At 54.9% G+C, this 57,671-nt stretch carries 48 protein-coding genes, 1 tRNA gene, 3 rRNA genes and 1 riboswitch (2 of these 53 cut by a window edge); of the genes, 13 read left to right on the top strand and 39 right to left on the bottom strand.

The features are described 5' to 3' along the window. The 24 genes from TAN611_RS01510 to TAN611_RS01395 all read right to left on the bottom strand — a co-directional run. On the bottom strand, positions 1-238 hold the 5' portion of the coding sequence (locus TAN611_RS01510; RefSeq protein WP_203067147.1) for a hypothetical protein. The gene continues 92 nt to the left of window position 1, outside the view; 238 of the gene's 330 nt are visible here — the first part of the coding sequence; the start codon lies at positions 236-238; the stop codon falls past the left edge of the window. Continuing rightward, the gene (locus TAN611_RS01505; protein WP_203067146.1) at positions 235-543 is read right to left on the bottom strand and encodes a hypothetical protein; all 309 of its coding nucleotides are present in this window, start codon (positions 541-543) and stop codon (positions 235-237) included. Before TAN611_RS01505 ends, TAN611_RS01510 begins: the two co-directional genes overlap by 4 nt. Before the next feature lie 20 nt (positions 544-563). Further along, complete coding sequence (locus tag TAN611_RS01500) at positions 564-1,133, bottom strand: hypothetical protein (RefSeq protein ID WP_203067145.1); 570 nt, start codon at positions 1,131-1,133, stop codon at positions 564-566. Positions 1,134-1,305: 172 nt separating this feature from the next. Beyond that, positions 1,306-1,854: a single-stranded DNA-binding protein gene (locus tag TAN611_RS01495; RefSeq protein ID WP_203067144.1), complete on the bottom strand. Its 549-nt coding sequence runs from the start codon at positions 1,852-1,854 to the stop codon at positions 1,306-1,308. Between the two features lie 62 nt (positions 1,855-1,916). Next, positions 1,917-2,393, bottom strand: a complete 477-nt coding sequence (locus TAN611_RS01490; protein ID WP_203067143.1) for an STY4534 family ICE replication protein — start codon at positions 2,391-2,393, stop codon at positions 1,917-1,919. A gap of 714 nt (positions 2,394-3,107) precedes the next feature. Further along, the gene (locus tag TAN611_RS01485; protein ID WP_203067142.1) at positions 3,108-5,144 is read right to left on the bottom strand and encodes a DNA topoisomerase III; all 2,037 of its coding nucleotides are present in this window, start codon (positions 5,142-5,144) and stop codon (positions 3,108-3,110) included. Positions 5,145-5,156: 12 nt separating this feature from the next. Then, positions 5,157-5,741 carry a hypothetical protein gene (locus TAN611_RS01480; protein ID WP_238404494.1) on the bottom strand — a complete coding sequence of 195 codons (585 nt, stop codon included), beginning with the start codon at positions 5,739-5,741 and terminating at the stop codon, positions 5,157-5,159. Then, positions 5,738-6,463 carry a PFL_4669 family integrating conjugative element protein gene (locus tag TAN611_RS01475; protein WP_203067141.1) on the bottom strand — a complete coding sequence of 242 codons (726 nt, stop codon included), beginning with the start codon at positions 6,461-6,463 and terminating at the stop codon, positions 5,738-5,740. Before TAN611_RS01475 ends, TAN611_RS01480 begins: the two co-directional genes overlap by 4 nt. Before the next feature lie 13 nt (positions 6,464-6,476). Further along, the gene (locus TAN611_RS01470; RefSeq protein ID WP_203067140.1) at positions 6,477-6,845 is read right to left on the bottom strand and encodes a hypothetical protein; all 369 of its coding nucleotides are present in this window, start codon (positions 6,843-6,845) and stop codon (positions 6,477-6,479) included. Further along, positions 6,842-8,107, bottom strand: coding sequence for an STY4528 family pathogenicity island replication protein (locus tag TAN611_RS01465; RefSeq protein ID WP_203067139.1), 1,266 nt, complete (start codon positions 8,105-8,107; stop codon positions 6,842-6,844). The genes TAN611_RS01470 and TAN611_RS01465 overlap by 4 nt, the downstream gene beginning before the upstream one ends. A 136-nt stretch (positions 8,108-8,243) precedes the next feature. After that, positions 8,244-8,507, bottom strand: coding sequence for a hypothetical protein (locus TAN611_RS01460; RefSeq protein ID WP_203067138.1), 264 nt, complete (start codon positions 8,505-8,507; stop codon positions 8,244-8,246). Then, positions 8,504-9,133, bottom strand: coding sequence for a DUF2857 domain-containing protein (locus tag TAN611_RS01455; protein WP_203067137.1), 630 nt, complete (start codon positions 9,131-9,133; stop codon positions 8,504-8,506). Before TAN611_RS01455 ends, TAN611_RS01460 begins: the two co-directional genes overlap by 4 nt. Beyond that, positions 9,126-9,416 (bottom strand): hypothetical protein, encoded by a 291-nt coding sequence (locus TAN611_RS01450; protein ID WP_203067136.1) that lies wholly within the window; start codon positions 9,414-9,416, stop codon positions 9,126-9,128. The genes TAN611_RS01455 and TAN611_RS01450 overlap by 8 nt, the downstream gene beginning before the upstream one ends. Next, positions 9,406-9,942, bottom strand: a complete 537-nt coding sequence (locus TAN611_RS01445; RefSeq protein ID WP_203067135.1) for a hypothetical protein — start codon at positions 9,940-9,942, stop codon at positions 9,406-9,408. Before TAN611_RS01445 ends, TAN611_RS01450 begins: the two co-directional genes overlap by 11 nt. After that, a complete protein-coding gene (locus TAN611_RS01440; RefSeq protein WP_203067134.1) occupies positions 9,942-10,664 on the bottom strand; it encodes a DUF2786 domain-containing protein in 723 nt (240 codons plus the stop codon). Before TAN611_RS01440 ends, TAN611_RS01445 begins: the two co-directional genes overlap by 1 nt. Next, positions 10,661-10,918: a hypothetical protein gene (locus TAN611_RS01435; protein WP_203067133.1), complete on the bottom strand. Its 258-nt coding sequence runs from the start codon at positions 10,916-10,918 to the stop codon at positions 10,661-10,663. The genes TAN611_RS01440 and TAN611_RS01435 overlap by 4 nt, the downstream gene beginning before the upstream one ends. Continuing rightward, entirely contained in the window at positions 10,915-12,648 is a 1,734-nt protein-coding gene (locus tag TAN611_RS01430) for a ParB family protein (protein ID WP_203067132.1), read from the bottom strand. The genes TAN611_RS01435 and TAN611_RS01430 overlap by 4 nt, the downstream gene beginning before the upstream one ends. Positions 12,649-12,650: 2 nt before the next feature. Continuing rightward, positions 12,651-13,991 (bottom strand): SPI-7-type island replicative DNA helicase, encoded by a 1,341-nt coding sequence (gene dnaB-PI, locus TAN611_RS01425; protein ID WP_203067131.1) that lies wholly within the window; start codon positions 13,989-13,991, stop codon positions 12,651-12,653. After that, complete coding sequence (locus TAN611_RS01420; protein ID WP_203067130.1) at positions 13,984-14,217, bottom strand: hypothetical protein; 234 nt, start codon at positions 14,215-14,217, stop codon at positions 13,984-13,986. The genes dnaB-PI and TAN611_RS01420 overlap by 8 nt, the downstream gene beginning before the upstream one ends. Next, a complete protein-coding gene (locus TAN611_RS01415) occupies positions 14,214-15,131 on the bottom strand; it encodes a ParA family protein (protein WP_203067129.1) in 918 nt (305 codons plus the stop codon). Before TAN611_RS01415 ends, TAN611_RS01420 begins: the two co-directional genes overlap by 4 nt. A gap of 185 nt (positions 15,132-15,316) precedes the next feature. Then, the gene (locus tag TAN611_RS01410; RefSeq protein WP_105229453.1) at positions 15,317-16,456 is read right to left on the bottom strand and encodes an ABC transporter permease; all 1,140 of its coding nucleotides are present in this window, start codon (positions 16,454-16,456) and stop codon (positions 15,317-15,319) included. Beyond that, the gene (locus tag TAN611_RS01405) at positions 16,437-17,360 is read right to left on the bottom strand and encodes an ABC transporter ATP-binding protein (protein ID WP_203067128.1); all 924 of its coding nucleotides are present in this window, start codon (positions 17,358-17,360) and stop codon (positions 16,437-16,439) included. Before TAN611_RS01405 ends, TAN611_RS01410 begins: the two co-directional genes overlap by 20 nt. Next, complete coding sequence (locus TAN611_RS01400; protein ID WP_238404493.1) at positions 17,353-18,297, bottom strand: HlyD family secretion protein; 945 nt, start codon at positions 18,295-18,297, stop codon at positions 17,353-17,355. The genes TAN611_RS01405 and TAN611_RS01400 overlap by 8 nt, the downstream gene beginning before the upstream one ends. Positions 18,298-18,371: 74 nt before the next feature. Continuing rightward, the gene (locus TAN611_RS01395) at positions 18,372-20,063 is read right to left on the bottom strand and encodes a lysophospholipid acyltransferase family protein (protein WP_203067127.1); all 1,692 of its coding nucleotides are present in this window, start codon (positions 20,061-20,063) and stop codon (positions 18,372-18,374) included. A gap of 432 nt (positions 20,064-20,495) precedes the next feature. Between TAN611_RS01395 and TAN611_RS01390 the strand changes: the two genes are divergently transcribed. After that, the gene (locus TAN611_RS01390) at positions 20,496-20,729 is read left to right on the top strand and encodes a hypothetical protein (RefSeq protein WP_105229449.1); all 234 of its coding nucleotides are present in this window, start codon (positions 20,496-20,498) and stop codon (positions 20,727-20,729) included. 108 nt (positions 20,730-20,837) lie between these two features. Here the strand turns inward: TAN611_RS01390 and TAN611_RS01385 are convergent, their stop codons facing one another. From TAN611_RS01385 to gltP, 3 genes are all read right to left on the bottom strand, one after another. Beyond that, entirely contained in the window at positions 20,838-22,310 is a 1,473-nt protein-coding gene (locus TAN611_RS01385; RefSeq protein WP_203067126.1) for a SulP family inorganic anion transporter, read from the bottom strand. Further along, the gene (locus TAN611_RS01380; RefSeq protein ID WP_203067125.1) at positions 22,288-22,935 is read right to left on the bottom strand and encodes a carbonic anhydrase; all 648 of its coding nucleotides are present in this window, start codon (positions 22,933-22,935) and stop codon (positions 22,288-22,290) included. The genes TAN611_RS01385 and TAN611_RS01380 overlap by 23 nt, the downstream gene beginning before the upstream one ends. A gap of 383 nt (positions 22,936-23,318) precedes the next feature. Continuing rightward, positions 23,319-24,635 carry a glutamate/aspartate:proton symporter GltP gene (gltP, locus tag TAN611_RS01375; RefSeq protein WP_203067124.1) on the bottom strand — a complete coding sequence of 439 codons (1,317 nt, stop codon included), beginning with the start codon at positions 24,633-24,635 and terminating at the stop codon, positions 23,319-23,321. Positions 24,636-25,519: 884 nt separating this feature from the next. Between gltP and acs the strand changes: the two genes are divergently transcribed. From acs to actP, 3 genes are all read left to right on the top strand, one after another. Further along, complete coding sequence (gene acs, locus TAN611_RS01370) at positions 25,520-27,478, top strand: acetate--CoA ligase (RefSeq protein WP_203067123.1); 1,959 nt, start codon at positions 25,520-25,522, stop codon at positions 27,476-27,478. Positions 27,479-27,671: 193 nt separating this feature from the next. Next, on the top strand, positions 27,672-27,983 hold the full coding sequence (locus TAN611_RS01365; RefSeq protein WP_015344244.1) for a DUF485 domain-containing protein: 312 nt from the start codon (positions 27,672-27,674) through the stop codon (positions 27,981-27,983). Continuing rightward, positions 27,980-29,629 (top strand): cation/acetate symporter ActP, encoded by a 1,650-nt coding sequence (gene actP / locus TAN611_RS01360; RefSeq protein WP_203067122.1) that lies wholly within the window; start codon positions 27,980-27,982, stop codon positions 29,627-29,629. Before TAN611_RS01365 ends, actP begins: the two co-directional genes overlap by 4 nt. 150 nt (positions 29,630-29,779) lie before the next feature. On the opposite strand, the gene rrf is transcribed toward actP, so the two are convergent. The 4 genes from rrf to TAN611_RS01340 all read right to left on the bottom strand — a co-directional run bounded on the left by rrf (position 29,780) and on the right by TAN611_RS01340 (position 34,835). Continuing rightward, a 5S ribosomal RNA gene (rrf, locus tag TAN611_RS01355) occupies positions 29,780-29,895 on the bottom strand. Between the two features lie 106 nt (positions 29,896-30,001). Continuing rightward, positions 30,002-32,909: ribosomal RNA gene (locus TAN611_RS01350) — 23S ribosomal RNA — on the bottom strand. Positions 32,910-33,130: 221 nt separating this feature from the next. After that, positions 33,131-33,206, bottom strand: a tRNA-Glu gene (locus tag TAN611_RS01345). Between the two features lie 87 nt (positions 33,207-33,293). Continuing rightward, positions 33,294-34,835, bottom strand: a 16S ribosomal RNA gene (locus TAN611_RS01340). Together the 16S, 23S and 5S rRNA genes with 1 tRNA gene alongside form the textbook arrangement of a ribosomal RNA operon. Before the next feature lie 612 nt (positions 34,836-35,447). Here TAN611_RS01340 and purH point away from each other — a divergent pair. Together purH and purD are read left to right on the top strand one after the other, a co-directional pair. Beyond that, positions 35,448-37,037, top strand: a complete 1,590-nt coding sequence (gene purH / locus TAN611_RS01335) for a bifunctional phosphoribosylaminoimidazolecarboxamide formyltransferase/IMP cyclohydrolase (RefSeq protein WP_111736254.1) — start codon at positions 35,448-35,450, stop codon at positions 37,035-37,037. Between the two features lie 54 nt (positions 37,038-37,091). Continuing rightward, positions 37,092-38,375, top strand: a complete 1,284-nt coding sequence (gene purD, locus TAN611_RS01330) for a phosphoribosylamine--glycine ligase (RefSeq protein WP_187043792.1) — start codon at positions 37,092-37,094, stop codon at positions 38,373-38,375. 47 nt (positions 38,376-38,422) lie between these two features. On the opposite strand, the gene TAN611_RS01325 is transcribed toward purD, so the two are convergent. The 6 genes from TAN611_RS01325 to nudC all read right to left on the bottom strand — a co-directional run bounded on the left by TAN611_RS01325 (position 38,423) and on the right by nudC (position 42,862). Then, complete coding sequence (locus tag TAN611_RS01325; protein WP_238404492.1) at positions 38,423-39,094, bottom strand: DUF1481 domain-containing protein; 672 nt, start codon at positions 39,092-39,094, stop codon at positions 38,423-38,425. Positions 39,095-39,130: 36 nt separating this feature from the next. After that, positions 39,131-39,403, bottom strand: coding sequence for a nucleoid-associated protein HU-alpha (hupA, locus tag TAN611_RS01320; protein ID WP_004957785.1), 273 nt, complete (start codon positions 39,401-39,403; stop codon positions 39,131-39,133). Between the two features lie 189 nt (positions 39,404-39,592). Further along, a complete protein-coding gene (locus TAN611_RS01315; RefSeq protein WP_105229440.1) occupies positions 39,593-40,183 on the bottom strand; it encodes a YjaG family protein in 591 nt (196 codons plus the stop codon). 39 nt (positions 40,184-40,222) lie between these two features. After that, positions 40,223-40,915 carry a deoxyribonuclease V gene (gene nfi, locus TAN611_RS01310; protein WP_111738005.1) on the bottom strand — a complete coding sequence of 231 codons (693 nt, stop codon included), beginning with the start codon at positions 40,913-40,915 and terminating at the stop codon, positions 40,223-40,225. Between the two features lie 41 nt (positions 40,916-40,956). Further along, a complete protein-coding gene (hemE, locus tag TAN611_RS01305; protein WP_105229439.1) occupies positions 40,957-42,021 on the bottom strand; it encodes a uroporphyrinogen decarboxylase in 1,065 nt (354 codons plus the stop codon). Between the two features lie 73 nt (positions 42,022-42,094). Beyond that, positions 42,095-42,862: an NAD(+) diphosphatase gene (gene nudC, locus TAN611_RS01300; RefSeq protein ID WP_197951023.1), complete on the bottom strand. Its 768-nt coding sequence runs from the start codon at positions 42,860-42,862 to the stop codon at positions 42,095-42,097. A 99-nt stretch (positions 42,863-42,961) separates the two neighbouring features. On the opposite strand from nudC, the gene rsd reads away from it, so the two are divergent. From rsd to thiH, 7 genes are all read left to right on the top strand, one after another. Continuing rightward, on the top strand, positions 42,962-43,468 hold the full coding sequence (gene rsd, locus TAN611_RS01295; protein WP_203067121.1) for a sigma D regulator: 507 nt from the start codon (positions 42,962-42,964) through the stop codon (positions 43,466-43,468). 39 nt (positions 43,469-43,507) lie between these two features. Beyond that, positions 43,508-43,631: riboswitch (TPP riboswitch) on the top strand. Between the two features lie 107 nt (positions 43,632-43,738). Continuing rightward, entirely contained in the window at positions 43,739-45,673 is a 1,935-nt protein-coding gene (gene thiC, locus TAN611_RS01290; protein WP_197951021.1) for a phosphomethylpyrimidine synthase ThiC, read from the top strand. Further along, positions 45,666-46,304, top strand: coding sequence for a thiamine phosphate synthase (thiE, locus tag TAN611_RS01285; RefSeq protein WP_105229435.1), 639 nt, complete (start codon positions 45,666-45,668; stop codon positions 46,302-46,304). The genes thiC and thiE overlap by 8 nt, the downstream gene beginning before the upstream one ends. Before the next feature lie 4 nt (positions 46,305-46,308). Then, the gene (locus TAN611_RS01280) at positions 46,309-47,070 is read left to right on the top strand and encodes a HesA/MoeB/ThiF family protein (RefSeq protein ID WP_105229434.1); all 762 of its coding nucleotides are present in this window, start codon (positions 46,309-46,311) and stop codon (positions 47,068-47,070) included. Further along, complete coding sequence (gene thiS / locus TAN611_RS01275; protein ID WP_105229433.1) at positions 47,055-47,255, top strand: sulfur carrier protein ThiS; 201 nt, start codon at positions 47,055-47,057, stop codon at positions 47,253-47,255. Before TAN611_RS01280 ends, thiS begins: the two co-directional genes overlap by 16 nt. 1 nt (position 47,256) lies before the next feature. Next, positions 47,257-48,036 carry a thiazole synthase gene (locus TAN611_RS01270; protein ID WP_105229432.1) on the top strand — a complete coding sequence of 260 codons (780 nt, stop codon included), beginning with the start codon at positions 47,257-47,259 and terminating at the stop codon, positions 48,034-48,036. Then, positions 48,036-49,169 (top strand): 2-iminoacetate synthase ThiH, encoded by a 1,134-nt coding sequence (gene thiH / locus TAN611_RS01265; protein WP_203067120.1) that lies wholly within the window; start codon positions 48,036-48,038, stop codon positions 49,167-49,169. The genes TAN611_RS01270 and thiH overlap by 1 nt, the downstream gene beginning before the upstream one ends. 300 nt (positions 49,170-49,469) lie before the next feature. On the opposite strand, the gene rpoC is transcribed toward thiH, so the two are convergent. Next, complete coding sequence (rpoC, locus tag TAN611_RS01260) at positions 49,470-53,693, bottom strand: DNA-directed RNA polymerase subunit beta' (protein ID WP_105229430.1); 4,224 nt, start codon at positions 53,691-53,693, stop codon at positions 49,470-49,472. Positions 53,694-53,809: 116 nt separating this feature from the next. Next, a protein-coding gene (rpoB, locus tag TAN611_RS01255; RefSeq protein ID WP_105229429.1) for a DNA-directed RNA polymerase subunit beta crosses the window boundary here: on the bottom strand, positions 53,810-57,671 show its 3' portion. Its footprint extends 167 nt past the window's final position; only the last 3,862 of its 4,029 coding nucleotides appear in the window; its start codon lies beyond the right edge, outside the window; the stop codon is at positions 53,810-53,812.

The following is a 57,671-nucleotide window of genomic DNA, read 5'->3' as shown; positions in this document are numbered from 1 at the left end:
TGACACCGGTTCTCGCCCGAAATTCAGCAAGCTCCGCCTTTAACAACGTCAGGCGCTTCTGGATTTCAGTGGTGTCTTCCTTGCCGTAATTGACCATCGCGTGAACCATTTCCTCTCCGGCCTTGATGTAGGCACGGATCATCGGGAGATGTTCGATGACATAGTCCGGGAACGGGAAGTCAAACCCGTCCGGGAACAGGAAAAAGCTCTCGTCAACCTTGACCTTCACTGCTTTCATCTGTCCTCCCAGTCGTAGTCATCATCGTCGTATTCAATAAAAATTGGCGTCGCCAAGCCATAATCACGGGTGACCGCTTCAGGGTGAATCTGCCGGTAATCCCGGCAGTAAAGTCGATAGGCAAACCATTCCGCATCCTGCTTGCTTCTGAAAAAGTTCCCTGAGCCAACGGACCATTTGGGTCTGTCCGGTGAACCGCTGATATTGGTCAGGCGATACTTGTCAGCATAAACCCACGCCCTGCCTGTACGTGACCATGCAGGCTCCCTGGCTGATGCCTTAAATGAAGTGAATGACAGCATCATCTGATGCAACTCCTTGTGCGCTACTCGTCGTCATTAAAACCAAGACCAAGTTCCTGCTCCGCAGCATACTGCGCAATCTGGCCTTCGTTTTCCGCAATTAACCGCTTCGCAGTAATGAGAACATTCCCCGCGTCCATATCGTCGATATCATCAATGAATCGGTGTTTTACCGCAACACCCTCCAGATAGACGTTAACGCACAATGCGTCCGGGCGACCGGCATAGTCGGCCTGACTGGCATCATAAGTGTATTGACGACCATTGATTGACACCTTACCTGCAGATACAGGCACGACATTGGCTCCAGGAATACCATTATCCAGAACAAGCGTTAACTGACCAAACGCGTCACAGAGCTTTGTACGAGGAACGCACTGGGGGGATTTGAGGAATGCCGCCCAAAGACGTTCATCCATATCTACGACCAAACCTCCTGAAAATGCCGGTTGTCCGGCATAATGCCAGGCTTCGGTCGCTGCAGCCCCTTGACGAAAAGCCTCAGCCTCTGCCGCGGCTCTTCTTGCCTGCTGCTCAGTCTCACCATACCCCAGAGGGGTCAGGTCCTGCTCACTACGGATTACTGCTTTCATAATGATGTCCTTATAGCCGATACCTTCATCACTGAGCGTTGTTCGCCATGATGAACGCCTTGAAGGGAATGTAAAGAGGTGCCGCTGGCACAGGCAACGTGAAGCAGCTGCCGGCCAGGGTGGCTGAGATGAAAAAAAACTGCACATAACCAGGTTATGTGCAGCATTTGAGTTAGAGCGAATAGATGGCTGCCTTGGCGACACCATACCCGAACCCCAGGAACGGTATGTCATCGTCAAAGTCCATCGGTGGTTCACTCCCGCCAGACTGAGCCTGTGGTTGAGGCTGTTGAGGCGGAGTGCCACTGTGGGTTGGCTGTTGGGGCTTGCCCCAGTTGCTCTGGCTACGTTGACCAGAGGCATTATCCGGAGAACGGCCGCCCAGCATTTGCATTGACCCACCGACATTGACCACCACTTCAGTGGAGTAACGGTCAACACCATCCGAGTCAGTCCACTTGCGTGTCCGCAGTTGGCCCTCGATATAGACCTGCGAGCCTTTACGCAGATATTCGCCGGCTATTTCAGCGAGTTTCCCGAACAACACCACACGGTGCCACTCGGTCTTCTCTTTCTGTTCACCGGATTGTTTATCACGCCAGCTTTCGGAGGTTGCGAGTGACAACGTAGCCACTGCGCCACCGGAAGGCATGTAACGGATTTCTGGATCCTGGCCCAGATAACCGACAAGAATAACTTTGTTTACGCCGCGAGACGCCATAATCGAATCCTCATAAATGGGAAAGGGAAAAACGCCCCGGAAAGGGGCGTGAGAGGGCGTTATCAGAAGGAGTTTTCAGCGTAGTTTGGCTGCGCGGAACCCTGCTGAGGCGGCTGGGAGTGGGATTTTTCAGCCTGGAACACCTTTTCCTGACCGATTTTGATCCAGTCGATACGGATAATCCGGGCTTTCAGGCTGACACGCTGTTCACCGGCATGTTCGCCGCTGTTGAGCGTGAAGATGTCCGTTTTGGGATTGCTGAGCACAAAACCAATCAGGACCTTTTTGTCTTCGTCACAGGCTTTCTGGCAACGATTAATCAGGCTGCTTGCTTCTTTACCTGAAACAGTACAATCGAAACGCGTATAACTGGCGTTGTCAGTAGGACCGGACAGGGCATTCACAACACAGCTGATAAAGGTGCCGTTCGGACCGTTAACCTGGCGAACATTACTGAGATACCCCATCCCGTTGATAGTCAGGTTGAAGTATTCAGTGTTTTTGGTGGCATTTTGTTGAGCTTGATTTGCGTTAGACATGATGATTTCTCCATGGAGTGTAGATTCGGTGACGGAGAAATACACCTTCCCTGACGGGAAAAGTATTTCCCGTCGGGAGCCAGGTATGGGTATACGCCATGACCTGACAGTCTGATCAGATTAGATAAGCCTTAGACGTTGGGCACAGTCATGTTGACTGCCAACGACATCTACTCTCAAAGGCGGGCAGATGTACTACACCGTAAACGGTGTGCTCCCTTTCAAGCTACGGAAGCGTTCTTTTGTCACTACCCGAAGGCGATCCTCACAAGTGACTGGACCATTGGTGGCTGTCTGTCGACAGCTGGGTCACCCGAAAGCGCTCATCACAGACCCACTGAGCATTGGTGGTTGTCCGAAGACAACAAGTAAGCCTGTTCATTTTTAATTCAGGTGAAGCTGCTGTCAACCTTGAAAACGGAAATTGTGACCTGCAAAAACAAAAACGGCACAGTCAGAGACTGCGCCGTTAGGATTGCACCATGATCGTTGGTTCTTAAAACAAGACCTTGAGGAGGGGTAGTAAACTCCTGGCGCGCTTTTCACAAGGTCGCATGCGCCTAATCAATCAACCTGAGCGTGTAGGTCATTGATGCGAGCTGCAGCAGAATTGTCCATGCATTAAACTTTCCTGCCAACCGTAGCTACGGGGTGCTCTGCATATTTGCCAGCTAACCTTAGCAAAACTTTCCGGGATTAACATCAGACAATCTCTTACTCTGATCTGGTTGTTTTATTTTTAGCCGCCGATTTTCCTTTATAACGCTTACCCTTACCGCCTTTGCCGTCAATATTGATGATCCCCTGGCATTCTGGGTACTTGCTACAGCCCCAGAATGCACCGCTCCCCTTCTTACCGGTGCGACGGCGCATGGTACCGTTGCATAATGGGCAGGGAGGAGATGGCGGCGCGGTGAATTTGACCGCTTGTGTCTTTCCTTTGTCGACCAGATGTGTCGCCCACTGTGCCTGGCGGTCCATGAATGTGTCGAGCGTCATTTTGCCCTGGGCAATTTCATCCAGCGCCTGTTCCCAGAGTGCAGTCATGCCCGGATTCGTCAGAGCCGTTGGCAGTGCATCAATCAACTCGCCGGCAATCGGTGTCGACAGCAGGTATTTCCGCTTTTTCTCCAGATAACCCCGTTTGAACAACGTTTCCAGAATACCGGCACGGGTCGCCTCCGTACCCAATCCAGCGTTCTCTTTGAGCACTTTCTTCAGCTGTGGATCGCTGACAAACGCCGCCGCGTTCTTCATTGCCGCTATCAACGTGCCATCAGTAAAATGACTCGGCGGCTTGGTCTGCAGCGTTTTAAGCTCAGCGCCGGCGATGACGCATGACTGTCCTTTTTCCAGAGCCGGCAGACGTGCCTCTTCCGACTCATCCGGCTGTTCTTTCTCGTTACGCTCTTCCCGCTGAAACAGTGCCTTCCAGCCGGCAATCACTTCGACTTTTCCGCGCGTGCGGAACAGCTGGCCACCGACATTGAACGTAGCTTCTGTGACATCCACCTCATGCAGTGGCAGGAACTGCGCCAGGTAGTGCTGCCGTATTAGTTGATAGACCTTTAGTTCATCAGCTGACAGTTTGCTCAGGTCAAATGCCTGCTTGGTGGGAATAATGCCGTGGTGCGCCGTGATTTTTTTGTCATTCCAGATACGGGAGACAAATCCGGTATCCAGCGAAGCAATCACCGCACCTTGTGTCGGATCTGTCCGGGTAATGGCATTAAGCACATCCGGGATTTCAGCCTGCATTGAAGTGGGGAGATAACCGCAGTCAGTACGCGGATAGGTCGTTGCCTTGTGGGTCTCGTACAATGATTGAGCGATGCTTAATACCTGGTTAGCGCCCATCCCCCATTTTCGCGAGCAGGCCAGTTGCAATGAACCGAGATCAAACGCCAGTGGCGCCGACTCCTTCTTGCGTTCGGTACCGACATCCAGCACCACCGCCTGCCCGGTTTGCTGGCAGAGCTGCACAACCGCCTGCGCAACGTTCTGGTGAATACAGCGCTTTTCTTCATCACAGTAATTGGCCGCCGGCACCCAGTTGGCCGGGAAACTGATACCGTCCTTTTGCAGCGTAGCCTGCACCTGCCAGTATGGCTTTGAAACGAAGTTGGCAATTTCACGGTCGCGATTGACGACCAGCGCCAGCGCCGGCGTCTGAACACGGCCGATTGACAACACCTCACCATAGCCTTGCTCCCGTGCCTTCAACGTATAAAGCCGGGTCAAGTTCATGCCGGTCATCCAGTCAGCGCGCGCACGGGCTAACCCTGCTTCATAGAGCGGCGCGGTCTTGCTGCCCGGCAACTTGTTGGCCAGAGCCTGCCGAATGCTGGTTTCATCCAGCGCCGATAGCCACAGCCGTTCAACCGGCCCGGTAAACTTGCAATATTCCAGCAGCTCGCGTGCTATCACCTCGCCTTCCCGGTCGGCGTCTGTTGCGATCACAACCGAGTCGACTTGCTTAAGGAGGCCACGGATAACGGCAAACTGATCAGCCGTATCCTTTTTGACTTCCATTTTCCACTGTGTCGGGACAATGGGCAGCACCGACTCTCGCCAGGGGCTGCCATACTGTTCGCCGTAGGTCTCGGGCTGAGCTTGTTCCAGCAGGTGACCAATTGCCCAGGTAACAATCACACCGGCCCCGGTCAGATAACCCTGCTTGCGTTGGTTAGCACCAAGAACGGCGCCAATGTCTTTTCCCTGGGACGGTTTTTCGCAAAGGTAAAGTTGCATCGAGACGCCTCCTCAGCTCTGACCTTTGGCAACCTGCTGCAGCTGGTTCATCAGGCGGCGCAGATAGGCATCAGTCAGGTGAGTGCTGTCCGGAGAGCTGTAGGTAACCTTCAACCGACTGCCGGCGCCGGACTTAACGACCTCCAACATAAGGCGGTCGTTATCTTTCCACTCCTGGCCCATCTTGTAGTAACTGCCCTTTTGCGCTGCCCATTCCGGTCGTGCTTCATCAATAGCGCCGGCACTCCAGTCACCGTATTGATCGCGCTTGCGGAGACTTTCCAGCTCATCTGTCGAGATAAACTGATAGTGGCTTTTCAGTCGGGCAGCAGCGGTATCAACATCCACCGGAAGCTTATAAGTATGCTGCACGTCCTGACGCGGGCCGGTAGCACCGGCCTTCGTCATCCAGGGCATATCACCGGAATCTGAGTTCGCCCCAGAGCCACTGGCAATGGAATGTGCTGCATCGCTGATTTTCTGGTTCCAATCGGCAATCTCGGAGCTCGTGCATCCACTCAGTAATGGGAGTGTCAGACCACTCAGCAGGCAAATAACCGCAGAAGAGCGTAGTGATTTTAGTAAGAAGGTGTTCATGCCTGCTCTCCTTCTACTTTACGCAGCGGAGGGGAAAACGAAGAGCGCTTTGCGCCATTTAGAATATCGGCATCAGGCTCCCCAAAACGAGCAATCGCATCCTGGGCTGCCGGTGTACCTAACCGAATATCTTCACGACTCACGTTTACATGGCGATAATGTTGCACCACACCGTAAACGCGCCGGATCCAATGCCCTCCACGGTCAAGTAAAGTGTCGCGCTCTGAACGCGAGATAAGCCCGTAATGCCAGGCCTGAAAGGCTTTCATTGCCAGTTGATCATACCCAACCAGCAGGAATACACAGCGGTACCCCACCGGAGTGCGACTAAATACACCAATATTCAGTGGAGATACAGATGAGACTTCTGATAAGGAAATTTGGGCTGGAATATTGGCAAGGGTTTTATCCAGTTCAACGACCGCCGACTGCAGCAACTCCATGCCTTTGTTCAGGGCGTTTTCCAGGTCAACCATTGCAGCATCAGCATAGGGATTGTTTTCAGCCGAGGCCGCGTTGATCTGCCCCGCACGCTGAATAAAGCGGGGCATACTATAAATGTCAGGGCGCCGCTTACCGGTTGTTTCAGGGTCAGCAGACTGGCTCCGACGCCCTTCCCACAAGCGGATTGCATATAACGTGTGCAATTCAACGGTAAGGGTAGATTTGAGAGCCCCTGCTTTCGCTGGAGTGGGTTGCGTACCTTTCGATGTTTCGGCCATGTTTACCATCCTTTTACTGTCTATGAGAGTATTTCTGGCTTGAAATAGTCTCGGCAGCCCCTTTTTGCAGCAATCCAAAACTCTTTTTGTGCTCTGAATAAATACGGGGATGCATATCACTCACCATAACTACTGCTGGCAGTGTCAGTGCTGAACGTTTTTTAAACACTGCTGACAGTGTCAGCACTGAACACTTTTTAAACACTGCTGACACTGTCAGCACTGAACACTTTTTAATCACTGCTGACACTGTCAGCACCGAACGCTTTTTGAACACTGCTGACACTGTCAGCACTGAACGCTTTTTAAGCGCCATTGATTTGACTTGACTGGCACAGCCAGCACCAGAAATCTTCAAATCGCGCTCCACGGTAAGATTCACTTCCCGTTCCTGGCTCGGGCCATCCCCTGCCGCAGTTTCGCCACCAAGGCGCTGACATGCTCACGAGTGGCGACTTGGCCTGGTGCTTTTCGTGGCGTTTCTGCAGGACGCTGAGGGCGTGCAGGCTCCGTTTTTACCGGCTTTGAAGATGCTGTAGTGGCAAACAGCGCCCCGTTACGGGCACGCTTCATCATGCTGAACAGCCAGCCGGTCGGGTTACTCACCTCTCCACGGGCCAGGGCAACGTTCAGGCTTTCCAGAACCTGACGAGCAACGTCAGCCGGCAAAGCTTGCAGCTGGGAATGGATTTGCTGCTGGTCAGCTTCCGGTATGCGTTGCTGCAATGCCTCAGGCAGTCGCGGAACGTACGTTTTTTTATTCACACTTTGTGTGAAAGAACGTACGTTACAGTTCGGTTTCGCTGAATTGACGTAACCTGTTGATTTCAGGCTTGGTTCGGAATCCGAACTGGGTGTCTTCCTACCCCGTATATCACCCAGTTCGGATTCCGAACTGGGCTTAAATTGACTGAGTTCGGTTTCCGAACTGGGGCATTTTTCACCGGGTTCGGTTACCGAACTCCCGGTATTTTCGTCACGCAATGCCATCTGCGCGGCCATCTGTTGAGGGGTCTGTGGTGCGCCCAGTCGCTGCGCCATCACGTTCAATTGCGAGTGATAGTGACGCATCGTTGGGTCGCTTCGGATGTCGGACAATACCGACCAGGCCGTCTGACTGACAGCCCGGTTCTTGTGCTGGCAGGCCGCCGCGACCGTATCAAGCCAGGTTGGATCAAGACTTTCCGCATCACAGGCTGAGAGCGGCTCATCATGCTGAGAATAGATGTTCCCGCGTACCCGCCCTTTACTGTCACGCACGCGACGGCACAGGCTCAACCAGCCCGTCAGGCGCAACATCAGCAAAACCCGGCTGACCGTTTCACGCGATGCCTTGCCCTTGAACGGCGACGCGAGCTGCAGCTGCAGCTCGTCGTAGGTCGGAAACATGGCTCCCTGGTTCTGCTGGGCATAGAGGCGGATCATCATCCACGCCACTTTATCCAGTGGAGACAGGCGCGTGTCGAGCATCAACCGGCGCGGTACCGCATCGTGGACGTTTCCCGTGAAGAGGAGGCCACTGCGCAGGTTTGTTACATCGTTACAGCCGGTCTGTTGTTCATCTATTCGGTCAGCCAGACGAGCCGTCATCTGTTCAAGTGTAAAAGTGATCAGGTCGTCATCAGGTGTTTTTTTTATGCTCATCGAATTTGCGCGTCCTTATCCTCTCGACCATGCCAGACAGGCATGGCCACAATCATTTTTCGTACAGCACTGCTGTACATGGCCCTATAACGGCACTCAGGCCTGTGCCCGCTAAGCAGGCACAGGGTGAATGTCATCATTTCCATAATTCAGTGTTGTAACGTTCAGTCGTCAGCAGCTCCCAGTCATCGCCATTGTTTCGGCTTAACAGACGCCACCTCCCTCCTATATCAATCTTCATCCAGCAACTGCCGGGCTTGTGCTTCCCTTTTGCATGCAACTGTTTGTAGTTACGCTCACCACTCCGGAACCGTTTTACCTGCTCTTTTGCCTTCTTCTGGCAGGATGAAGGGGCAGAACGAGGCACCTGTAATCCTGGCATCAACAACATCGACTTCATGCAGACCTCCTCGCAAGCTCCTCTCCGACACCGGCTTTATTTCGTACGGCCTGAATCGCTTTACGGACCGTGCGAGTCTGTGCACCATCGAAACTGCGAACTGCATGCCAGACTGCAGTTAACGACACATCCATCTGCTCGGCCGCCAGCATCATGACGTCCAGACCATCCGCACTGGAGACATCTTCAATGTCGGCTTTCTGCCACTGGCGCCACAGCGATGCATTGTCCTCATCACTGAGCGTCGAACAGCGGCCCTGCCGGATTTGGATCCCCGTCATGCGCCGGCGTGCGGAGACCTCGACGCTGGACAGCCCGAAGAAATGCTGCATCATCTCGATAGAACCGCCCAGCGCCAACGCACGGTCGATACGTTGCATCCGCTGCTGTTCCCGACGAGCCTGCTGCAGCATCAAGGCAAAATTCTCGTGATGGATCTGAAACGTGAGCACCGAGACGGAGCTGTTCAACAGGTAATACAAATCATCGACGGTCAGACCGTGGAGCATCTGCATTTCCTCCGGCGTGAGTCCGAGGGACTCGCAACGGCGGATATAGCCGGACTTGAGCTCCATGACGAGCTGCGTGAGCAGGCTATTTGTTGCCTGCGATAAACTGTTACTCATTATTCGTACTCCCCAGTAAAAAATTAAAAACGCTAAAAACCAACACAACGCTTATTGCTAACAATAAAAATAAAAAATCAATACCAATCAGCACAGGATTCATAAATACTCTCCTCTGCAAATGGCCAGAATGATGAATACAAAACACACCATCATAAAAATCAGTATAAGAGCGACTTTTCCTTTCCCATCCTTCACTTTTACCAGCAAGAAGCAGAGACAAATTACGAACATCGGCACCGAGGACAATAACGTTAAAGAGGTCTGGAGATTCATGCATCATCCCCTCCATCGTTACGTTCCAAAACGCAAAACGCAGACATAATCGGCAGATAGAGGATGTTGTAGGTACACCAGAACACCATTGCCGGAATGAGAATGCTCCGTTGGGCATCAGCAATGTCATAGTCCCAATGAACAAATGCATAGATATGGTAAAAGGTGACTGATACCAGCAAGGAAATAATGAAAAACACAAAGCTCGGGGAGATAACCTCTTTTTTGCACTCAGTGTTTTTACAGGTATAAATATGCAGAGGGAAAAACAGCGCCAGAATGGCCATAAAGCGCCACCCTACCCACGTAACCTGGAGCTTAATGGGACCCAGCACGAATGACGCATCGGCTCCACCAGTCAGCATCATTGCCAGACTGCCAATGACAAACACTGCCATAAGGAGATATAGCATTACTAAATACCGGGTTGGTATTTCGATAATTTCAATTTCAGCGTACTTGGTAAACTTATAAAGACCCTGCTGGCCAAGAACGACAGCGCAACCAAAAAAGATTAAAAAAAAGATATCCATTACTCCTCCCCGATGCTGTAGCCAATGCCTGCAGGTCCGCAGCCGTTAACCCCATGATGTAACTGTGCGTTTTTTCCTGCCAGATAACCCTGGCTACGCGCTATGAAATCACCGCGACACCGTTTCACCGAACGACTCTTCAGCGTGGTCATCCCCTGCTGCTCCGACCAGGCGGACATCAGCGCCTGCTCATGCTCCGACACGCTGAAAACCTCGACAATTCGGCGAACGCCCTCGACCCAACCCGCACGGAACTGCTCGGCACGCCCCCGACGCGTCGCCATTTTCAGGCGCTTATCCTGAGTTTTCAGGTAAGCAGCCGTCGCGTCCTTGAGCTGGCGACTCAGCACATCAAAGGCATAGGCAGCAACCGCCGGGCGCTCACTAAAGCCGTAGAACGTGACGTTGCGGCGCAGTAATCCGCTCCGGGTTTCGAGGGAAGAAAAGTAAGGGCGACAGCCAAACGCGTGAGCGACAGTCCAGGTCAGCCGGGTCATCCACTCCGGAATTTTGTTCCAGGACTGAGACGGCGCGGCCTGAGTCGGCGCCTGCTGAATGGAGGAAATGTTCGCCTCGAGCTCGGTGATACCGTATTTCGCCATCAGCTTCTGGGCGCGTGCCAATGCCAACCCGGCTTCATGGGCATTACTGTTGCTCTGGGCCAGTTCGAGGAGTTTGCGGACCAGTTTCACCAGCCGCGCTTGTCGTTGTGAATCGCTCATCCGTTGTTCTCCTTGTTGTTGGCCAGCACCCCGCGGGCTACGCGTGCAATCTCTCTGAGGTTATCCGAGTATTCGGAAGTATTTTTTCGGTCTATCAGTACGTTGCATGTTTCGAGAAGGACGCTCTGCCCCTCTTTCGTATAACACGCGGTGATCGCCCTGACAGCCAACAGCTCCGACGCCATCTCATGCACATCCTGTCCGGCTGAAGGATCTGCCAAAAAGGCCTGCAAACGCTCAATAGTGACGGTCATGCGTCCTCCCCAGTATCAGTGTCAACATCACGCTGCAGTTCACGCAGCCGGCGTAGAACGCGAACAAGGCGCAGAAACTTCACCGCATGGACATCATCAAGCAGCGGGAAGCCGGCGCCATCAGCAGCACCAATCAACGCCTCGCTTAATGAACAGGATTCGTTGTCCGGGGCCGGCCCGGTCAGAGAGAGAAGTAATGCAGTGAATGGGGATGACTGCTGTGTGGCCAGGCAGTACCCTGCCGCAGTCAGCGTTGTCTTGTCGGCTTTAAGCTCAGTTTCGCAGCCGGCTTGTTCGGCCAGTTCGAAGGCCAGGCGATAAGCCATGCCCTGCAGGTGTTCAATGTCATCCTGCAGAGCCGGAATGGCCCAGACAGAAACTACGGGTTCAAGCCCTTCCTCAGCAAAGGCGACTTCCGAACTCTCTTCGTTCGGGGTTACTTCCGGTGCTACAGGCGCGGGTTGCGCTGGTTGCGCTGGTTGTCCTACCCCTGCAGTCTCTGTTCCGGACATGCCTGGTGAGGGCTGTTCGTCAACATCTCCGGACAGAACCGGCGGCGCTCCATACAGGTCATGCTGGGTTTCAATGCGCGGAGATCCGGAGGAAATAGGCTCGGCATCGGATGAGTCCTCTGCACCATCCTGTTCATCCAGTGCGCTGCTCAGCGTCAAACCCGACGTACCCGGCACAGATGCATCAGAGGAAGATGACGTAATGGCTGCACCGCTATCAATTTCGCCACAGCCATCAACGGGTGATCCAACCATTGGCTGAACGGCAAAATTAGGCATGCCTTGCAGATGCACTTCACCAAGCTGCTGCCGGCGATTCTGCTCCTTTGGATCCAGCTCAAGGAGCCAGCGGTCATAATTCAGAGAGGGGTGTGGGAGAGCTTTAACCAATGCACCGATCAATTCATCCCTAAACATCTCAAGAGAATATGCCTCAGGGTCATCAAAATGTGCACAAACGGCCCCGAAGACGCCCTCAAAATCTTGAACGGCCGCATTGTCTGAGGAAAAGTTATCCCATGTTTTATAGGCATTAACGCGTAACGACAATAAATGTTGTATTTGAGGTCGTCCCAGGCCCGATTTAAGCAGGTTCGGCATATGGGGATACAAATATTGGATAGTATCTTCCATCCGGCTGATATTAGAGTTATGTACCGGGTAGCCTTCTTGACCCAGCAGGTTAGAAAGTTCTCGCAAAGAGACTTTTTTACCCAGGCTCTCTTCAAAAAACTCCCGTGCCCTTTTGATCCCAAAAGCCTTTTCTATAAAACTCAGTTCACCTCGAACTTCATTCTCAGCCAGGTGACCAATCAAACACGAAAGCCGGCCTGGCCACGGTTTAAACATGCAGGAGATACGGAAAAACTTTTCATCTCCCGTTTCCTGCCACAGTTCCGCCAAAATTTGAAGGCGGGTATTCCCTCCGTCACTAAAGAAGAAACCCAGCTCAGGACGCTCAGGATCTGCGGTGATTTTAGGCACCGTATCCAGGCCACGCGCCCGCACTGAAGCCTTGATTTCTTCATACCGCGGGTTCCGGGAGGTTCTTGGGTTATCCGGGAAAGGACTGACGTCATCCAGAGTCAGCACCATCGGGATTTCAGAGGTCAATTGAACAAGCTCAACCTTCTCTGACTTATCCGTACCTACAGCAGTTTTCCCCTGCTGGAGCAATGCAGAACCCAGGTCAATATTTTTGGTATTAATACGTCCCATGATTAAGCTCCTCCCTGAAATTCAGGCATGGCCAAATCACGGAATGCCGTGTATTCCTGTTCGAACTGAACGCGCACCATGCCGGTTGGTCCCTGGCGCTGCTTGCCGAATATAATCTCGGCGGTGCCCGCATCCTCAGAATCCGGGTAATACACCTCATCTCGGTAAATAAAGGCGATCACATCAGCATCCTGCTCCAGTGCACCGGAGTCACGCAGGTCACTGTTCATCGGACGTTTGTCAGCCCGTTGTTCGAGCGACCGATTCAGCTGCGACAACGCTAACACCGGGCACTGCGTGTCTTTGGCCAACGCCTTCAGGCTGCGGGAGATTTCCGCGATTTCCTGTGTGCGGTTTTCAAAACCAGGCGCACGCATCAGCTGCACATAATCGACCATAATGAGTACCGGACCGCCATACAGGCGGGTATAACGGCGCACGAGTGAGCGCAATTGCGCAGGCGTCAGCGCTGACGTGTCATCAATAATCAGACGGTCATTCCAGGGCGTCATAATCCCCATGGCGTCGCTAATTCGGGCCCAGTGTTCATCCTCAAGCTGGCCATTGCGGAACAGGGTCAAATTCACCCTGCCCAGCATCGCCAGGAAGCGCTGCAGCAATTGCTCCCGCGGCATTTCCAGGCTGAAGCAAAATACCGGCCGATCGGTGCCTTCCAGCGCACCGACGCAACACGCCAGTGAAAATGCGGTCTTACCCATACTTGGCCGCGCGGCCAGCAGAATCAGTTCCCCATTCTGCAGACCACAAGTGATCTCATCGACCAATGACAGGCCTGTTGGGGTTCCGGTCACGCCGGTTCCTCCGGTGACACTTTCCAGCCGGCTGGCGACAGCATCCAAGCCATCCAACAGACAGACATTTTGCTGGGTATACACCTGCTCTGACAGCTCCAGGAGCTGCTTTTCGACCCGCTCAGTTAGCAACTCTGATTTTGCCTGCGGAGTTGCTGCCTCGGCACTCAACTCTCGTCCCATATTCAGCAGGCGACGCAGTCTGCTACGTTCTGCAACAATGTTGGCATACGCGTCGATATTGGCGGCACTTGGCGTGTTCTTCGACATTTCAGCGAGATACGCAAAACCACCAACCTGTTTAAGCACATTGTTCTTTTCAAGTGACTCAGACAGCGTAATCAGATCGATAGGCTGGTTAACCGCCATCAGTTGCCCCATCGCCTGGAAAACACGACGATGTGACGGAATATAAAAGTCAGCGTCACGCAGGACAGACACTACGTCGTCCCAGCGCGCGTTCTCCAACATCAACCCGCCCAGTACGGCCTGCTCGGCATCGACAGAATGAGGGATTTGCATCTCAGCCATGGCGCACCTCCGGTTTATCGCCGTCGGCAGTCAGGGGGTGATTAAGGAATGTCGGGCACGAAGAACAAACACCTAACCCAGTCTCGCGGTTGACCTTGAGCCAGCTGCAGGGCGTGCGATTTTCATCAACACAGGCATTGTGGTCGGTACAGCCGCAGCCGACGCAGGTCGCTTCTTTCAGCTGTTGCTGTTCATTCAGTAAGGCAATAAGTTTCTCAATATTCATTGATTTGCCTCCTGACGCAGAGCATCGAAATCAGGAGTCCAGTCCGGGAACAGCTCACATACCAGGTCATACATCGTGTCAGCGGCAGCGGGCGTAGAAGTTCGCGTAGTGGTGGTCTCCAGGCGGTGGACTGGCTGGCCCGAGGCGTGACCGAGCTTGTAGATTTCCAACTTCGGAATGATGGTATTGAGGAGTGATACCTCAAAAACGTCGGCGCGCAGATACTTGCCGTTCTCAATGATGCCCTGAAGACTTTCCAGCGTTTTCCAATCAAGCTTGGTGTATTCCATGCAGTTGGTCAGTATTCGCACCTGCGGCATGGCGATGCCGTAAACGGCCAGAGGTAACAGCCCTTCCATCAGGCCCAGCGTGCCGCGTAAAAACTCGCGGGTATCCGGCAGGATTGGCTTAATGACACCGACTGCAAATGCGGAGCTGGCCAGCAGGATAAGCTCCAGCATGATGGACGCTGCGCCTTTGGAGTCGATGATGATGACGTCGTAATTTTGGAATAAAGGATGCTGCAGAACATTGCGCAGACGCATGCGGCCGTCCGGGGCATGCAGCATGGCTGAAGAGAGGCGGTCATGCGGGTCGTTGGAAACGATGATGTCCAGATTGTTGATAACGGAACGGGAGATGATTTGGTCAGCCTGCGCCAAATCGACGGTCTTCATCAGGAGCTCATACAGACCGTTAGGCGCTTCGTATTCCAGGGAGAATATGCTGCTGGCGGTGGGCTGGGAATGGTCACCGTCGATGAGGAGGACTTTTTTGCCGGCGTCGGCCAAAAATCCGGCCAGATTGGCGCTTTGAGTGGATTTCCCTTCACCACCTTTTGTGGAGATGACAGGAACGACAAATGGGCTCGTCTGTTTTTTGCCCGTAGCGAGGGCTTTGGTCAATGTATGCATGAATACGCTCGAATTTTTCAATTCTTGCGTAACTAACTAATCTAAATTGCTTTTAACATTCTCGCTACATGCACGGGGATTGAAAATCCCCGTGTCCTTGGTTCGATTCCGAGTCCGGGCACCATATTCAGAAAAACCCGCCTATGGCGGGTTTTTCGCTTTCTGGAATGGGCTATCCGTTCTCATCAGTCCAGCGTTTTGCGGTAGGTACGCAGGCCGATAAAAATCACCGCCGCCGCCAGCCCCAGCAGCGGCAGAAAATCCGGCAGCAGCTCCGCCAGCGTGTAGCCCTTCAGCATCACCCCTTTGATTAAGCGAATAAAGTAGGTCAGCGGCAGGCATGAACCGATCGCCTGCGCCCAGGCCGGCATGCTGATAAACGGGCTGATAAAGCCGGACAGCAGCACCGAGGGAATAAAGTAGAACGACGACATCTGCAACGCCTGCAGCTGGCTTTGCGCAATGCTGGAAATGGTGATGCCGACCGACAGGCACAGAAAAATATAGACCGTCAGCACCGTCAGGAGTAAAAACACGTTCCCCAGCAGCGGAATATTAAACAGATATACCGCGCACAGCAGGATCATTACCGACTGGAACATGCCGATCAGCACATAAGGCGTGATCTTACCGACGATCACCTCCAGCCCGGTCACCGGCGATACCAGCAGGTTTTCGATCGCACCGCTCTCACGCTCACGGGTGATCGCCAGCGCGGTCATCAGGATCATGGTGGTACTCAGGATCGAGCCGATAATCCCGGGAATAGTATTGTACTGTGTGATCCCCTCCGGGTTGAACATCCGGTGCACCACCAGCTCGAAGTTCTCCGTCCCTTCCCTGCCCCGCAGTGACTCCGGCAGATCGTACTGAAACATATTTTTTGACGCCTGCGCGATGGCACTCAGCGCGTTGCCGCCGGCGATCGGATCAATAGCATCGCTTTGGATCAGCAACTGCGGCTTTTCACCACGCAAAATCTTCTGGCTGAAGTCCGCCGGGATGGTCACGATAAAGATCACATCACCCCGCACAAAAGCCTTTTCCGCCTCCTGCTCCGAGGCTGCCGGCTGCAGGGAGAAATATTGAGTATTCTGTGCTGCACTGATAAACACCTGGCTCAGATGCCCCGAGTCATAGTTCAACAACGCCGCCGGCACATGGCGCGGATCCATATTCACTGCATAGCCCAGAATGATCAGTTGGAACAGCGGCGTCAGGAACACCATGCTGAAACTCACCCGATCCCGGCGCAGTTCATGGATCTCCTTGATCACCACCCCCAGCCAGCGCGTGAGCGAAAAGTTAATCATTGGTTTTTTCATCGCTACTCTTCATCAGGTAGGTAAACGCATCCTCAAGCTGAGTCGGCACCTGGCACAGTTCATACCCCACCGGCAACCGTGCCGTCAGTAAACCGTGCAGCCGTTCGCCGTTGCAGGCGGTAACATACAGCGCATTGCCGAAGATGACCGTCTGCTCGATCTCTGGCAGGGCTTGCAGCCGGTTTTCTAACTCCGTCAATCTCTTGCCGCGCACCTGGATCGTGGTGAGATTTTGCGCCTGGATAATATCTGCGATGGCGCCGCTGGCCAGCAGGGTGCCGTAGGAAAGGTACGCCACTTTATGGCAGCGCTCCGCTTCATCCATATAGTGCGTGCTGACCAGAATGGAGATGCCGGCGTCAGAGAGGTGATGCAGCGTTTGCCAGAACTCGCGCCGCGCCTTGGGATCAACCCCAGCCGTCGGTTCATCCAGAAACAGCAGCTCAGGTTCGTGCAGCATACAGGCGGCCAGCGCCATCCTTTGCTTCCAGCCGCCGGACAGCACCTTCGCCAGCTGATGCTGGCGGGACGCCAGCCCCATCTCCTCCAGTACGCGCTCAATACGCTGCTTACGCCGGTCAAGATTGTGCAGGCGTGCAATAAATAATAAATTTTCCCGAATGGTCAAATTACCCCACATTGAAAAATGCTGGGTCATATAGCCAATGCGCCGCTTAATCGCTTCACGCTGGGTAAATATGTCCATCCCCAGGCAAGAGCCACTGCCGGAATCCGGCGTGATCAAACCGCACATCATGCGTATCGAGGTGGTTTTACCGCTGCCGTTCGGCCCCAGAAAGCCGTAAATCTCGCCTTTGCCAATGCGTAAAGAAAAATCCCTCACCGCATGATTGGCGCCAAAGTGTTTATTCAACTTGTGAACATCAATGCACCAGTCATTCATCGTGAACGAGCCTCACCTGCACCGGCTGGCCAATCTTCATCCGCTGCGCCTGCACAAGCTCCGGTCGCGCCTCAGCCATGAACACCAGTTTTTCACGGCGTTTGGTGCTGTAAATCACCGGTGGAGAGTATTCCGCCTGCGGACTGAGATAGTGAACCGTCCCCGCGATCGGCTCTGCGCAGCCGTCACAAAGAATATCGATGCGTGAACCCACATGTAGCGCTCCCAGATCCTTTTCCGGTACAAAGAAACGGACCTTGATATTTTCCGGCGGCAGCAGACTGATAATGGGTTTACCGGCAGCGGGACGCTCGCCGGGGCGATAAATAACGTCATAAACCAATGCCGACTCCGGTGCGACAATCTGGCTTTGCTGCAAATCCCAACGCGCTTTGTCCAGCTGCAGCCTGGCGGATGCCACCCGCGCCGACTGGTTGTTAATCCGCTCTTGCCGCGCCGGTAGCGCCTTGGCACTCAGTTGATGCGACAGCTCATTAACCTGCGCAATCTTCTGTGCATAATCCGCTTCCATCCCCTCCCACTCCGTGGCGGAAATAACATGCTTGGTATAAAGAGGCTGATTTCTTTCCAGTTGACGTTTTGCCAGTTTGGCTGCGGCACGCGCCCGCGTTAACTGTGCACGCACCACGTCCAGCTCCTTATCACGATCGCCAGAACGCAAATCCTGCAGCAGGGCGCGTTCAGCCATATAATTCTTCTCTGCAATACGCAGCGCATTATCGGCGTTAAAAGACTCCATGGTAGCCAAGGGTTGTCCCTTTTCGACCCAAGCGCCTTTATTAACCAGAACCTTCTCAATCTTTTCACTGGCGTGATAAGAGAGATAGATAAATTCACCGTTGGCATAGCCGGAAAATGCATCGGACGATGTATCCCTACAGCCCGAGCACAGCAAAGAAAAAATAATAATCAGCACAGCCTTACCAGTAAGGTTCATTGAAGATATTCCTATATACCAAGAGGCAGCGACGTATTTCTCTCGATAAATAATTACGCCGTTTTAATATAGTGGGATTGATAACTTTTCTTCAGCGCCGCCAGTTTGCAAATACTCAAGCCGGCAATAGAATTAAAACTCTGGTCGTCCTTAAACCCAAGCAGCATTGAACCGCCAAGGTAAAACCAGCGCGCCATCTGCTTAAATGGCCATGGCAGTTGATAGCCGGCTTCATCCAGTAGCGTATTCAGCCGCTTCCAGTCGGCGCGAAAGTCATCGCCGGAAAACAGCGTACCGGATGTGCTGTTCGGCCAGTTCGCCTCTCCCGCCATTAAGCCGGCCTGATGCGGCGCGGAGAAATAGCATTGGTAGAAATCAATAATCAATCGCTGCGCTGAAACAGAATAGTTTTTGGGAATCGTTAATACCCCCAGCAGATTTTTATAATCAGGATAACGCTGAGAAAAACAGAAAATACCTTTCCATAATGCATCCAGCGCATTGGTTTTTTGATATTGATGCTGAATAAACCCACGCCCGACTTCAAAACTTTCGGCGACGTCAGCCGTTAAGAGGCGGGTATACTGGAAGAGGGAATAGCTATACAGACCTTCTACGCCACGCTTGGCGATCTGCTCGCCTGCCGGCACAATACGGTAGGCGCCAACAATTTCCAATGCCTGCGGATCCCAGAGTATCACATGGTAATAGTCCGGATCGTAAACGTCATTATCGCGCTTTTCCCCGGATCCCATCGCCAAGGCGCGGAATGAGGCTTCACGCAGCCGGCCCAGCTCCTGTAAAATTGGCGAATATGCCTCGTCCTGATAACGATACAGATATATCCGTTTACCATCACCAAGCGTTTTCAACACTTCACACCGACTCAGTGCATTAGCCAGCAGGCTTCTCGATTCCGGAGCGGCAAGCGCCGGCAATGTAGGCACCACTCCCGGTTTCCCCTTACCGACGCTCAAAAGATGAGCCCGGCAATCGGCAGCCAACGTCTCCAGCGCTTCATCCGTCTTTAGGGCTGAAACGCCGATTGGCTGACAAATCCTCATACGTAGCGTACTGCCCTGATGTCGGGCTATTTCACGGAAAATCATTAGATTAGACAAGGGACGCCAGGCAAGCGCTGCCATGTAATACCAAACGCTGTTGATGCCGCGAATATGCACAGGCAACAGCGTCGCCCGGGTACGACGCGCCAGGTGAATGAACCCCGGATGCCATGGCGACTCCCGCAGCCCGCCCAGCGACAGGCCGGCTAATCGCCCTGCCGGGCAGATCAGCAGAACGCCCCCTTTTTCCAGGTGGTCGCTCATCTCTTTAAATTGCCGATGGCTCATCTTACCGTGCATATTTCTGATGCCGATCGAGATATCTTTTATTTGCGGAAACAAAAAGGTTAATACATGGTTAGCAATTATCTTCACATCTTTACGCACACGTGAAATCGTGCTCATTAACGCCAACCCATCGATAACCGTAGGATGATTGGCAATCACAATCAGCGGCCCCTGGCTGGGGATATTATCGTAATCGCCACCGTGTGCCTCAAAGCGCAACTGCAGGGTATCGACTACCGAATCAACCCAATCAAGCCCTTGCTTTCCTTTGGCTTTTTGTAATACTGGCGCAATCTTTTCTTCGCCGAACACCCATTTAATTAACCTACGCCGGCGAGGAGACATATCCTGCCCCGGGAAAAACTCCTCAATAACCCTGCCAATTGTATCCATACAAGCACCTTCGATTATCCAAGCTGATTTGCAGTTCCACTAAAAAAACCAACAAAATCATCCTGCTAATTAAAATTAATTCACAGGAAAATATATTTTCGATATAAACATAACCACGAATTATAAAAATCGAATCGTCAACACCAAACCATCATCTAACGTGATAATTATATAAAATATAACCGGGAGGGCGTTTTAAAGTCCAGAAATAAATAAATATCACCGTCTCCATCAACCACAAGGAATAAGGATATTTCCGACCATACATCAGGAATCATCATAAAATACCATGTGCAGGGTGTTTTATGTTGATTTTAATTCCAGCTTGGATAAAAGTAGTCATCGAAATATCTTGTCCGGCCAATTTAACTTGGGCGCCATTTATTTCTTCACGTTGAAAAAACAAACCTGTCATATAAAAGGATGATGATTATGAGAGAATTAAATAAAGTCGAATTACAGGACGTTTCTGGCGCAGGTCCAATTGCTGATGCAGCAAAAGCATTGGGCAACGGCATCGGTGCACTGATCGAAAACTTTGGCATCAAAGGCGCTAAAGACGCAGCTGCCAACCTGGGCAACGGCATCGGTGAAGTTATCGAAGCTGGTCTGTCCGTACTGGGCGGCATCTTCGGCGGCATCTTTGGCCGTCGTCCAGCCAAATAAGCTGAACGATAAGCAAACCCCAGGCTGCGCAAAACGCAGCCTGGGGTTTTCTGTTTACGGCGTAATCAGCAAAGTGTGATGAATATGCTCCTCACGCCATTATCTCACCTACACCGGCCAGCGGTTCAGCGTGATGCCGCGCGTTGCCGCACTCGCACCGAAGTCCGCCAGCATGGCACGTACGTCAGGATCGATATATTCTGCATTGTCGCATTCCGCAATCACCACGCAGTTATCAGGAATCTGCGCCAATACGCTCTGCAGCCGCGGATTATGCAGGAAGGTCAGATTCTGATGAAAACGCACCACATAGTGATCGTCATACTGCGCCAGCTGCAGCGCATTGTGATGGCTTTTGTAGGTGCTGCACAGAACCTGCGCCATCAGACCAATTGCGATCCCCGCCAGCATGCCGAAGATAATAATCCCGCCAACGGTGACGATAAACGGTACGAAGTGCGCCAGTCCCATACGCCACTGTACGGCAAACAACGCCGGAGAAGCCAGTTTATAGCCGGTATACAGCAGTACCGCCGCCAGGCTTGCTAACGGAATGACGTTCAACAAATCGCTGAAGAACACACCGCACAACAGCAACAGAACCCCGTGCAGTAAAATAGAAACTTTACTGCGTGCTCCTGCATTTACGTTAACCGAACTCCGCACGATAACGGCGGTGATGGGCAAACCGCCCAAAAATCCGCTCAGCATGTTACCGACACCCTGCGCGCGCATTTCTTTATCCGGCGATGGCGCTGGTGTCTGCGATTTAAGCTTTTTCAACGCTTCCTGACTGAGCAAGGTTTCCAGGCTGGCCACCAACGCTAACGTCACCGCGATCACATAAACGGCAGGGTTACTCCATGCCCCCTGCCAGTCCGGCCGGCTGAACTGCGCGCCCAATTCGTCAACGCTGTCGAATTGGGGTAAGGCAATGCGTGAGATATTGCCCATAAACTCCGGCATCAGGCGTTCGCCGAATACCACGGCCAAACCGCCCCACAGTACCGCCACCAACGGCCCGGGGATATACGTCATCACTTTTATGCGCTTCACCGGCGCCGTCGTCCAGGCCCAAAGAATAAGCAGTGCACCCAACGCGACCACGACCGAAGCCGGCGACAACATCTGACCTGCGGCGCTAAACAGCCCTGACAGGCCCTCTTCGCCCTGATAACCCAGCGCGACCGGTATCTGTTGCATAATCAGCAACAGGCCAATCGCCGCCAGCATGCCCTGGATAACCGTCCCGGGCACCAATGAAATAAAGCGTCCAGCACGCAACAAACCGAAAATAAGCTGCAGTACCCCCGCCATAATCAGCGCGACCAGCAGCAAAGAAAATGATCCGAGCGTTTCCATCGCCCCAACGACGATGGTTACCAATCCGGCGGCCGGCCCGCTAACCGCATAACGCGACGGGCTAAGTAATGTGACCACCAGACCGCCAATCACACCGGTCAGCAGTCCGACAAACGGCGGCACGCCACTCGCCTGAGCAATGCCCAGACTGAGCGGTAAAGCCACCAAAAACACGACGATCCCTGCGGGAATATCATTACGCAGAGTGCTTAAGCTCATTATGCACCTCCGCACTGTCCTGATGAATCAGCTCCTTCAGATGCCCGTCATGCAAATCGTAAACGCAGCCGAATACATCCAGAGTGCGGCCCTGTTGCCAGACCTGTTGCACCGGCTGGCAGTCGACAAGATGAGCAAACTGGGTCACCACGTGCGCGTCGATCACGCGATTCAAGCGCTGCATCTCATCCTCTTCACTCTGCTGATACTGCGGCAGTTCGCTCGCCAGCGACTGACGCAAATTTTTCAGACGCCTTGCTAACGCGCTGTTCTCCTGCGACAACGGCAGATCGGGCAGATTAACTGCGGCCTGCACGCCGCCACAACCATAGTGGCCGCACAGCACGATTGCGGAGACATGCAGATAGTCCAACGCGTACTGCAATACGCTCATCAGGCTATCGTCATCCTGTAAAACCATATTGGCGATATTACGGTGTACAAACAGCTCACCCGGGTGTGCGCCGGTCAGCACCTCCGCCGGAACCCGGCTATCGGAACAACCTATCCACAGTGCATGTGGCTGCTGACCGGCGATATGCTTACGGAAATAATGAGGATTGCGCTGGCGCTGTTGCAACGCCCAGCTGCGATTCCTGGCTATTAGGGGTTTGAGTATTGTCACAGCATGCTTCTCTCTGTTGGGGACAAACAGGCTTTCACCTACCCGCCCAGGGCCAATAACATAAAAAAAACTTATGATGTCGATAAAGGCTTGAAGCTAATACATGACATTTTCATGTCATGCAGGATCGTTCCTAAAGAAGGAAAACCCTTTATTAAAAATAGAGGCAGCGAGGATTAAGGCAAGTAAAAAAAGGTGGGAACTTTTAACAATCGTTACTAATCACAATGATTTTTAACAATAAAAAAATGATACCGTAGTATTAAAAAACTAAAGTAAGTGCTTACTGAAGAAACTTTACACTCAAAGGGCAATCGCTGGCATCACATCACAAAAAAAGCCCGCCAATGGCGGGCTTTTTTAATAATTAGCGAGAGGCAATATTAAGATTGTCTTGCTGTTTTTACTTTGCCCGCAAGGAATTCCTTCTCATAGGCCAGCGCTTTACTGCTGTCGAACTGGCGCTCCCACTTGGAGACGACCAGCACAGCCAACGCGTTGCCGACAACGTTCAACGCCGTACGCGCCATATCCAGGATGCGGTCGACGCCAGCGATAAAGGCCAGCCCTTCCAGCGGAATCCCCACGCTACCCAGCGTTGCCAGCAGCACAACGAAGGAAACGCCCGGTACGCCGGCAATACCTTTTGACGTCACCATCAGCGTCAACACCAACACGATTTCCTGACCGATTGACAGTTCAATACCGTAGAGCTGGGCAATAAAGATGGCGGCAATGCTCTGGTACAACGTGGAACCATCCAGGTTAAACGAGTACCCGGTCGGCACCACAAAGCTGGTGATCGATTTCGGCGCACCGTAGGCTTCCATTTTTTCAATAATGCGCGGCAGCACCGTTTCCGAACTGGCAGTGGAATAGGCCAGAATAAGCTCGTCTTTCAGGATTCGGATCAGCGTCCAGATGCGCAGTTTGCACATTCGCGCCACCGTTCCGAGCACCACCAGGGCGAAGAAGGCGATGGCCACATACACCAACAGCACCAGCTTGGCGAGCGGCAATAACGAGGCAAAACCAAAGTTTGCGACGGTTACCGCAATCAGGCCAAAGACCCCGACCGGCGCATAACGCATAATCATATGCGTTACTTTGAACATGGTTTCAGAAACCGCTTTAAAGACGTTCAATAGCGGCTCTTTCGTTTCCTTGGGCAGGGAAGAGAGCCCTAAGCCAAACAGTACCGAGAAGAAGATAATCGGCAGCATGTCGCCTTTTGCCATCGATGCGAATACGTTGGACGGGATCAGCGATAAAATAGTGCTTACCAGGCTGTGAGAGCCGCTCTGTACCTGTTCGGTGGTTTTCTCATACTGGGAGATATCCACGGTAGTCAGCGTTGACATATCGATGCCGTGGCCGGGTTGGAAAACATTCGCCAAGGTCAACCCCACCACAATCGCGATGGTGGTTATTACCTCAAAATAGAGAATGGTTTTCAAACCAATGCGGCCCAATTTCTTCGCATCGCCGACGCCGGCAATACCGACGACTAAGGTAGAAATAACGATTGGTACGACAATCATTTTAATCAGGCTGATAAAAATATTCCCAGCGGGGCTAAGAATATTATTAACAAGCCATTCGCGAGAGTCCGCCTGATTGTGCAGGATCGCTCCAACAACAATCCCTAGCACCAACGCAATCAAGATTTGCCAAGCAAGGCTAATTTTCACACTTCTCATACCCAAAAAAGTCCTCAAAGCATTCCTCTGAAGTATTTTTTACCAACAACTCCAGATGAAATACTTAATCAATTCAATACAGGTTTATGTTAATTTAATGTAACGTTCACTTGCCCTGTCAGTGTTGCGGGTTAAATCTGTACCATCTGAAGCCTATGCTCTGCAAGCCTTGTTTCACCTGCAAAAAGCGCGCCGCTGCAGGAAATGCTAACTTCTCAATAATTTCCATTAACATAATTCGTTGTTATTAAATACATAATTCACTGTGCGTTAAGCTATAAAACAAACAGATCGTTCAATTTATCGGCAATAAGGAAATGCGTGACCCATCACGTAATATGCATATTTAAGCGTATGGTTGGAACTTCCTGAAACTTACACAAACTTACAAATTTTAATACTAAAACAATAAATTACATTTGCCTACATGGCGGATGAATGATTGTCAAAAGAAGGGAATCCTTACAAATACTGGATGTATTTATTGCGTACTTCACGGTGTTTTTTTATTGCGTTACGTTTAACTTTTAAGAAAAAACAATTCATAGATATCATGCCTAATTAATACCGAATAGGAATATTAATAACCACATTATTACGAAACAGTTTTAGCCATGCTAAATGCAATATCTCATGACGTTTTTAACATCCCTTGCTTTATGTTTTTTTGTTCTTTAAATACGGGTTTGTTGTCAAAAACTGTGAACTCCCCCGTAAAGACACATTAACCTCGCAGATCTCCCCGTCAATTCGCCAGTAACTATTACAAATCAATATCTTCGTTGCGTGATCTATCGCGCAAAAAAGGAACAAAGAATCATAGCAAACTATACTTAACCACCAGTTGACATATCATTAACAACCTATAACAAGGAGTAAAAGCTATGAGCCAACTGCACAAACATGCGATTCCTGCCGCAATTGCGGAACATGCCCTGATTAGCCCGGCACAATACCAGCAATACTATCTGCAATCGGTGCAAGACCCGGCGGCCTTCTGGGGAGAACACGGCAAGATTGTTGACTGGATCAAGCCTTATACTCAGGTAAAAAACACCTCTTTCGCGCCGGGGAATATCAGCATCCGCTGGTTTGAAGACGGCACTCTCAACCTGGCAGCCAACTGCCTGGATCGCCATCTGGCCACCCGCGGCGACCAAACCGCCATTATCTGGGAAGGTGACGACCCGAACCAATCCAAGCATGTGACCTATAAGCAACTGCATCACGATGTCTGCCAATTTGCCAACGTGCTCAAAAGTCTGGGGGTGAAGAAAGGCGACGTCGTGGCGATTTATATGCCTATGGTGCCAGAGGCGGCGGTAGCGATGCTGGCCTGCGCTCGTATCGGGGCGGTGCACTCCGTGATCTTTGGCGGCTTCTCACCGGAAGCGGTGGCCGGACGCATTATCGACTCCAACGCCCGCCTGGTGATCACCGCCGATGAAGGCCTGCGCGCCGGCCGTTCCGTTCCCTTGAAAAAGAATGTGGATGACGCACTGAAAAATCCAGGGGTGACCAGCGTCGACAATGTGGTGGTTTTCCAACGTACCGGTAAACCCGGCTACTGGCAGGAAGGCCGCGACCTCTGGTGGCACGAGCTGACCGTCGGGGTCTCTGCAGAGTGTCCGCCGGAAGAGATGAATGCCGAAGATCCGCTGTTTATCCTCTATACCTCCGGTTCGACCGGTAAACCGAAGGGCGTACTGCATACTACCGGCGGCTATCTGGTCTATGCGGCGATGACCTTCAAATACGTCTTCGACTACCATGATGGCGACATTTACTGGTGCACCGCCGACGTCGGTTGGGTTACCGGCCACAGCTATTTACTGTATGGCCCGCTGGCCTGCGGCGCCATTACCCTGATGTTTGAAGGCGTGCCGAATTATCCCGGAGTTAATCGTCTGTCGCAGGTCATCGACAAACATCAGGTTAATATTCTGTATACCGCACCAACGGCGATCCGTGCGCTGATGGCGGAGGGCGACAAAGCGATTGAAGGTACCAAACGCGACTCGCTGCGCATTATGGGCTCGGTGGGCGAACCGATTAACCCGGAAGCCTGGGAGTGGTACTACGAAAAAATTGGCAACGGCCAGTGTCCGATCATGGACACCTGGTGGCAGACCGAAACCGGCGGTTTTATGATCACCCCGCTGCCCGGCGCTACCGAGCTGAAAGCCGGTTCCGCCACGAAGCCGTTCTTCGGCGTACAGCCGGCGCTGGTCGATAATGCCGGTACGCCGCAGGAAGGCGCCTGCGAGGGCAATCTGGTGATGGTCGACTCCTGGCCTGGCCAGGCGCGGACGCTGTTTGGCGATCACGAGCGCTTTGAACAGACCTATTTCTCGACCTTTAAAGGGATGTACTTCAGCGGCGATGGCGCACGACGCGATGAAGACGGCTATTACTGGATTACCGGCCGCGTCGATGATGTGCTGAACGTTTCCGGCCACCGTCTGGGAACGGCAGAAATCGAGTCGGCGCTGGTTGCCCACCCGAAAATCGCTGAAGCCGCAGTGGTCGGTATTCCACATAATATTAAAGGCCAGGCGATTTATGCTTATATCACACTGAATCACGGTGAAGAACCGACGCCGGAGCTCTATACCGAAGTACGCAACTGGGTGCGTAAAGAGATAGGGCCAATCGCCACACCGGATATCCTGCACTGGACCGACTCTCTGCCGAAAACCCGCTCCGGCAAAATCATGCGGCGTATTCTGCGCAAAATTGCCGCCGGCGATACCAGCAATCTGGGTGATACCTCGACGCTGGCAGATCCGGCGGTTGTCGACAAGCTGTTGGAAGAAAAACAATCAATGAAAGTACCGTCGTAATTTTTTGCCGTTCCCGGCCGCCCGGTGCATGTCCGGCCGGCGGCCGCTATCTCCGAAAGTGTTCAGGTTGCAGTCTGCGTCTGAATGAATTACCCGGTATCTGCCTGAAACAAATGCCGGAACAGATGTAGGTATCCTGAAAGGCTGCGGATATAGCGCGGCGTTCGCAATCAATGCCTTTTGGAGACATACAATGAATGACACCATTTACCAGGGAATTGAGCAAAACCCGCGCTTTAAGGAGCTGGTGCGCAAACGTGGCCGTTTCGCCTGGCTACTGTCGTTAATCACGCTGGCGCTATACGTCGGCTTTATCCTACTGATCGCCTTCGCGCCGCAGTGGCTGGGTACCCCCATCGCCGCCGGCTCCACCATCACCCGAGGTATTCCCGTCGGCGTTGGATTGATCGTCATCTCTTTTGTCTTGACCGGTATCTACGTGTTCCGTGCTAACGGCGAGTTTGATCGCCTGACGGCAGAGATTCTGCGTGAGGTGAAACAATGAGATACTTACTTGCCATTGCCGCCCTGCTGCTGCCAACACTGGCCAATGCTGATGCCATCACCGGTGCGGTACAGCGCCAGCCGTTAAATATTCAAGCCATCGTGATGTTTGTCCTGTTCGTCGGTGCGACGCTGTACATCACTTACTGGGCCTCCAAACGCACCCGCTCCCGCCAGGATTACTACACCGCCGGTGGTCGTATCACCGGTTTTCAAAACGGGCTGGCGATCGCCGGTGACTTTATGTCCGCCGCCTCGTTTCTCGGCATTTCCGCATTGGTTTATACCTCCGGCTACGACGGACTGATCTATTCCATTGGTTTTCTGATTGGTTGGCCGATTATCCTATTCCTGATCGCCGAACGGCTACGTAACCTAGGGCGCTATACCTTTGCCGACGTCGCATCGTACCGACTGCAGCAAAAACCGATTCGTCTGCTGTCAGCATGCGGTTCTCTGGTGGTGGTTGCGCTCTATCTGATTGCCCAGATGGTCGGCGCCGGCAAACTGATCGAGCTGCTGTTCGGGCTGAACTACCACGTAGCGGTTATTTTGGTCGGTATTTTGATGGTGATGTACGTTCTGTTTGGCGGGATGTTGGCCACCACCTGGGTACAGATTATCAAAGCCGTTTTGCTACTGGCCGGCGCCAGTTTTATGGCACTGATGGTGATGAAGTCGGTCAATTTTGACTTTAATACGCTGTTTGCCGAAGCCGTGAAGGTGCACCCGAAAGGGGGCGAAATCATGAGCCCCGGCGGGCTGGTCTCCGACCCAATATCCGCACTCTCGCTGGGCCTGGCACTCATGTTCGGTACCGCCGGTCTGCCGCATATCCTGATGCGCTTCTTCACCGTCAGCGATGCTAAAGAAGCACGGAAAAGCGTGTTCTACGCCACCGGCTTTATTGGCTACTTTTATATTCTGACCTTTATTATCGGCTTTGGCGCCATCCTGCTGGTCAGCGCTAACCCTGCCTTTAAAGATGCCACCGGCGCTCTGCTTGGCGGCACCAATATGGCCGCCGTTCACTTAGCCAATGCAGTTGGCGGTAATTTCTTCCTTGGTTTTATCTCTGCCGTCGCGTTCGCCACCATCCTGGCGGTTGTTGCCGGTCTGACATTAGCCGGGGCTTCTGCGGTATCGCACGATCTTTACGCCAGCGTGGTCAAAAACGGCAAGGCGACCGAGAAAGAAGAGCTGCGGGTGTCGAAAATTACCGTAGTACTGCTGGGGATCGTCGCCATTGGCTTGGGGATCCTGTTCGAAAAACAAAATATCGCCTTTATGGTCGGGCTAGCCTTCTCCATCGCCGCCAGTTGTAACTTCCCGATCATTATTCTTTCTATGTACTGGTCCCGTCTGACAACCCGCGGCGCCATGATCGGTGGCTGGCTCGGTCTGCTGACCGCGGTGCTTCTGATGATTCTGGGGCCAACGATCTGGGTAGAGATTCTGGGCCATGAGAAGCCTATCTATCCGTACGAATACCCGGCGCTGTTCTCCATGATCGTAGCCTTTATCGGTACCTGGCTGTTCTCCGTCACCGATAGTTCATTGACGGGTCAGCAGGAGCGTGAGCGCTTCCGCTCCCAGTTTGTTCGTTCGCAAACCGGGCTAGGGATTTCCCAGGGAAGTTCTCATTAGTCGGTAATTCAAGGAAGCAAACACCCGTGACTCAAAGGCCCTACGGGGCCTTTTAATGGTCGATAAGAGTAAAATACAGGTAAGCGATCCTAACGGCCAAAAACGCAAAAAGCCTCATGCTTTCGCATGAGGCTTCTTACTTTGTTTGATGCCTGGCAGTGTCCTACTCTCGCATGGGGAGACCCCACACTACCATCGGCGCTACGGCGTTTCACTTCTGAGTTCGGCATGGGGTCAGGTGGGACCACCGCGCTATTGCCGCCAGGCAAATTCTGTTTTAATCAACCCGCAACGCGTCCACGTCGCCAGTCAATCCAATCTCGGAACTTCACTGAAAATCAAATCGCGTCTCTAAAACACCTTCGGTGTTGTAAGGTTAAGCCTCACGGTTCATTAGTACTGGTTAGCTCAATGCATCGCTGCACTTACACACCCAGCCTATCAACGTCTTAGTCTTAAACGTTCCTTCAGGGGCCTTAAAGGCCCAGGGAAGACTCATCTTGAGGCAAGTTTCGCGCTTAGATGCTTTCAGCGCTTATCTTTTCCGCACTTAGCTACCGGGCAATGCCATTGGCATGACAACCCGAACACCAGTGGTGCGTTCACTCCGGTCCTCTCGTACTAGGAGCAACCCCTCTCAATCTTCCAACGCCCACGGCAGATAGGGACCGAACTGTCTCACGACGTTCTAAACCCAGCTCGCGTACCACTTTAAATGGCGAACAGCCATACCCTTGGGACCTACTTCAGCCCCAGGATGTGATGAGCCGACATCGAGGTGCCAAACACCGCCGTCGATATGAACTCTTGGGCGGTATCAGCCTGTTATCCCCGGAGTACCTTTTATCCGTTGAGCGATGGCCCTTCCATTCAGAACCACCGGATCACTAAGACCTGCTTTCGCACCTGCTCGAGCCGTCACTCTCGCAGTCAAGCTAGCTTATGCCTTTGCACTAACCTCACGATGTCCGACCGTGATTAGCTAACCTTCGTGCTCCTCCGTTACTCTTTGGGAGGAGACCGCCCCAGTCAAACTACCCACCAGACACTGTCCTCACCCCCGATTAGGGGGCCGAGTTAGAACATCAAACATTAAAGGGTGGTATTTCAAGGTTGGCTCCATGCAGACTGGCGTCCACACTTCAAAGCCTCCCACCTATCCTACACATCAAGGCTCAATGTTCAGTGTCAAGCTATAGTAAAGGTTCACGGGGTCTTTCCGTCTTGCCGCGGGTACACTGCATCTTCACAGCGAGTTCAATTTCACTGAGTCTCGGGTGGAGACAGCCTGGCCATCATTACGCCATTCGTGCAGGTCGGAACTTACCCGACAAGGAATTTCGCTACCTTAGGACCGTTATAGTTACGGCCGCCGTTTACCGGGGCTTCGATCAAGAGCTTCTGGTTACCCATAACCCCATCAATTAACCTTCCGGCACCGGGCAGGCGTCACACCGTATACGTCCACTTTCGTGTTTGCACAGTGCTGTGTTTTTATTAAACAGTTGCAGCCAGCTGGTATCTGCGACTGGCTTCAGCTCCATCCGCGAGGGACTTCACCTACGCGCCAGCGTGCCTTCTCCCGAAGTTACGGCACCATTTTGCCTAGTTCCTTCACCCGAGTTCTCTCAAGCGCCTGGGTATTCTCTACCTGACCACCTGTGTCGGTTTGGGGTACGATTTCGTGTTACCTGGAGCTTAGAGGCTTTTCCTGGAAGCTTGGCATCAACTACTTCTGCACCGTAGTGCATCGTCATCACGCCTCAGGGTTAACAAGTAACCGGATTTACCAGGTCACTCCCCCTACACGCTTAAACCGAGACAACCGTCGCTCGGCTAGCCTAGCCTTCTCCGTCCCCCCTTCGCAGTAACACCAAGTACAGGAATATTAACCTGTTTCCCATCGACTACGCTTTTCAGCCTCGCCTTAGGGGTCGACTCACCCTGCCCCGATTAACGTTGGACAGGAACCCTTGGTCTTCCGGCGTGCGGGTTTTTCACCCGCATTATCGTTACTTATGTCAGCATTCGCACTTCTGATACCTCCAGCATGCCTCGCAGCACACCTTCAACGGCTTACAGAACGCTCCCCTACCCAACAACACCTAAGTGTCGCTGCCGCAGCTTCGGTGCATGGTTTAGCCCCGTTACATCTTCCGCGCAGGCCGACTCGACCAGTGAGCTATTACGCTTTCTTTAAATGATGGCTGCTTCTAAGCCAACATCCTGGCTGTCTGTGCCTTCCCACATCGTTTCCCACTTAACCATGACTTTGGGACCTTAGCTGGCGGTCTGGGTTGTTTCCCTCTTCACGACGGACGTTAGCACCCGCCGTGTGTCTCCCGTGATAACATTCTTCGGTATTCGGAGTTTGCATCGGTTTGGTAAGCCGGGATGGCCCCCTAGCCGAAACAGTGCTCTACCCCCGAAGATGAGTTCACGAGGCGCTACCTAAATAGCTTTCGGGGAGAACCAGCTATCTCCCGGTTTGATTGGCCTTTCACCCCCAGCCACAAGTCATCCGCTAATTTTTCAACATTAGTCGGTTCGGTCCTCCAGTTAGTGTTACCCAACCTTCAACCTGCCCATGGCTAGATCACCGGGTTTCGGGTCTATACCTTGCAACTAGACGCCCAGTTAAGACTCGGTTTCCCTACGGCTCCCCTATTCGGTTAACCTTGCTACAAAATATAAGTCGCTGACCCATTATACAAAAGGTACGCAGTCACACCACGAAGGTGCTCCCACTGCTTGTACGTACACGGTTTCAGGTTCTATTTCACTCCCCTCGCCGGGGTTCTTTTCGCCTTTCCCTCACGGTACTGGTTCACTATCGGTCAGTCAGGAGTATTTAGCCTTGGAGGATGGTCCCCCCATATTCAGACAGGATAACACGTGTCCCGCCCTACTCATCGAACTCACGACCTGTGCATCTTCGTGTACGGGACTATCACCCTTTACTGTGCGACTTTCCAGACGCTTCCACTGACACACAAGCCGATTCAGGTTCTGGGCTCTTCCCCGTTCGCTCGCCGCTACTGGGGGAATCTCGGTTGATTTCTTTTCCTCGGGGTACTTAGATGTTTCAGTTCCCCCGGTTCGCCTCATGCCACTATGTATTCATGACATGATAATGTGTCGAAACACACTGGGTTTCCCCATTCGGGTATCGTCGGTTATAACGGTTCATATCACCTTACCGACGCTTTTCGCAGATTAGCACGCCCTTCATCGCCTCTGACTGCCTAGGCATCCACCGTGTACGCTTAGTCACTTAACCTCACAACCCGAAGGTGTCTTCCGACATCGTCGCGTTGCTACATTTGAGAGACTCTATGACAGGTTACTCCTCATCCCAAACGTCTACGGGGGACAAGTTTCAGCTGCCATGTTTCAATTTTCAGCTTGTTCCAGATTGTTAAAGAGCAAATATCTCAAACATGACTCGCAAGCCAGTTTTGAGATATCGTTTGATACCGTCTTTCACCCGATATCAGCAAGTGGCGTCCCCTAGGGGATTCGAACCCCTGTTACCGCCGTGAAAGGGCGGTGTCCTAGGCCTCTAGACGAAGGGGACACGATATATGTCGGCTTCGCAGACGCTTTGCTCGTTCTTTTCATCAGACAATCTGTGTGGACACTGCACAGTCAGGATATCTTTAGGTAAGGAGGTGATCCAACCGCAGGTTCCCCTACGGTTACCTTGTTACGACTTCACCCCAGTCATGAATCACAAAGTGGTAAGCGCCCTCCCGAAGGTTAAGCTACCTACTTCTTTTGCAACCCACTCCCATGGTGTGACGGGCGGTGTGTACAAGGCCCGGGAACGTATTCACCGTAGCATTCTGATCTACGATTACTAGCGATTCCGACTTCATGGAGTCGAGTTGCAGACTCCAATCCGGACTACGACGTACTTTATGAGGTCCGCTTGCCTTCGCAGGTTCGCTTCTCTTTGTATACGCCATTGTAGCACGTGTGTAGCCCTACTCGTAAGGGCCATGATGACTTGACGTCATCCCCACCTTCCTCCAGTTTATCACTGGCAGTCTCCTTTGAGTTCCCGGCCGAACCGCTGGCAACAAAGGATAAGGGTTGCGCTCGTTGCGGGACTTAACCCAACATTTCACAACACGAGCTGACGACAGCCATGCAGCACCTGTCTCAGAGTTCCCGAAGGCACCAATCCATCTCTGGAAAGTTCTCTGGATGTCAAGAGTAGGTAAGGTTCTTCGCGTTGCATCGAATTAAACCACATGCTCCACCGCTTGTGCGGGCCCCCGTCAATTCATTTGAGTTTTAACCTTGCGGCCGTACTCCCCAGGCGGTCGATTTAACGCGTTAGCTCCGGAAGCCACGCCTCAAGGGCACAACCTCCAAATCGACATCGTTTACGGCGTGGACTACCAGGGTATCTAATCCTGTTTGCTCCCCACGCTTTCGCACCTGAGCGTCAGTCTTCGTCCAGGGGGCCGCCTTCGCCACCGGTATTCCTCCAGATCTCTACGCATTTCACCGCTACACCTGGAATTCTACCCCCCTCTACGAGACTCTAGTCTGCCAGTTTCAAATGCAGTTCCCAAGTTAAGCTCGGGGATTTCACATCTGACTTAACAAACCGCCTGCGTGCGCTTTACGCCCAGTAATTCCGATTAACGCTTGCACCCTCCGTATTACCGCGGCTGCTGGCACGGAGTTAGCCGGTGCTTCTTCTGCGAGTAACGTCAATGTAATGCCGTATTAAGACACTACCCTTCCTCCTCGCTGAAAGTGCTTTACAACCCGAAGGCCTTCTTCACACACGCGGCATGGCTGCATCAGGCTTGCGCCCATTGTGCAATATTCCCCACTGCTGCCTCCCGTAGGAGTCTGGACCGTGTCTCAGTTCCAGTGTGGCTGGTCATCCTCTCAGACCAGCTAGGGATCGTCGCCTAGGTGAGCCATTACCCCACCTACTAGCTAATCCCATCTGGGCACATCCGATGGTGTGAGGCCCGAAGGTCCCCCACTTTGGTCCGAAGACGTTATGCGGTATTAGCCACCGTTTCCAGTGGTTATCCCCCTCCATCGGGCAGTTTCCCAGACATTACTCACCCGTCCGCCGCTCGCCGGCAAAGTAGCAAGCTACTTTCCGCTGCCGCTCGACTTGCATGTGTTAGGCCTGCCGCCAGCGTTCAATCTGAGCCATGATCAAACTCTTCAATTAAAAGCTTGATTCGCTAAGTTAATAGCTGTTGCTCAAAGATTTACTGCATGAATTTTACTTCAGTTAGTCACTCTTCAAGACTTGATATTTTTTTGCATCCGAAGATGCTGGATATCGTCTTGTGAGTGCCCACACAGATTGTCTGATAAATTGTTAAAGAGCAGTGAGTTACGCGCTTTCGCTTGCTAACTCGAGGTGGCGTATATTACGCTTTCCTCTTTCAGAGTCAACCCGTTTTTTCAGGATTTTTTCTCTTTCGTCTCGGTCGCTGTGTGAAGTGAATCACTTGCGCCGTGTCGATGGAGGCGCATTATAGGGAGTTCCGCGCAGGCCGCAACAGGTATTTTCAACAAAAACGTTCGTTTGCTGCATTCCACAGCAAAAGCCGCCCTTATACCCACTTTTGCACAAACTTATCCACAGAAGGTATTTGAGCGGAAAATTTACGAGCGCCACGCAAACGTTTTCGCTACAATTCCCGGCGATGAAACGATCCCCCTTTATGGGGGCGTTACCTGAATCTGTTCCTGTTTCTCTTTATATAGAGAGTCAAAAGGTAGAGATTCACGTAACGCTCTTTATATTGCGACTCAAAAGCCAAGGGATAAAACCATGCAACAACCTCGTCCAATCCGCCGGGCCCTGCTCAGCGTTTCTGACAAAGCCGGTATCGTTGAATTTGCGCAGGCGCTGTCACAGCGCGGCGTTGAACTTCTGTCTACCGGCGGCACCGCCCGCCTGCTGGCTGATGCCGGCCTGCCTGTCACCGAAGTGTCCGACTATACCGGTTTCCCGGAGATGATGGACGGACGAGTCAAAACCCTACATCCCAAAGTACACGGCGGCATTCTCGGCCGGCGCGGCCAGGATGACGCCATCATGAACCAACATGCGATCCAGCCGATCGATATGGTGGTCGTCAACCTGTACCCTTTCGCACAGACCGTTGCACGCCCGGACTGCTCGCTGGAAGACGCGGTGGAAAACATCGATATCGGCGGGCCGACCATGGTGCGCTCTGCCGCCAAGAACCATAAAGACGTTGCCATCGTAGTAAAGAGCGGCGACTACGCGGCAATTATTGGCGAGATGGATAACAACGACGGCTCCCTGCTGTTCAACACCCGCTTCAATCTGGCGATCAAAGCCTTTGAGCATACCGCCGCCTATGACAGCATGATTGCCAACTACTTCGGCACGCTGGTGCCGGCTTACCACGGCGATACCGAACAGCCTGCCGGCCGCTTCCCGCGCACCCTGAATCTGAACTACGTGAAGAAGCAGGATATGCGCTACGGGGAAAACAGCCACCAGCAGGCCGCCTTCTATATAGAAGAGAATCTGCAGGAGGCGTCCGTCGCCACGGCGCAGCAGCTGCAGGGTAAAGCGCTCTCTTACAACAATATCGCGGATACCGACGCCGCGCTGGAGTGCGTAAAAGAGTTCGCCGAGCCGGCCTGCGTAATCGTCAAACATGCCAACCCGTGCGGCGTGGCAATTGGCGATGACATTCTGGCGGCCTACGAGCGCGCTTACAAAACCGACCCGACCTCCGCGTTCGGCGGCATCATCGCCTTTAACCGTGAGCTGGACGCCGCCACCGCGCAGGCCATTATCAGCCGCCAGTTCGTTGAAGTGATCATCGCGCCAAACGTCAGCGAAGAAGCACGCAGCCTGCTGGCCGCCAAACAGAACGTGCGCGTACTGGCCTGCGGACAATGGCAGCAGCGCGTTGCCGGCCTGGACTTCAAACGCGTCAACGGCGGCCTGCTAGTGCAGGATCGCGATTTGGGCATGGTGACCGCAGATGACCTGCGCGTCGTCACCGAGCGCCAGCCAAGCGAGCAAGAGCTGCGTGATGCGCTGTTCTGCTGGAAAGTAGCCAAGTTCGTGAAGTCCAATGCTATCGTCTATGCACGCGACAATATGACCATCGGCATTGGTGCCGGCCAAATGAGCCGCGTTTACTCCGCCAAAATCGCCGGCATCAAGGCAGGCGATGAAGGGCTGGAAGTGAAAGGCTCCGCAATGGCCTCCGACGCCTTCTTCCCGTTCCGCGACGGCATTGATGCCGCAGCCGCGGTGGGCATCACCTGCGTGATCCAGCCGGGCGGCTCCATTCGCGACGACGAAGTGATCGCCGCCGCCAACGAGCACGGCATCGCCATGATCTTCACCGACATGCGCCACTTCCGCCATTAATCCCCTGTTATTGCGTGCGCCGCGTGGCGCACGCCGTTTTTTGTGGAGCACCTGATGAATATTTTAGTTATCGGTAACGGCGGGCGTGAACACGCGCTGGCCTGGAAAGCCGCCCAGTCGCCGCTGGCTGATAAAGTGTACGTCGCCCCCGGCAATGCCGGCACCGCGCTGGAAAGCAATCTGGAAAACGTAGCCATTTCCGCCACCGACATCCCGGCGCTGCTCGCCTTTGCCCAGAGCCACGACATCGGCCTGACCATTGTCGGGCCGGAAGCACCGCTGGTAATCGGCGTGGTCGACGCCTTCCAGGCCGCCGGCCTGAAAATCTTCGGTCCGTCGCAGGCCGCCGCCCAGTTGGAAGGTTCCAAAGCATTTACCAAAGATTTCCTTGCCCGCCATCAGATCCCGACGGCGGAGTACCAAAACTTTACCGACGTAGACACGGCGCTGGACTATGTACGCAGCAAAGGCGCGCCGATCGTGATTAAGGCCGACGGGCTGGCGGCAGGCAAAGGGGTCATCGTCGCCCTGACGCTGCAGCAGGCAGAAGACGCCGTGCGCGATATGCTGGCGGGCAACGCCTTTGGCGACGCCGGCCACCGGATTGTGGTTGAAGAGTTCCTGGATGGCGAAGAAGCCAGCTTTATCGTTATGGTGGATGGCGAACACGTGGTGCCGATGGCCACCAGCCAAGACCACAAACGCGTCGGCGACGGCGATACCGGCCCGAACACCGGCGGCATGGGCGCTTACTCGCCGGCGCCGGTGGTTACCGACGAAATCCACCAGCGGGTGATGGATCAGGTGATCTGGCCAACGGTGCGCGGCATGGCGGCAGAAGGCAACACCTATGTCGGTTTCCTGTACGCCGGCCTGATGATCTCCGCCGAGGGTCAGCCAAAAGTGATCGAATTCAACTGCCGCTTCGGCGACCCGGAAACCCAGCCGATCATGCTGCGCCTGCGCTCCGATCTGGTGGCGCTGTGCCTGGCAGGCGCTGAAGGCACGCTGGATCAACAGACTTCCCTGTGGGATGAGCGCCCCGCTCTTGGCGTGGTGTTGGCTGCCGGCGGCTATCCTGGCGACTACCGCACCGGCGATGCAATTCACGGCCTACCGCAGCAGGAGAGCGCCGACGGTAAAGTCTTCCATGCCGGCACGCAATTGAAAGATGGCGAAGTTGTTACCAGCGGCGGACGCGTACTGTGTGTGACGGCGCTGGGCGAGACGGTGGCGCAGGCGCAGCAACGCGCTTATCAACTGGCGGCGGGTATTGAGTGGCAGGACAGCTTCTGCCGGAAAGATATCGGTTATCGCGCGATTGCGCGCGGCAAGTAAATCACGCTGCATGGCAGGGCGCGTTCGCCGCGTCCTGTCCCCTTCTGTTACAGCGCGTCTTCCTGCGGTTCCCAGGTACAGAAATCTTCGTTCGCCACCAGCAACAGCTGACGCCCTTCCGGCGCCTCCAGCCAAGCCACGCTGACCGGCCCTGCGCTGTTTTGCGCCCGGCGCTCAATCCACGCCGTCGCTCTGTCGCCCAGTTCCGGGTCACGCCACTGCCCGGCACAGGTTTTCACTCCGTCCTGCTGCCAGCGCCCCTGATATAAGGTCACTCTGCCGGCCCGCAACGCATCGCTTAGTGCCAGTACGCGGCGCGCCTGATATTGATAACGAGCGATATCGTCCGCAGACAGCGGTTCACGCCGCGTCGCCAGCTGGCGCTGCATAAAGCTGACCGTACCGTCATCGGTAAAACGCAGTTGAATAGAGTCGCGGTCGCCGTCGGCGTCAGTACGCTTGATTTGCCTCAGCGCGCCGTGTTGATAGTCATAGCGGGTTGTCACGGTGCCAACGCCGCGGTAGGGGCTGTATACGGTTACCAACACTGCCGGACGCTGTTGTTCGTCGTCTTTACGCCACAGGCGGATTACGCCCTGATCGGCCACGTAGCCGCTGGCGGTAAAGGCGGGGGGAGTATGATGCCAACTACATGCGCTCAGGACGCTGGCAATGCCAATGGCTGCCAGCGCCCTGCGCACAAACAAAAGGGGCTTCAAAGCCCCTCTGTTTAATCTTTTCACCAACACGCAGTCTTATTTAACTGCGTCTTTCAGTGCTTTGCCAGAAACGAACGCGGGTACGTTAGCCGCTGCAATTTTGATTTCTTTGCCAGTCTGTGGGTTGCGACCAGTGCGCTCTGCACGATGGTTTACTTTGAAAGTACCGAAACCAACCAATTGTACCGCATCACCTTCTTTCAGAGACTCAGTAATAGCAGCCAGGGTAGATTCCAGAGCCAGTTTAGCTTGTGCTTTGGAAAGGTCAGCCTTGTCCGCGATTACATCAATCAGTTGAGTCTTGTTCATAAGTTATCCTTACAGTGTGTTTATCGTTTGCAAAGCATCGAGTGCGACGGATATGCCGATTGACAGCACTCTCCTGCATACACGCACCGATAGCCACTTTTTTTACGCCCCCCAAATGTAGACCAGACAGGGTGCGGATGTGAAGCCTTAAGGCATGACAAATCAGGCGTTAAATCACGTTTTCTTGCCTTATTGCGCTAAATTTATCCCAATATTGCTCACGCCAGCCTCACGAAGGTCTGCGCGTAGCCCTTTAATCAGGTCTAAATCGCGCTCTTCGCAGGCTGCCAGCAGGCGGAAAATTTCCCACTGGATGTCCCATTCTTCCTCAACCGCCGGCAGAACCTTCAGTTCTTCATCGGTCATTTCTTTCCCGGCCTGGGTCATTTCCAACATCGCCACGGTGCGAATCGATGTTTCGCTGATGGCGATGGCGTGCTCCAGCGTCTCCCCGCTGAGGCGCGAATGGATCAGTTCCCCTAATGCGATACAGGCATCAATCGCCGGGTAAACGCCGTAAAGATCGTAATCTTCCGCCGCCGGAATCGCTTCCTCCAACTTCTCGAGCTGGCTGTCGAAGTTGACCTTGGCGTCTTTCACTACCAGCGTCTCCCAAATCAAATCCAGGATTCGGCGGTACACCTGCGGGTCGCCAAACTCGGTTTGCAGGCAGAACATCTGGTAATTCGGATACATACGCTCGCACAGACTAGCCATAAAGGTCAAATGTTGCCAGCTTTCAAGCTTTTCTAAGCGTAAATGAATTGGATTACGGAGCATTATTTTGTCTCACTCGCTGAGTCTGCGGCGCAGTGTAACCTAAAATACGCATGGCGACACCTCCGGATGCGCAGCCAGCCAGCGCTGAAAGGCCGGCCGGCGCGAGGCAATGGCGTCCGCCCAGCGCGTCGGTTCAGGTAAACGGTAGCCTGCCATGCAGCGTTGCACCCAGGCCAGCGCACCGTCGGCGCTGACGCGGTGCCCGGTGGCGATAAACAGCGGGTTGCAGCGCGCCTTGCTGCGCCATACCCAGCCCAGCTGTTCTCCCTTATCCATCAGCGCGCTTTTGGCGCCGACTTCTGCGCTCAAAGGCTCAAACTTGCCGCACAGCCGTTTTTTCGCCACGCCGATGGTCGGCACATCGACCAACAGCCCGAAGTGGCTGGCCACGCCGAGGCGACGCGGATGCGAAATGCCGTGGCCGTCGACAAAAATCAGATCGGGCTTCTGCCGTAGCCGTTCCCAGGCCGCCAGCAGTGCCGGGTATTCACGAAACGAGAGAAAGCCGGGAATATACGGCATGGTGGTGGCAATACGCGCAATCTGGTATTCCACCAGCTCCAGCGACGGATAACGCAGAATCGCGATAGCGGCGCGCGTTACTGCGCCTTCCTGTTCGAACCCCACGTCGCAGCCGGCGATAAAGGCCGGCGGGTCGACCGCCAACTGGTCCTGGCGAATCACGTCTGCGGCGCGCTGTAACTGCTCGGCGCGCAGCGTCTGGGTATCAATCATGGCAACTCTCCTTGTAGCGCTATCGCTGAAGCACGGGATCAACGATGATATTTGGCCGACAGCGCGTGCACCGCCTCGACAAACACGCCGGCGTTTTCCGGCGGCACGTCCTGATGAATACCGTGGCCCAAGTTGAACACATGCCCTTCGCCGTGGCCGAAGCCGGACAGGATGGTTTCCACCTCCTGTTCAATACGCTGCGGCGCGGCGTAAAGCATCGACGGATCCATATTGCCCTGCAGCGCCACCCGATCGCCGACCCGACGACGCGCATCGGCAATATCGGTGGTCCAGTCCAGGCCCAGCGCATCGCAGCCGGTCGCCGCCATCGCTTCCAGCCACTGGCCGCCGCCTTTGGTGAACAACGTCACCGGCACCCGGCGACCGTCATGCTCGCGCAGCAGGCCATCGACGATTTTATGCATATAGTTCAGCGAGAATTCGCGGTAATCACGGCCGGTCAGCACGCCGCCCCAGGTGTCGAACACCATGACCGACTGCGCGCCCGCGCGGATTTGCGCATTCAGATACAAAATCACGCTGTCCGCCAGCTTGTCCAACAGCAGGTGCAGGGTTTGCGGCTCGGCGTACATCATCTTTTTCAGTTTGGTAAACGCCTTGCTGCTGCCGCCTTCAACCATATAGGTCGCCAGCGTCCACGGACTGCCGGAGAAGCCGATCAGCGGCACCTGGCCTTTCAGCTCGCGGCGGATGGTGCGCACCGCGTTCATCACATAGCCCAGCTCCACCTCCGGATCGAACAGCGGCAGCTTTTCTACATCGGCGCGGCAGGTAATCGGCGATGAGAAACGCGGCCCTTCGCCGGTTTCAAAGTAGAGCCCCAGCCCCATGGCGTCAGGAATGGTCAGAATGTCGGAAAACAGGATGGCAGCATCCAGCGCATAGCGACGCAGCGGCTGCAGCGTCACCTCACAGGCCAGTTCGGCGTTCTTGCACAGCGACATAAAGTCGCCGGCCTGCGCCCGCGTGGCTTTATACTCCGGCAAATAACGACCGGCCTGGCGCATCATCCATACGGGGGTAACATCCACCGGCTGGCGCAACAGCGCACGCAGGTAACGATCGTTCTTCAACTCAGTCATTATTGGCTCCCTTAATTCAGCTGGCGCTATTGTATACCCAAAAGAATGGGCGTTGTACCAAAGCGCCAGCGCATCATGCGTCCCGGCACAGCACCACGGTGTCCTCAATCAAACGCCGCGCCACGGTGCCCGGCGGCGGCAGCAGGGGCAGCCGATCGTAGCGATACCAGCCGGCATGCAGCAGTTCCTTGGGATCGTGACGCAGTTCGCCGCGATGATAATCCGCCATAAAGGCCATCATCAGCGACTGCGGGAACGGCCAGGGCTGGGAGGAGACATAGCGCAGGTTTTTGATTTCAATATTGCTTTCCTCCATCACTTCGCGGGCCACCGCCTGCTCCAGCGTTTCCCCGACCTCGACAAAACCTGCCAGCACCGTATGGATGCCGCCGCGGTGGCGTACGTGCTGCGCCAGCAGGATTTCATCATCGCGGCGGATGGCGACAATCACGCAGGGGGCGATTTGCGGATAATAACGTTCGCGACAGTGGCCGCACAGGCAAGCATTCTCACTGCGGCTCAGGTGCATCTTATGGCCACAGTAGCCGCAAAATTGATGGGAACGATAAAATTCGGCCAGCTGCACCCCGCGCCCGGCTAACTGGAACAGGGCGCGGTCGAGATCCAGCAGCTGCCGTAACGACCCCATCTCCTGCGCCATAGCGCGGCGCACCAGCCAGACCGGCGCCCCTTGCCACTCGCCAATTTGCCGCGCCGCTTCGCCGCGCAGGCCCCATTTATCGGCAGCACCAAACGGCAATTCACCGTTTGGTAACCAAAGTTTGTTTTCATGGCTGACGATCCACCAGCCCTTTTCGTTACCTGTTAATGCAAGTTCCATATCGTTGTTGCACAACCTCAGCTTCACTGGCACTCTAGAAATCGGCACTGTTACATTTTTATAACTTACCGTTACTTTTTCTTACTTACGGAGTCAACAATGCTCAACCACTTGGAAAGCCTGACTCAGCGCGTTGGTGGTAGTAATGAATTAGTTGATCAATGGCTTGAGGCACGTAAGCAGTTGCTGGTTGCTTACTGCACGCTCGTCGGCATTAAGCCGAATAAAGAAAAGCATACGCCGCTTAATGCAAAAGCGCTGGAGAACTTTTGCCACAATCTGGTGGATTATCTCTCCGCAGGGCATTTTCATATCTATGACAGAGTCATCAAGCAGGTGGAAGGCGCCAGTAGTCCTAAAATGTCTTTCGCCACCCAAATTTATCCCAAGTTGTGGATCAATACCGAACAGGTGATGGCGTTCCACGATCGCTATGCCGACACCGAGATCGATCAGGATCTCTGTCTGGCGTTCCATCAGGCGCTGTCGGACATCGGCGAAACGCTGGCCGCCCGCTTCGCACTGGAAGATCGCCTGATTCAGCTGCTCACTGAAACCTGGCAGCCCGGCCAACAGGAAGCGGAAAAAGGCAACCTGGTCCAATAGCTTTCCCTTGCAGCAAACAATAATGCCCTTCTATACTGGGGGCTCTTGTCGGAGTGCCTAGCGCCAGGCTTGTTATCAAGTCGGCCAGGCTGAGACCGTTAATTCGGGATCCGCGGAACCTGATCGGGTTAATACCCGCGAAGGGAACAAGAGTAATCTATCGCCAGCGGCAGACCTTCCACCAGCGTCTGCCGATCGGCCAACATCGTTACTCCCTCCGAGCTCCAGACAAGCAATTTTCCCAACTCACCCGACTTGTAGGAATTTGCTATGTCTAATAACAACCAGCGTCCCCGTAAAGTACAGCGTGAAGCCGCGCAGCAGTTTATCGACAACCTTCAGGGCGTCGCTTTCCCCAACTCCCGCCGCATCTATCTGCAAGGATCGCGCCCCGATCTGCAGGTGCCGATGCGCGAGATCCAGCTCAGCCCGACCTTAATCGGCGGCAGTAAAGACGAACCGCAATATGAGCCGAATGAGGCGGTACCGGTCTATGATACCGCCGGCCCTTACGGCGACCCGGCGTCCCAACTGGACGTACACCGCGGCCTGGACAAGCTGCGCGCCGGCTGGATCGCAGAGCGCGACGATACCGAGACGCTGGCCCACGTCAGCTCCGGTTTTACCCAGCAGCGTCTGGCGGATGAGGGGTTAGACCACCTGCGTTTCGAACATCTGCCGCAGCCACGCAAAGCGCAGTCGGGCAAATGCGTCACCCAGCTGCACTATGCGCGCGCCGGCGTCGTCACGCCGGAGATGGAATTTATCGCCATCCGCGAAAATATGGGCCGTGAGCGCATCCGCAGTGAGGTGCTGCGCCAGCAGCATCCGGGCCAAAGCTGGGGCGCCAACCTGCCGGAAGACATTACGCCGGAGTTTGTCCGTCAGGAGGTGGCCGCTGGCCGCGCCATTATCCCGGCCAACATTAACCACCCGGAATCTGAACCGATGATTATCGGTCGCAACTTCCTGGTGAAGGTAAACGCCAATATCGGCAATTCTGCGGTGACCTCCTCCATCGAGGAAGAGGTGGAAAAACTGGTGTGGTCCACCCGCTGGGGCGCGGATACCGTGATGGACCTCTCCACCGGCCGCTATATCCACGAAACCCGCGAATGGATCCTGCGCAACAGCCCGGTGCCGATCGGCACCGTCCCCATCTATCAGGCGCTGGAAAAAGTGAACGGCGTAGCGGAAAACCTAACCTGGGAAATGTTCCGCGACACGCTGCTGGAGCAGGCGGAGCAAGGGGTCGATTATTTCACCATCCACGCCGGCGTGCTGCTGCGCTATGTGCCGATGACCGCCAAACGCCTGACCGGCATCGTCTCACGCGGCGGCTCGATCATGGCCAAATGGTGCCTGTCGCATCATCAGGAAAACTTCCTGTATGAACACTTCCGCGAAATCTGCGAGATCTGCGCCGCCTACGACGTTTCACTGTCGCTGGGCGATGGCCTGCGCCCTGGCTCGGTACAGGACGCCAACGATGAAGCGCAGTTCTCCGAGCTGCATACGCTGGGCGAACTGACCAAAATCGCCTGGGAATACGACGTACAGGTGATGATCGAAGGCCCGGGCCACGTGCCGATGCATATGATCCGCCGCAATATGACCGAAGAGCTGGAGCACTGCCATGAAGCGCCGTTCTATACGCTGGGGCCATTGACCACCGATATCGCGCCGGGCTATGACCACTTCACCTCCGGCATCGGCGCCGCGATGATCGGCTGGTTCGGCTGCGCCATGCTGTGCTACGTGACGCCGAAAGAGCACCTGGGGCTGCCGAACAAAGAAGACGTCAAACAGGGGCTGATTACCTATAAAATCGCCGCGCACGCCGCGGATTTGGCGAAAGGCCACCCCGGCGCGCAGATCCGCGATAACGCCATGTCCAAGGCGCGCTTTGAGTTCCGCTGGGAAGACCAGTTCAACCTGGCGCTGGATCCCGCCACCGCCCGCGCCTATCACGATGAGACGCTGCCGCAGGAATCCGGCAAAATCGCCCATTTCTGCTCAATGTGCGGGCCGAAATTCTGTTCGATGAAGATTTCACAGGAAGTGCGCGACTATGCCGCCGCGCAGGAAGCCGCCAAACCGATCGAAGTGCTGTCCGGTATGGAAAAAATGTCCGCCGAATTCCGCTCACGCGGCAGCGAGCTGTACCACAGCGCCGCAGCGCTGCAGGAGGACAACAATGGCTGAGTTATCAAGCCCGTTTCCCGCCACGTCGCACCGCCTCGGGCTGTACCCGGTGGTGGACAGCGTCATGTGGATCGAACGCTTGCTGGACGCAGGCGTCACCACCATCCAGCTGCGGATTAAGAACCAACCGGATGAGCAGGTCGAAGCCGACATTATCGCCGCCATCGCCCTCGGCAAACGCTACAACGCCCGTCTGTTTATCAATGACTACTGGCGGCTGGCGGTCAAACACGGCGCCTACGGCGTCCATCTGGGGCAGGAGGATCTGGACAGCACCGATCTGGCAGCCATCCATCGCGCCGGGCTGCGTCTTGGCGTATCAACCCATGACGATGCCGAACTGGCGCGCGCCAAAGCGGTGCAGCCCTCGTATATTGCGCTCGGCCACATCTTTCCCACCCAGACCAAGGATATGCCTTCCGCCCCCCAGGGGCTGGCGGAGCTGAAGCGCCACGTGGCGACGCTGGCGGCGTATCCCACGGTGGCGATCGGCGGCATCAGCCTCGATCGCGTCCCGGCGGTATTGGCCTGCGGCGTCGGCAGCGTGGCGGTGGTGAGTGCCATCACCCAGGCGCCGGACTGGCGGGCCGCTACGGCGGAACTGCTGCGCCTGATTGAAGGCAAGGAGTAACGGTATGCTCAGCGATCACGAATTCTTACGTTACAGCCGGCAGCTGTTGCTGGAAGACATCGGCCCCGACGGGCAGGAAAAACTCAAAGGCGCCAGCGTGCTGATCGTCGGCCTGGGCGGGTTGGGATCGCCGGCGGCGCTGTATCTGGCCGCCGCCGGCGTCGGAACGCTGCTGCTGGCGGACGATGACCAGCTGCATCTCACCAATCTGCAGCGGCAGATCCTCTACCGCAGCGCCGACGTGCCGCACGGGAAGGCCCAACTGGCCCAACGCCACCTGCAGGCGCTTAATCCGCAGGTCGAGTCGATCGCTCTGGCGCAGCGCCTGCAGGGCGCAGAACTGCAACAGGCGGTGGCGCGCGCCGATCTGGTGCTGGACTGCAGCGACAATATGGCGACCCGCCACGCAATCAATGCCACGTGCGTGGCCGCCGGCAAGCCGCTTATCAGCGGCAGCGCGGTCGGCTTCAGCGGGCAGTTGCTGGTCATCACCCCGCCGTTCCAGCAGGGATGTTACGCCTGCCTGTACCCTGACCAGACGGAGCCGCAGCGCAACTGCCGCACCGCCGGCGTACTCGGCCCGGTGGTCGGCGTCATCGGTACGCTGCAGGCACTGGAAGCCATCAAGATGCTGGCGGGCATGCCCTCCGCGCTCAGCGGCAAGCTGCGCCTGTTCGATGGCAAACAGCAAAGCTGGCATACGCTGCAGCTGAGCAAAGCCCAGTCGTGCCCCATCTGCGGAGGCGATCTATGCAAATCCGCCTGAATGACCAAACGCTGGAGCTGGCGGCGCCGCTCAGCGTCAGCGCCCTGCTGTCGCAGCTGACGCGCGACCAGCCGGGTACCGCGCTCGCCATCAATCACGTTATCATCCCGCGCGCCGACTGGGCCAATCATCTGGTGCAGGACGGCGATGACATTCTGCTTTTCCAAGCGATTGCCGGAGGCTGATATGCTGCAAATCGCCGATACCACCTTTACCTCACGCTTATTCACCGGCACCGGCAAGTTCGCCACCCCGGCGCTGATGCTTGACGCGCTGCAGGCGTCCGGCTCACAGCTGGTGACCATGGCCATGAAGCGCGTCGACCTGCAAGGCGGCAACGACGCCATTCTCGCGCCGCTGCGGCAGTTGGGCGTGCGTCTGCTGCCCAACACTTCCGGCGCCAAAACCGCCGCGGAAGCGGTATTCGCCGCCAGGCTGGCACGCGAAGCCCTCGGCACCCATTGGGTGAAGCTGGAAATCCACCCGGACGTGAAGTACCTGCTGCCCGACCCGATCGAAACGCTGAAAGCTGCGGAAACGCTGGTCAAAGAGGGGTTTGTGGTGCTGCCTTACTGCGGCGCCGACCCGGTGCTGTGCAAACGGCTGGAGGAAGCGGGCTGCGCTGCGGTGATGCCGCTGGGCGCGCCGATCGGCTCCAACCGCGGGCTACGCACCCGCGATTTTCTGGAGATCATTATCGAGCAGGCCAACGTGCCGGTGGTGGTTGACGCCGGCATCGGCGCCCCCAGCCACGCACTGGAAGCAATGGAGCTGGGCGCCGACGCGGTGCTGGTGAATACCGCTATCGCCGTCGCCCGCAACCCGGTACATATGGCGCAGGCTTTCCGCCTGGCGCTGGAGGCCGGCGAGCTGGCGCGCCAGGCAGGCCTCGGCCACAGCCAGCGCAGCGCGGCCGCCTCCAGCCCGCTGACCGCATTTCTCAGCCAATCGGCGGAGGTGGACTGATGGCGGATGATTTCTCGCAACGCTGGCAAACCTTTGACTGGGATGACATCACCCTGCGCATCAACAGCAAAACGGCGCGCGATGTGGAGCGGGCGCTGAACGCAGAGAAGCTGACGCGGGACGATTTTATGGCGCTGATTTCACCGGCGGCGGCTCCCTACCTCGAACCGCTGGCGCAACGCGCCCAACAGCTGACTCGCCAGCGTTTCGGCAACGTGGTCAGCTTCTACGTCCCGCTCTACCTATCCAACCTGTGCGCCAATGACTGCACTTACTGCGGTTTTTCCATGAGCAACCGTATCAAGCGAAAAACGCTGGACGCCGACGAGATCGCCCTAGAGTGCCGCGCCATCAAGGCGCTGGGTTTCGAGCACCTGCTGCTGGTCACCGGCGAACACCAGACTAAGGTCGGCATGGACTATTTTCGCCGCCATCTGCCGCAGATCCGCTCTCAGTTCAGTTCGCTGATGATGGAAGTGCAGCCGATGTCGCAGGAGGAGTATGCGGAGCTGAAAACCCTGGGGCTGGACGGCGTGCTGGTGTATCAGGAAACCTATCATCCGACCACCTATCAGCAGCACCATCTGCGCGGACAGAAGCAGGATTTCCACTGGCGACTGGCGACGCCGGATCGCCTGGCGCGCGCCGGGATCGACAAGATCGGGCTGGGGGCGCTGATCGGCCTGTCCAACAGCTGGCGCACCGATTGCTATCTGCTGGCGGAGCATCTGGCCTATCTGCAGCAAACCTACTGGCAGAGCCGCTATTCGATTTCGTTCCCGCGTCTGCGGCCGTGCGCCGGCGGTATCGAACCGGCGTCACTGATGGATGAAGCGCAGCTGGTGCAACTGATTTGCGCCTTCCGGCTGTTTGCGCCTGACGTCGAACTGTCCCTGTCCACACGCGAATCGCCGCATTTTCGCGATCACGTGATCCCGCTAGCCATTAACAGCGTCAGCGCCGGCTCCAAAACGCAGCCGGGCGGTTACGCTGACGATGTGCCGCCGGAACTGGAACAGTTTGAGCCGCACGACGGCCGCTCCCCGCAACAGGTCGCCCAGGCGATCGACAAGGCAGGGCTGCAGCCGGTATGGAAAGACTGGGATAGCTATCTGGGACGCGCACCGCAATAAACGGCAACGTTTTCAACGGCCAGAGAAAAGTGCTGGAAACGGCGCGCAGCCTCGGTAAACGCCGCTGGCCGCCGCCGACCATTGACGTAAAGTGGCGGCGTTGGTTATCAATCCCGAAGCCAACCAAGGTTATCTCCCCCTCTTGATAACCTTGCCTTACCAACCCCGGAGCGTATGGCCAGAGCGCCATGCGTCTCCGGTTCCATTTCTCCCACCCGGCACCCGTCCGCAGGCAAAAAAAAACCGCCCCCAAAGGGACGGTTTATCAATACTGGCCCGGCGTACCGGGCCGCGGCGCGATTACTCGTCGCCGTTACCGTTCAGGCCTGCATTCAGCAATTCGGCCAGGTTGGCAGTCGCTTCTTCCGCGCTCACCTGCGGAACAACCGGTGCTTCGCCCTGTGCACGACGGCGCATGCGGTCCTGATGATAAGCGTAACCGGTACCGGCTGGGATCAGACGGCCCACGATGACGTTCTCTTTCAGGCCACGCAGTTCATCACGCTTACCGGCAACCGCCGCTTCGGTGAGAACGCGCGTCGTTTCCTGGAACGATGCAGCAGAGATGAAGGACTCGGTCGCCAAGGATGCCTTGGTGATACCCAGCAGGTCGCGCGCGAAGGTTGCACCCAACTTGCCATCTGCTTCCAGCTGGCGGTTGGCAATCTTGACGCGAGACACTTCAGCCTGCTCGCCTTCCAGGAACTCAGAGCCACCAGCGCTAACGATGGTGCCTTTACGCAGCATCTGACGAACGATAACTTCGATGTGCTTATCGTTAATCTTAACGCCTTGCAGACGGTAAACTTCCTGCACTTCGTTGGTGATGTAGCGGGTAACCGCATGCACACCACGCAGACGCAGAATGTCGTGCGGCGACTCTGGACCATCGGAAACCACATCACCACGTTCGACGCGTTCGCCTTCAAACACGTTGAGCTGACGCCATTTTGGAATCATCTCTTCGTAGGCATCGCTGCCGTCCAGCGGAGTGATAACCAGACGGCGTTTGCCTTTGGTCTCTTTACCGAACGAGATAATCCCGCTGATTTCAGCCAGGATTGCCGGCTCTTTCGGACGACGAGCTTCGAACAGATCCGCAACGCGCGGCAGACCACCGGTAATATCCTTGGTACCGCCGGATTCCTGCGGAATACGCGCCAGGGTATCACCCGAACCGATCTGTACGCCGTCTTCCAGCTGAACAATCGCTTTGCCCGGCAGGAAGTACTGAGCAGGCATATCGGTGCCTGGGATCAGGACGTCGTCGCCGTTGGCGTCAACAATTTTCAGTGCAGGACGCAGATCTTTACCGCCCGCGGTACGTTCTGCAGAATCCAGAACCACCAGCGATGACAAACCGGTCAGTTCGTCGGTCTGACGAGTAATCGTCTGGCCGTCGATCATATCGGCAAAGCGAATGAAACCGCTCACTTCACTGACTACCGGCATGGTGTGCGGATCCCAGTTCGCAACGGTCTCGCCGCCGGTCACTTCCGCGTTGTCACCTTTCGCCATCACAGCGCCGTAAGGCACCTTGTAGCTTTCTTTGGTACGGCCGAATTCGTCGATCAGTTTCAGCTCGGTGTTACGCGAGGTGATCACCAGCTTATCGCTGCTGTTCACAACGAATTTGGCGTTGCTCAGCTTGATGCTACCGCTGTTTTTCACCTGGATGCTGGATTCAGCAGCCGCACGCGATGCCGCACCACCGATGTGGAAGGTACGCATCGTCAGCTGGGTACCCGGCTCACCGATGGACTGTGCCGCGATAACGCCGATGGCCTCACCTTTGTTGATGATGTGGCCACGCGCCAGGTCACGACCATAGCAGTTTGCACACACGCCGAAGTCGGTTTCACAGCTAACGACGGAGCGAACCTTCACGCTGTCAACGGAGTTTTCTTCTAACAGATCACACCATTTTTCGTTCAGCAGGGTGTTACGCGGAACCAGAATATCCGCCGTACCCGGCTTCAACACTTCTTCAGCGGTCACACGACCCAGTACGCGCTCACGCAGCGGCTCTTTCACGTCGCCACCTTCGATGACCGGGGTCATCAGGATGCCGTCGTGGGTGCCACAGTCGTCTTCGGTCACCACCAGATCCTGCGCAACGTCAACCAGACGACGCGTCAGATAACCGGAGTTCGCGGTTTTCAGTGCGGTATCCGCCAGACCTTTACGCGCACCGTGCGTGGAGATGAAGTACTGGAGTACGTTCAGACCTTCACGGAAGTTCGCGGTGATTGGCGTTTCGATGATGGAGCCGTCCGGCTTCGCCATCAGGCCACGCATACCGGCCAGCTGACGAATCTGAGCGGCGGAACCACGCGCACCGGAGTCGGCCATCATAAAGATGCTGTTGAAGGAAACCTGCTGTTCCACTTCGCCGTCACGGTTAACCACGTCTTCTACCGACAGGTTTTCCATCATCGCTTTAGCAACGCGTTCGTTGGCCGCAGCCCAGATATCGATAACCTTGTTGTAGCGTTCGCCGGCGGTAACCAGACCAGACTGGAACTGCTCCTGGATCTCGGCAACTTCGGTTTCCGCTTCTTCGATGATCTCGGCTTTCTTCGCCGGAATAACCATGTCGTCGATGCCTACGGAAGCGCCTGAACGGGCTGCGTAAGCAAAACCGGTGTACATGATCTGGTCAGCAAAGATAACGGTCGGCTTCAGCCCCATGATGCGGTAACAGGTGTTCAGCATCTTGGAGATCGCTTTTTTGCCCAACGGCTGGTTAACGATAGAGTACGGCAGGCCCTTCGGCACGATCATCCACAGGATGGCGCGGCCGATGGTGGTGTCCACCAGGCTGGTCTGCGTCGTCCACTCGCCTTCCGCATCTTTCACTTCTTCAGTGATACGCACTTTAACGCGCGCATGCAGCGAGGCCAGGCCAGCGCGGTAAATACGCTCGGCTTCTTTAGGACCACTCAGCACCATGCCTTCGCCTTTGGCGTTAACACAGTCACGGGTCATGTAGTACAGACCCAGTACAACGTCCTGAGACGGAACGATGATTGGCTCGCCGTTCGCCGGAGACAGGATGTTGTTGGTCGACATCATCAGCGCACGCGCTTCCAGCTGGGCTTCCAGCGTCAGCGGTACGTGAACAGCCATCTGGTCACCATCGAAGTCGGCGTTATACGCCGCACAAACCAGCGGGTGCAGCTGGATGGCTTTACCTTCGATCAGTACCGGTTCAAAAGCCTGGATACCCAAACGGTGCAGGGTTGGTGCACGGTTCAGCAGTACCGGGTGTTCGCGGATCACTTCATCCAGGATATCCCAGACGACGGCTTCTTCGCGCTCAACCATTTTCTTGGCGGCTTTGATGGTGGTGGCCAGGCCACGCAGCTCCAGCTTGCCGTAGATGAACGGTTTGAACAGCTCCAGCGCCATTTTCTTCGGCAGGCCACACTGGTGCAGACGCAGGTATGGACCAACGGTGATAACGGAACGGCCGGAGTAGTCAACACGCTTACCGAGCAGGTTCTGACGGAAACGACCCTGCTTACCTTTGATCATGTCGGCCAAAGATTTCAGAGGACGTTTGTTGGAACCGGTGATCGCACGACCGCGACGGCCGTTATCCAGCAGCGCATCTACCGCTTCTTGCAGCATACGCTTTTCGTTGCGCACGATGATGTCCGGCGCGGCCAGATCCAGCAGGCGCTTCAAACGGTTGTTACGGTTGATGACGCGACGATACAGATCGTTCAGATCGCTGGTCGCGAAACGACCGCCATCCAGCGGAACCAGCGGACGCAGATCCGGCGGCAGTACCGGCAGCACGGTCAGGATCATCCACTCCGGCTTGTTGCCGGACTGTACGAACGCTTCCAGCAGCTTGATACGCTTGGTCAGCTTCTTACGCTTGGTTTCGGAGTTGGTTTCGTTCAGCTCTTCGCGCAGAGTTTCACACTCTTGCTCCAGATCCATGTTTTTCAACAGGGCCTGGATCGCTTCTGCACCCATCTTGGCGTCGAATTCGTCACCGAACTCTTCCAGCGCGTCCAGATACTGCTCTTCGGTCAGGATCTGACGGCGCTCGAGGTTGGTCATACCGCCTTCAACCACCACGTAGGATTCGAAGTACAGTACGCGTTCGATGTCACGCAGCGGCATATCCAGCAGCAAACCGATGCGGGACGGCAGCGATTTCAGGAACCAGATATGCGCGGTTGGCGAAGCCAGTTCGATGTGGCCCATGCGCTCACGACGCACTTTGGTCTGGGTCACTTCAACGCCGCACTTCTCACAGATAACGCCGCGGTGCTTCAAGCGCTTGTACTTACCGCACAGGCACTCGTAATCTTTTACCGGCCCGAAGATACGGGCACAGAACAAACCGTCACGCTCTGGTTTGAACGTACGGTAGTTAATGGTTTCCGGCTTCTTAACTTCACCGAACGACCACGAACGGATCATGTCTGGCGATGCCAGAGCAATCTTGATCGCATCAAACTCTTCGGTCTTAGTTTGCGCTTTCAGAAACTTCAATAAGTCTTTCACGGATTGGCTCCTGTCGGAGTTAAACCTGTTGGGAAGAGGCAAACATCGCCTCTTCCCGTGTGACCTGAACAACCACGCTCAGGCTCCTAGGCGAGGAGCCTGAGGCTGAAAGCCGATTACTCGTCTTCCAGTTCGATGTTGATACCCAGCGAGCGGATCTCTTTCAACAATACGTTGAAGGATTCCGGCATGCCCGGTTCCATACGGTGGTCGCCATCCACGATGTTTTTGTACATCTTGGTACGGCCGTTAACGTCATCCGACTTAACGGTAAGCATTTCCTGCAGGGTATAAGCTGCGCCGTATGCTTCCAGCGCCCACACTTCCATCTCACCGAAGCGTTGGCCACCGAACTGCGCTTTACCACCCAGAGGCTGCTGCGTAACCAGGCTGTAAGAACCGGTTGAACGAGCGTGCATTTTATCGTCAACCAGGTGGTTCAGTTTCAGCATGTACATATAGCCTACGGTTACCTGGCGCTCAAATTGCTCGCCGGTACGGCCATCGAACAGCGTAATCTGACCGGAGGTCGGGATACCGCCCATTTCCAGCAGTTTCTTGATTTCAGTCTCTCTCGCACCATCGAACACCGGCGTTGCGATTGGCATACCTTTTTTCAGGTTCTCTGCCAGACGCATCACTTCGTCATCGCTGAAGGTGTTCAGGTCGACTTTCTGGCAAACGTCGTCACCCAGATCGTAGGCTTTCTGGATGAATTCACGCAGTTTGGCCACTTCCTGCTGCTGCTTGAGCATCTGGTTGATCTTCTCACCAATGCCTTTCGCCGCCATACCCAGGTGGGTTTCCAGGATCTGACCGATGTTCATACGTGATGGTACGCCCAGCGGGTTCAGTACGATGTCTACCGGCGTGCCGTTTTCATCGTAAGGCATATCTTCGATCGGGTTGATCTTGGAGATAACACCCTTGTTACCGTGGCGACCTGCCATTTTATCACCCGGCTGGATCTGACGTTTAACCGCCAGGTACACCTTGACGATTTTCAGCACGCCAGGTGCCAGATCGTCGCCTTGGGTGATCTTACGACGCTTGGCTTCCAGTTTCTTCTCGAAGTCGGCTTTCAGTTCGTCGTACTGCTCGGCCAGCTGCTCCAGCTGGTTTTGCTTCTCTTCGTCGGTCAGGCCCAGTTCCAGCCAGCGATCGCGCGGCAGTTGGCTCAGCTTGTCAGCTTCAACGCCGCCGGCAACCAGCACCGCGTGGATACGCGCAAACAGACCGGCTTCCAGGATCTGCAGTTCTTCAGTCAGGTCTTTCTTCGCCTGCTTCAGCTGCATCTCTTCGATTTCGAGCGCACGCTTGTCTTTTTCCACGCCATCGCGGGTAAAGACCTGTACGTCGATAACGGTACCGGAAACGCCGTTCGGCACACGCAGAGAAGAGTCTTTCACATCGGACGCTTTCTCACCGAAGATCGCACGCAGCAGTTTCTCTTCTGGCGTCAGCTGGGTCTCGCCTTTCGGCGTTACCTTACCAACCAGAATGTCGCCGCCGGTCACTTCCGCACCGATGTATACGATACCGGATTCATCCAGTTTAGAGAGCGCAGCTTCACCCACGTTAGGGATATCGGCGGTGATCTCTTCAGGCCCCAGTTTGGTGTCGCGCGACACGCAAGCCAGTTCCTGAATATGGATGGTGGTGAAGCGGTCTTCCTGGACTACGCGTTCGGACACCAAGATGGAGTCTTCGAAGTTGTAACCGTTCCAAGGCATGAACGCCACACGCATGTTCTGACCCAGCGCCAGTTCACCCAGATCGGTAGACGGGCCGTCTGCCAGCACGTCGCCGCGCTCGATAGGCTCGCCCAGGTTGACACACGGCATCTGGTTGATGCAGGTGTTCTGGTTGGAACGGGTGTACTTGGTCAGGTTATAAATGTCGATGCCTGCTTCGCCCGGGTACATCTCGTCTTCGTTAACTTTGATAACGATACGGGAAGCATCCACGTACTGGATCACACCGCCGCGTTTGGCAACGGCGGTTACGCCGGAGTCAACCGCTACTGCGCGTTCCATACCGGTACCGACCAACGGCTTGTCAGCACGCAGGGTTGGCACCGCCTGACGTTGCATGTTCGCACCCATCAATGCACGGTTGGCGTCATCGTGTTCCAGGAATGGAATCAGAGACGCACCAACGGATACAACCTGCTGGGTGGAAACGTCCATATAGTCAACCTGATCGCGGCTGAACAGGCTGGATTCGCCCTTGCTACGGCAGGTGACCAGATCTTCCACGAAGCGGCCGTCATCATCCAGGTTGGAGTTAGCCTGGGCGATAACAAAGTTGCCTTCTTCAATGGCGGACAGGTAATTGATTTCATCGGTAACCACGCCGTCACGCACGCGGCGGTACGGGGTTTCCAGGAAGCCATACTCGTTAGTCTGTGCGTACACGGACAGGGAGTTGATCAGACCGATGTTCGGGCCTTCCGGGGTTTCGATTGGACATACACGACCGTAGTGGGTTGGGTGTACGTCACGTACTTCGAAGCCGGCACGCTCACGGGTCAGACCGCCCGGGCCCAGTGCGGAGATACGACGCTTGTGCGTGATCTCGGACAGCGGGTTGTTCTGGTCCATAAACTGGGACAGCTGGCTTGAGCCGAAGAACTCTTTCACCGCCGCCGAAATCGGCTTGGCGTTGATCATGTCCTGAGGCATCAGGGTGTCCAGGTCGCCCAGAGACAGACGCTCTTTCACCGCACGCTCAACGCGCACCAGACCTACGCGGAACTGGTTCTCAGCCATTTCGCCCACGGAGCGGATGCGACGGTTGCCGAGGTGGTCGATATCGTCCACTTCGCCTTTACCGTTACGGATGTCGATGAGCTTCTTCATCACATCGATGATGTCTTCCTGGCTCAGGATACCTGAACCTTCGATCTCGTCGCGCAGCAGAGAACGGTTGAACTTCATACGGCCGACCGCGGACAGATCGTAGCGGTCTTCGGAGAAGAACAGGTTCTCGAACAGGCTTTCTGCTGCTTCACGCGTCGGTGGCTCGCCAGGACGCATCATGCGGTAGATCTCAACCAGCGCGCTCAGGCGGTCATTGGTCGGGTCGACACGCAGCGTCTCGGAGATGTAGGCGCCGTGATCCAGATCGTTGGTGAACAGCGTTTCGATACGCTTGTGACCAGACTGGCTCAGCTTCGCCAGCAGATCCAGCGACAGCTCCATGTTAGCGGAGCAGATCAGTTCGCCGGTATTGGTATCGATGTAGTCTTTGGCGACCACTTTGCCCGCGATGTACTCAACCGGCACTTCGATACTCTTGATATCGTCTTTTTCAAGCTGACGGATATGGCGAGCGGTGATGCGACGGCCTTTCTCAACGTAGATTTTGCCGTTGGCTTCGATATCAAACGAAGCGGTCTCACCACGCAGACGCTCAGGAACCAGCTCCATCTGCAGCTTGTTGTCGCGGATTTCGAAAACAACTTTCTCGAAGAACAGGTCAAGGATCTGTTCTGAGGTGTAGTTCAGCGCGCGCAGAATGATCGAGGCCGGCAGTTTACGACGGCGGTCGATACGCACGAACAGGTTGTCTTTCGGGTCAAACTCGAAGTCCAACCAGGAACCGCGGTAAGGGATGATGCGTGCGTTATACAGCACTTTACCCGAAGAGTGGGTTTTACCCTTATCGCTGTCGAAGAATACGCCAGGACTACGGTGCAGCTGGGATACGATAACCCTCTCAGTACCGTTAATAACAAAGGTACCGTTTTCGGTCATGAGCGGAATCTCGCCCATGTAGACTTCTTGTTCCTTGATGTCTTTGACCGTACCTTCTGGTGCTTCTCGCTCATAGATGACCAGGCGCAGTTTAACGCGCAGCGGTGCAGAGAACGTCACACCACGAATCTGGCACTCTTTGACGTCGAACACCGGCTCACCAAGACGGTAGCTAACGTATTGCAGCTCCGAATTGCCACTGTAGCTCTGGATTGGGAAT

The sequence above is a fragment of the Serratia sp. Tan611 genome (genome assembly GCF_905188235.1).
Taxonomy (GTDB): Bacteria; Pseudomonadota; Gammaproteobacteria; order Enterobacterales; family Enterobacteriaceae; genus Serratia_B; species Serratia_B rhizosphaerae.
The sequence above is the reverse complement of the archived record's forward strand: the minus strand, read 5'-3'. Positions and strand labels throughout refer to the sequence as shown.

Excerpts from the sequence above, each read along its gene's own strand:
- TAN611_RS01505 (WP_203067146.1), bottom strand. The coding sequence starts at position 543 with ATGATGCTGTCATTCACTTCATTTAAGGCATCAGCCAGGGAGCCTGCA.
- TAN611_RS01500 (WP_203067145.1), bottom strand. The coding sequence starts at position 1,133 with ATGAAAGCAGTAATCCGTAGTGAGCAGGACCTGACCCCTCTGGGGTAT.
- TAN611_RS01495 (WP_203067144.1), bottom strand. The coding sequence starts at position 1,854 with ATGGCGTCTCGCGGCGTAAACAAAGTTATTCTTGTCGGTTATCTGGGC.
- TAN611_RS01490 (WP_203067143.1), bottom strand. The coding sequence starts at position 2,393 with ATGTCTAACGCAAATCAAGCTCAACAAAATGCCACCAAAAACACTGAA.
- TAN611_RS01485 (WP_203067142.1), bottom strand. The coding sequence starts at position 5,144 with ATGCAACTTTACCTTTGCGAAAAACCGTCCCAGGGAAAAGACATTGGC.
- TAN611_RS01480 (WP_238404494.1), bottom strand. The coding sequence starts at position 5,741 with ATGAACACCTTCTTACTAAAATCACTACGCTCTTCTGCGGTTATTTGC.
- TAN611_RS01475 (WP_203067141.1), bottom strand. The coding sequence starts at position 6,463 with ATGGCCGAAACATCGAAAGGTACGCAACCCACTCCAGCGAAAGCAGGG.
- TAN611_RS01465 (WP_203067139.1), bottom strand. The coding sequence starts at position 8,107 with ATGAGCATAAAAAAAACACCTGATGACGACCTGATCACTTTTACACTT.
- TAN611_RS01460 (WP_203067138.1), bottom strand. The coding sequence starts at position 8,507 with ATGAAGTCGATGTTGTTGATGCCAGGATTACAGGTGCCTCGTTCTGCC.
- TAN611_RS01455 (WP_203067137.1), bottom strand. The coding sequence starts at position 9,133 with ATGAGTAACAGTTTATCGCAGGCAACAAATAGCCTGCTCACGCAGCTC.
- TAN611_RS01450 (WP_203067136.1), bottom strand. The coding sequence starts at position 9,416 with ATGATGCATGAATCTCCAGACCTCTTTAACGTTATTGTCCTCGGTGCC.
- TAN611_RS01445 (WP_203067135.1), bottom strand. The coding sequence starts at position 9,942 with ATGGATATCTTTTTTTTAATCTTTTTTGGTTGCGCTGTCGTTCTTGGC.
- TAN611_RS01440 (WP_203067134.1), bottom strand. The coding sequence starts at position 10,664 with ATGAGCGATTCACAACGACAAGCGCGGCTGGTGAAACTGGTCCGCAAA.
- TAN611_RS01435 (WP_203067133.1), bottom strand. The coding sequence starts at position 10,918 with ATGACCGTCACTATTGAGCGTTTGCAGGCCTTTTTGGCAGATCCTTCA.
- TAN611_RS01430 (WP_203067132.1), bottom strand. The coding sequence starts at position 12,648 with ATGGGACGTATTAATACCAAAAATATTGACCTGGGTTCTGCATTGCTC.
- dnaB-PI (WP_203067131.1), bottom strand. The coding sequence starts at position 13,991 with ATGGCTGAGATGCAAATCCCTCATTCTGTCGATGCCGAGCAGGCCGTA.
- TAN611_RS01420 (WP_203067130.1), bottom strand. The coding sequence starts at position 14,217 with ATGAATATTGAGAAACTTATTGCCTTACTGAATGAACAGCAACAGCTG.
- TAN611_RS01415 (WP_203067129.1), bottom strand. The coding sequence starts at position 15,131 with ATGCATACATTGACCAAAGCCCTCGCTACGGGCAAAAAACAGACGAGC.
- TAN611_RS01410 (WP_105229453.1), bottom strand. The coding sequence starts at position 16,456 with ATGAAAAAACCAATGATTAACTTTTCGCTCACGCGCTGGCTGGGGGTG.
- TAN611_RS01405 (WP_203067128.1), bottom strand. The coding sequence starts at position 17,360 with ATGAATGACTGGTGCATTGATGTTCACAAGTTGAATAAACACTTTGGC.
- TAN611_RS01395 (WP_203067127.1), bottom strand. The coding sequence starts at position 20,063 with ATGGATACAATTGGCAGGGTTATTGAGGAGTTTTTCCCGGGGCAGGAT.
- TAN611_RS01390 (WP_105229449.1), top strand. The coding sequence starts at position 20,496 with ATGAGAGAATTAAATAAAGTCGAATTACAGGACGTTTCTGGCGCAGGT.
- TAN611_RS01385 (WP_203067126.1), bottom strand. The coding sequence starts at position 22,310 with ATGAGCTTAAGCACTCTGCGTAATGATATTCCCGCAGGGATCGTCGTG.
- gltP (WP_203067124.1), bottom strand. The coding sequence starts at position 24,635 with ATGAGAAGTGTGAAAATTAGCCTTGCTTGGCAAATCTTGATTGCGTTG.
- acs (WP_203067123.1), top strand. The coding sequence starts at position 25,520 with ATGAGCCAACTGCACAAACATGCGATTCCTGCCGCAATTGCGGAACAT.
- TAN611_RS01365 (WP_015344244.1), top strand. The coding sequence starts at position 27,672 with ATGAATGACACCATTTACCAGGGAATTGAGCAAAACCCGCGCTTTAAG.
- actP (WP_203067122.1), top strand. The coding sequence starts at position 27,980 with ATGAGATACTTACTTGCCATTGCCGCCCTGCTGCTGCCAACACTGGCC.
- purH (WP_111736254.1), top strand. The coding sequence starts at position 35,448 with ATGCAACAACCTCGTCCAATCCGCCGGGCCCTGCTCAGCGTTTCTGAC.
- purD (WP_187043792.1), top strand. The coding sequence starts at position 37,092 with ATGAATATTTTAGTTATCGGTAACGGCGGGCGTGAACACGCGCTGGCC.
- hupA (WP_004957785.1), bottom strand. The coding sequence starts at position 39,403 with ATGAACAAGACTCAACTGATTGATGTAATCGCGGACAAGGCTGACCTT.
- TAN611_RS01315 (WP_105229440.1), bottom strand. The coding sequence starts at position 40,183 with ATGCTCCGTAATCCAATTCATTTACGCTTAGAAAAGCTTGAAAGCTGG.
- hemE (WP_105229439.1), bottom strand. The coding sequence starts at position 42,021 with ATGACTGAGTTGAAGAACGATCGTTACCTGCGTGCGCTGTTGCGCCAG.
- nudC (WP_197951023.1), bottom strand. The coding sequence starts at position 42,862 with ATGGAACTTGCATTAACAGGTAACGAAAAGGGCTGGTGGATCGTCAGC.
- rsd (WP_203067121.1), top strand. The coding sequence starts at position 42,962 with ATGCTCAACCACTTGGAAAGCCTGACTCAGCGCGTTGGTGGTAGTAAT.
- thiC (WP_197951021.1), top strand. The coding sequence starts at position 43,739 with ATGTCTAATAACAACCAGCGTCCCCGTAAAGTACAGCGTGAAGCCGCG.
- thiE (WP_105229435.1), top strand. The coding sequence starts at position 45,666 with ATGGCTGAGTTATCAAGCCCGTTTCCCGCCACGTCGCACCGCCTCGGG.
- TAN611_RS01280 (WP_105229434.1), top strand. The coding sequence starts at position 46,309 with ATGCTCAGCGATCACGAATTCTTACGTTACAGCCGGCAGCTGTTGCTG.
- thiS (WP_105229433.1), top strand. The coding sequence starts at position 47,055 with ATGCAAATCCGCCTGAATGACCAAACGCTGGAGCTGGCGGCGCCGCTC.
- TAN611_RS01270 (WP_105229432.1), top strand. The coding sequence starts at position 47,257 with ATGCTGCAAATCGCCGATACCACCTTTACCTCACGCTTATTCACCGGC.
- thiH (WP_203067120.1), top strand. The coding sequence starts at position 48,036 with ATGGCGGATGATTTCTCGCAACGCTGGCAAACCTTTGACTGGGATGAC.